This window comes from Bradyrhizobium sp. URHC0002 (genome assembly GCF_054059515.1).
The window spans coordinates 7,935,888-7,993,029 of the sequence record NZ_JBSSCF010000001.1 but is presented as its reverse complement, the minus strand read 5'-3'; the positions used below and the strand labels follow the sequence as shown (position 1 = coordinate 7,993,029).

Below are 57,142 nucleotides of genomic sequence, written 5' to 3'. Positions count from 1 at the left end.
CCCGATCCCCCACCTTGAGCGATTTCCTTGCCGCCGGTCCGACCTCGACGACTTCGCCCATCGTCTCATGGCCCATGACATCGCCGGATTTCATGCCCGGCATGAAATGATCGTAGAGATGCAGGTCCGAGCCGCAGATGGCGCAGCTCGTAACCTTGATGATCGCGTCGCGCTCGTGCTCGATCCGGGGATCAGGTACGCTATCGCAGCGGATGTCCGTGGTGCCGTGCCAAACGAGTGCCTTCATCCTGACCTCCGCTGCTTCAATTATAGTGGCGTTTCGTCCTTTCAACATCGGTCGAATGCGGTCGTTCCAGATATTCTTGTTGCGAAATATCCACCCGCGCTGTGTCACGGAGGTTATGTGACCAAGGCGGGCGGCCCCGCGGATTATCCGGTTTTCGGCGTCAGGCAGCCTCTGCCTGCTCTTGCTCGGCTTCGAGGTTGATCACCGAGGTCGCCAGCTTGGTCAGCGTCTTGTCTGTTGCTTCCTCCTCGTCCAGCGTTTCCTGCAGCAGACTTGCGGCGTCGGACATGCCGAGCTGTTCGGCCCAGGTACGAAGGGTCCCGTACCGAGAAATTTCGTAGTGCTCGACCGCCTGGGCGGCGGCGAGGAGGCCGGCGTCGAGGGCGGGCATCCCGCGAAACTCCTTCATGATTTCCGCACCCTCATCAGTGATGCCGTTGATCGCCTCGCAGGGCTTTCCACGGGGCGGCTTGCCGATGATACGGAAGACGCGGTCGAGGCGTTTGACCTGTCCCTGGGTCTCCCGAAGGTGTTTATTGAAGGCCGCAGCCAACTCTTTGGACTGCGCAGCCTTCGCCATCTTGGGAAGTGTCTTGATTATCTTATTTTCGGCGAAGTAGATGTCCTTGAGCGTCTCATGGAAGAGGTCGCTCAGCTTCTTTTGCGGCCGGCTCGTGCGACGCACCGCCGATTTTCGCTTCTTCGCTCGTTTAGCCATAACTTCTCCTGTAAACCGTTTTGGAAATGCCTGCCCCTGTGATCAATGTTGCGTGAGGTCGAACGTTCCAATTGGGGCTGACGTTGCTCGTCGACTGAAACGGATGCCGGCAGCCAATTTCGGACCACGTCAGTCGGTTGCATCATCAGCACACCGTGGGCATGACCGAGGCGGGTCAAAATCGAGCAACAGTCTCACCGCCACTGCAGCTTTGGTGCAATTACCCCCACCAACACCGCTCAGGAACCAACAACAAAGTTGCCGGTTGGCGGCCCACAGCCGATGCGGACGTACCATCGGCAATTGACCGCCGCCGCCCGGGCCTCTCCCACCTGGGAAGCGGCGTTTCCGACAACATGGCTTGATTGAGCGATGTGTGGATCAGCGCCCGTGGCCGGGTTTATTTTAGCGTGTACAGGAACGCGGTGATGTCCCGCGAATCCTGCGGCGTGACGCCCATCCGCGGCATGGCATTGCCAGGCAAGGCTCGTTGCGGATCCTGGATCCATAGGGCCATGTTTTCCGGCGAATTGCTGAAGAAGCCGGCGATGTAGGTCCGTGTGCCCACATGCACCAGTGGAGGTCCGACGTTTCCGGTTGCGTCGACGACACCCGGGATCAGGTGGCAACCGCCGCAGCCATATTGCTTGACCAAATCCATGCCGCGCTTGGGATCTCCGGAAATGCCGACCTGGCTCTTTTCTGATTTTGCATCACAGCCGGCCAGGAAGAGGCAGGTGAGCGCGACGGCGCATGCCGACCACGCCGCTGCGTTCATGCGAGTCACGCGGGCGTTGGTCAGCCGGAGCCGGCTGCGCGACATCCGCACCCAAAACTCGAATACCTCGCTGCGCATGCCGTCCACATCCCTCTGATCCGTCGTGTCTCCTGCACGTCGCCTAGGGTTTCTGACCGGAGCTGAATTTCCTGGTGCCGGACCATGGGTCCGATGTCGTGACTTGCTGGGACGGAAGCTGCTCCACATCCGGTGACAGCGGCGACTGCGCAAAGGTGCGCCCCCATTGCCGGTTCGGCTCGTTGCTCAGCTTGCCGATATAGGTGACGAGATCCCAGATGACGGCGTCCGGCAGGACGGCGCCCCATGCCGGCATTCCATTCGGACGTCCTTGATGGATCGAAAGATAGATGTTTTCAGGCTCGGAACCATAGACGAAGATGTTGTTGCTGAGCGACGGCCCCATGCCGCCACCGCCATTGTCTGCATGACATCCATTGCAGTTGAAGTTGATGAAGTACTGCATGCCGCGGTTGGTCGCCTGAGGATCGCCTTGGGCCGGATTTTTGATCGCAGGGCGGCTCGGCGATGCGCCTGGGGCGAGATGGCTTACCGGCACCTGCATGAACACGCCGGCCTGGACATTGCCTACGGTCTCGCCGAAATCGGGACGGACCGCGACGCCGGGCTGCTGGGCCTGCTGCGATTGAGGCAGGCTTTGCTGGCCGGGTGCAGGAGCAAAAGGCAGACTGACGGCACAAACCAGAATTGCCAGATTGCCCGCGATGGATCGTGCACTCATCGACGCTCTCCTCCCCTGGCGGACCGCGGGTTCTCCGCAAGGGGAACGCCATAGTCTGCCAGTAAAGCGGCGATCTCGCTGTCACTCTGTGCAATGAAATCATTCAATCGATCCCGCAGCGCGTGATCGCCTTTGCGCACCCCCATCGCTATTTCGAACTGAAACTGCTGGGGTGCAAACCGCTCGCCCGCCGCAATGGGGGTCACTGTCAGCGGGACGGTGGATGTTTTGGCCACATAACCTGCCAACGGTCCCCAAGCCGCCGCGACGTCGATCTCGCCATGCTCGACCGCCTCGATCAGCCGAGCCGGCGGGTCGGGTTCGCGATAATCGCCGTAGATCATGAAGCCGCGAACATTGTCGATGATTCCCTGCTGACCAAGGGCATGTGCCGGCGGAGTGTTGTTGCCGTCATCGCCGATCAGATGCACGCCAATGGCCAGACCGCGCAGCTGCGGGTCATCGATTGCGTTGAGTCGAAGATGGCGCGCGGTCTGACTGACGAAGACGTAAGTCGACCGATAGTAGGGCCGGGTGGTTTCCACGAGGTCATATTGCGCGGGAACGCCCATCACCAAATCGCAATCGCCCGCCTTCAGCGTATGCCGAATGAAGCCGCGGCGCTGCGCCCACCAGGTATAAACGACAAATTTGCCGAGCTTCTGCGCCACCATCTCGGCGAGCCTGTTCTCAAAGCCTTCGCCTGCGCGATTCGAGAATGGCAGATTGTTGGGATCGGCACAGACCCGCAGATCGTCCGGCTCGCCCGCCATCGAGGCGTACGGCTGCAGGGCGGCCATCGCGACTAAAATCGCCGCGCTAACGGGGCTGCGCATTGCTGTCGTCCTTCGCCGCGGGACCGAGCTTGAACACCAGGAGCTCGCTGCCTCCTGCTGTATAGAACGGAAGATCCTGCGTGGCGCCGGTGAAGCCTAACGCCCCCATTGCGCACGCGCTGGTCGACTTCCGCATTCGCGACCACGCCGGGCCATCCGCCGACGCCTGACAGGATGGCGACGTATTGCTGGCCGTCGGAGCCGCGGTATGTAACGGGCTGGCCGATGAAACCGGAGCCGGCGCGGAACTGCCACAACACATTGCCGTTCCTGGCGTCGACGGCTTTGAATAGACGATCCATCGTGCCGTAAAACGTCACATCCCCTGCGGTGACAAGCGTGCCTGTCCACACCGGAAGCTTCTCGTGGATTTCCCACACCTTCTTCTTGGCAACAGGATCCCACGCCATGAACTCGCCGCGATAGCCTCCCGGTCCGGCGTACATGTCGACCGAAGCGCCGATGAACGGCGTTCCCGCGATATATCCGACCTCGCTCGACTTGAAGTCCATGCAGAGGTGTTGGTGCGGCACGTATAGTAGTTTCGTCCGCGGCGACCAGGCAGACGGTTGCCAATCCTTGGCGCCGGGGGAGGCCGGACAGATGTCATTGATGGTCCGGCCAAGGATCGGCGTCTTATCACCGTTCGGAATGATCCGGCCGGTCTTGAGGTCGACGCCCTTATATGAATTCACGTGATCATAGGCGTCGGCCGAGATGACCTCGCCGGTGGCACGGTCCATCACGTACATGTAGCCGTTACGACCGGGGTGGATCAGAACCTTGCGTGTGGCGCCGCTGATTTCGAGATCGACAAGGACATTTTCATTGATCTCGTCGTGATCGAACAGATCATGCGGGTTGATCTGGTAGGCCCATTTGGCCCGGCCCGTATCGGGATCACGCGCAAAAATCGCCGCGGTCCAGAGATTATCGCCGCTGCGCTGGTTGGCATTCCACGGACTTGGATTGGCGGTGCCGTAGTAGATCAGGTTCAACTCGGAATCATAGGAGATCCAGCCCCACACCGTGCCGCCGCCGACCTGCCAGCGGTCAGCCGGCCAGCTTGTGACACCCTGGTCCTTGCCCTTGAGGCTGTCGTAGAACGGCTTGAAATCGTCGCCGATCAAGACATCGCTGTCAGGGCCGGTCGAATACGCTCGCCATTTGATTGCGCCGGTATCCTCGTCGAGCGCGGTGAGCCAGCCGCGAACACCGAGTTCGCCGCCGCTGTTGCCGACCAGCACCTTTCCCTTTACGACCACCGGCGCCATCGTGATGGTCTCACCGCGATTGATCTCGCCAAGCTTGGTGTGCCAAAGCTCCTTGCCGGTTTTCGCCTCGATTGCGACCGTGTGATTATCCAGCGTGTTCAGGAAAACCTTGCCATTGTTGAAGGCCAATCCACGATTGACGACGTCGCAACATGCCACGCCCTTGGCAGCGGGCTCCGGACGCGGCGCATAGGACCACTTTAGTTCGCCTGTCGTGGCATCGAGCGCAAATACCCGGTTCGGATAGGGACCATCATAGGGACCGACGACAAACATGGTGCCATCAACGATGATCGGCGCCGCCTCCTGTCCGCGATCGGCGCCGATGGAAAAGGTCCAGGCGATCTGAAGTCGAGATACGTTCAAGGTGTTGATCTGATCCAACTCGCTGTAGCGGGTATTGGCATAGTCGCGCGCAGCCATCGGCCACTGGCCGGGGTCCTTCATCCGCGCAGCCAATTCGCTCGGCGGCTCCTGGGCGCAAGCTGGACCTACCAGCCATGTTGTTCCAGCCAGTGCTATGAAGCTTGCCGCCAGCGCTGCACCGCGCATATTGGTGAAGATCATCAGCGGCACTCCGCACTGTCTCTAGGTTCGACGGACGCTCTGTCCGGACGGAACCTACAATCCTTTGCGACAATGTTCGTTCCTGACGCCCGCGCTTAAGCCGTGGCTCCCGGCTGTTCCAGCTATCTCACTGCGCTTGAATTAACGCCTGCACCGAGATCGACCGCGATCTGGTCTTCCCTTCCATCGCATTTCGGATGGCCGAATCCGGAGGTGCTCTTTCCGTCCGGTCCGATGTCGTAAACGATAGCGTCCTTCATGTTAGGGCTGACGCCCGCCGGCACGCGGTCCAATCCGAGGTAATGTCGCACCCGCCACGCCACATTGTGATCCGCGCATGCACTGTCGCCACTGACGCCAAGCCCTCCAGCCACGCCGTTGCCGTCATAGAGCGCCAGCCCGCCGCCGAACACGATGACGCCACCGAGTGCCTTGCCGACGAACGGGTCTTGCGCGGTGCCAAATTCGGCCGCTTGGCCGGCATAGAGCGCGGCCGGGTTCGGCGGACTGCTCAGCGCGACGCCGAACAGATATCCGCCGGGCTGTGCCTGGGCGTAGAGATTGGCGGTGGCTATCGCCTTACTCGGAAGGCTGAAGGCGTTTGCGGAAGTGGCTTTTTCCGCGGCGATGGCACGGCTGCCCGGCCACTGATCGTCGGCCTTGTTGCCGCTAAATGCTACGGCACAGACGATGCCGTCGCGGTTGACGACGGCGGCCCATTCATTGTTGTCGAGGCCGCCATTGCTGGGACCGCCGCTCGGCTTCACGCTCTTCTTCAGGATATCAGCCAATCGATCGTGCTCGACCGGGCACGATGAATTGCTCGGCGCCTGGGCCGCAACTGGCGATGCGGCCAATACGGCAAGCAGCGCGCCCGAAATCAAGACCCTGTGCATTGGTTCAAGCTCCAGTGAGGCTTCGCACGGACGTCGTTTGAACAAAGTCAGCGGTGCAAGGTTCCTGTTCTGGAAGCGATGGCGCGCGCGCCGCCGAGCCGGATAGCGACAGCCAGCGGTACGCGAAGAACAGGCCGGCGCAGGTGTAAAGCGTACCCATCGGAATCCACATCAAGAGGCCGGCGAGTTGCTGATCCTCCAGGGGCGTCAAGCCGAACTCAGCGGCGAGGAGCCCCTGTTGCGGGAACCAGAGGCGGGGGGACAGTGTGAGCAAGGCACCCAGCAGACCGGAATGGAGAACGGTGATGAACAGGCAGGCGACACCGATTCCGTCGCGAATCTGGGCGCTGCGACCGAGAGCTCTTCCATAAAACAGCACCCACCAAAACAGCAGGGCTGTGAGGAAGAAGCTGATGTGTTGCAGCCGATGCACAAAGCCATTCTCGAGCACGAGCCGGTAGAGTGGCGGGGCGTGCCACAGCCAGAGCGCGGCACCATGCAGCGCCGTCGCGGTAACGGGATGGCTGATTGCCCGCCAGCAGGCGGCGATCATTCCGGTGGTAATAAGACGGCCTGTAAGAGGTCGCCAACTGCGAGGAAGGCTCCATAGCAGCGCGCCGTTGATCCGCGCGTATGCCATCAACGGCGCGGCAACGACCATCATCAACTCGTGCTCGATCATGTGCGCGCTGAACAATCGCTCCCCGAGCCAATGCAGAGGGGAAGTGATGGCAAGCGCAAGCACGAGCCAGCCGGTCCAGAATGCGGCGACCTGCGCGAGCTGTACGCCGTGACCGAACCCGGCCGCGTGCCAAACACGCTGTGTTCCCACATAGAAGCAGATGCCAATGAGATAGAGCGGCGTCAGCAGCCATGGATCGTAGCTCCAGGCGGACCAGGAATTAAGCGCGCCCGACACGTCATGGCCCGCTGCCGGCGTAATCGTCAACGCGAGCAGAAGTGCAAAGAGCCACCTCATCGCAGACACGGACTGATCATCATGGCCGCCGTCAGCTGATTCAAAATCACAAGCGCGAAGATCGCGCCGCTTCCGACGCCGAGCCAGGCCATGAAGTGTCTTGCATGGCCTCCTTGCGCCTCGGTCCGCTCCGCTGGCCTGTGGTGGCGAATGCCGCGCAATGATATCAGCGTTCCCGACGTTGCGACGAGCGTCATCACAATGGAGAGGACGATCATCGCAGAGGTCGGCCTGGCGCAGGCATGGGGCGCAATCGCGTAAATGGTTTGCAGGTTGATCGCCCACGCGGCCGGCCCCAATGCGACGCCGATCCAATAGAGCGGAATTTTAGATGCGCTGATCGGGTTCATAGCCGTGGTGTCCAGTCCAGGAGCACATAGATCGGCAGCCACGCGATGACGACAAAGTTCCAATAGAACACATTGTCAGTGACGTCGCTAAATCGCCGCGGGGTGGCATGACGCGTAAACATCAGGACCGTCAGCACAAGCGTGTCGCCGACATCCGTCGCCAGATGCGTGGTGTGAAGCGCAAGCACGAACCACACGATGGAGCCATAGGCGTCCAAATCCCATCGTGTGTTGAGATGCGCGAATTCGAACCCGCGGATCACAAGCAAAGCGAGGCCGATCAACGACATGATGACGAGACCGATGCGCACCCCCCGCAGATCGGTATGACGGGCCCAGCGGCTTGTGAACTGGTTTGGGATAGTGCTCAAGATATATATGGCGGTCGCGACCGACCCGGGCCATAAATCAGGAGGCGGGGAATTGATCGGCCACGTTGCATTCACCGCGTAGAGATAGAGATAGGCCGCTATCGCAACGGCAAATCCCATTCCTTCCAACGCGATAAAGGCCATCGCACCCCACCACGGCCCGCTCTGCGAGCCGAAGCCGTAGGTCGGCAATTTACTGACATTGCGAACGACGGTCTGCTTCACCCTTCGTCCTCCTTGCTGCCGGTCGGCCAAAACCAGCCGATCAATGCGATGGCGATTGGCGGCGTGCCCCAAACCACTGCCCAGGGCGTGAAGATCGAGCCGACAAAGAATACCGTCGTCGCAATCGCAGTGAGTAGGGGCCAGATGCTCGGTTCCGGCGACGCCTCGCGCGTATGGGGCTCGGCATCGGCGATCGAACTGAGCAGCACCTCGCGCCGCTCCACGCTCAGGCCGGCAACAACCGGAAGGGTGCCGCTATCGACCCATAGCGGATCGCGATGGGTGACCATCGGGATCCGCGCGAAGTTGTAGGGCGGCGGTGGCGAACTGGTCGCCCATTCGAGCGTCGAAGCGCCCCACGGATTGTCACCGGCGAGTTCGCCGCGGCGCAGGCTGAGGATCACATTGACGATCAGCACCGCAAAACTCGCAGCAAAGACCACCGCGCCGGCGCTCGACAGGAGGTTGAGGTTATCCCAGCCCATCTCCGGCGTGTAGGTATAAACGCGCCGGGGCATACCCATCAGCCCGAGGATATGCATCGGGAAGAATGCAACATTGAAGCTGACAAAGGCCAGCCAGAAATTCCACCGGCCTATCCTTTCGCTCAGCATCCGCCCGGTGATCTTGGGAAACCAGTAGTAGATTGCGCCGACGAGTGGAAAGACGGCTCCGCCAATCAGGACGTAGTGAAAATGCGCCACGACGAAATACGTGTCATGCACCTGCATGTCGATCGGCACCGACGCCACCATGACGCCTGAGAGACCGCCAAGAACAAAAATCGCAAAGAAGCCGAGCACGAACAATAAAGGCGTGCGGTACACAGGGCGGCCGTCCCAAAGCGTTGCAAGCCAGCAGAAGATCTGCAGGCCGCTCGGCACGGCGATTAGCATGCTCGATGCAGTAAACATGCTGGCCCCGAGTTGCGGCAGACCTGTCACGAACATGTGGTGTACCCACAATCCGAATGACAGGAATCCGGTAGCGATCAGCGAGAGCACAATCATCGTGTAGCCAAACACGGGACGCCCGGCGAAGGTGGCAATGATCATCGAAACCATGCCGGTCCCGGGGATGAAAATGATGTAAACCTCCGGATGTCCGAAAAACCAGAACAGGTGCTGCCACAGCAACACGTTGCCTCCGGAAGCGGTGTCGTAAAAATGGGTATTTACGAGGCGGTCCAGAATCAAAGTGGTCGATGCGACCATGATCGACGGCATCGCGAACAGGACGAGGAAGGAGGTCACCAGCATCGCCCAGACGAAGATCGGAATGCGATCCAGCGTCATGCCGACGGCGCGCTGCTTGAACACGGTCACGACGATTTCGACCGCGACCGCAAGTGCGGCGACCTCGGTAAAAGTGATCATCTGGGCCCAGACATCCGCGCGCTTGCTGGGATTGTATTGAAGACTCGAAAGGGGAACGTAGGCGAACCAGCCGACGTCAGGACCGACATTGAACATGAACGCGATCCAGAGGAAGCAGCCGCCGAACAGAAAGATCCAGTAGCTGAACGCGTTGAGTCGGGGAAAGGCGATGTTGCGTGTTCCGACCATCAGCGGAACGAAGTACACGGCGAACGCTTCCATCACCGGGACAGCGAACAGAAACATCATCGTCGACCCGTGCATCGTGAAGACCTGATTGTAGAGGTCCGGCGACAGCATTTTTCGTTCGGCGCCCGCGAGCTGGAGGCGCATCAGCACGGCGAGCAGGCCTCCAAGAACCAGAAAAGCGAAGGCCGTGAGGATGTATCGTTTGCCGATCACTTTGTGATCGACCGACGTCAATGATCCCAGCCAGCCGTCAGGCGTACGCCACAGCCGCAGCAGCAGAGCCGTGAGCTGGGCCTGCTCAAGCCCGGTATCGCGCAAGTCCCGCTCCGGATTTCTGGCGATATCGCTCATTGCAGCTGCTCCAGATAGTGCAGGATGGCGATGAGTTCGTCGGAGCGGAGCGACATCTTTGGCATGAGGTTGCCGGGCTTGATGTGCTGCGGGTCGGCAATCCAGGCGGCTAGGTTGCCGGAGTTCCGCGGCAGGGTGCCCGCGGCAATCGTTTCGCGGCTGCCGATATGTGTCAGATCCGGACCGAGCTGTCCACCGGCGAGCGTACCGCGAATGGTATGGCACAGGCCGCAGCCCCGAGCGCGAAAGAGCTGCTCGCCACGGATGCCGAGCGGATCACTTGGGCTCGGCGCACTCTGGTTCTGGTGGTCCCGCCAGCGGCGATATTCGTCCGGTGGCAGGGCGGTGACGGTGAACGCCATGTGGGCGTGCTGCACCCCGCAAAATTCGGCGCATTGTCCGCGGTAAACGCCTGGATTTTTCGCAGTAAACTGCACCCTGTTCTGCTGTCCGGTGACAAGATCCATCTTTCCGGTCAGGCTCGGCACCCAAAAGCTGTGAATGACGTCGGCGGACTCGAGCTGAACGGTGACAGGCTGACCAACTGGCACACTGAGCTCGTTGGCCGTGGTAAAGCTCAGATGCGGGCTATCACCCTGGTATTGGACTTCCCACCACCATTGATGACCTGTGACCTTCACCGTCACCGCACCGGGATCATTGGCGAACACAGTTCGCTGCGCGCCATAGCTCACAACAGACAGGGCGAGCACCGTAATCGTCGTGGCAATTCCCGCCAGGAGGATGATGCTTCCAGCGCGGTGCTCGAAAGCTTCCGATATATCGAGCGGCTGCTCCCGGCGTGCCCGTCGTCGGATCAGGCCGCATAACAGGACGAGCATCACTGCGACCCACACCACGGTCGAGACCGCAATGAAGATCAGGAGGATACGCTTTATCTCTTCCGACTGGGCTGCCTGCGCATTGAACGATGACTGCCATCCTGTGCAGGAGGTGAGGACGCAAGTCGCGGCAACCGCGAGACCCGATCTCAACCAGAAAACCATCTGTCCCGAGCTTTTGTGCATCGAACCGGCGCAACCGCGCAGAGGTACAAAGGTTCCAATTTACCGGGGGCGTTCATCCCGGGACCCGCGTCGTTGGTCCATCGCTTTGAGCACACTTTGGGCTGAATGGCCCTCATCCCCGGGGACATGCCGCGCTGCAATCAGGATGCCCCGCCGCGGCGGGTAACTGGTTCTCGAGGAGAAGCCAAACTAGAACAGCGGTCCTCGGGCCGTTCACGAGCCAGCTTCTTCATCTTGCGTAAACATCGAACGGACGAAGCTGTTCCTCCAGAGCATGCGCAGACGATGCGTTAATGGCCTTCCTCGCGGATATCTGAGCTAGAATTCGCCGCCCGTGATGGCGAAGCATATCAGGACTGATCAATCCGCTCCGAGGCGGGACAGCGTCGGCGGCGAAATCGTGGGCGGCAGGATGGGTGGGACTATCGCACTAGATGCACGACTTGCGCTCAACCGCCATGATGCGCCATGCCTCGTTCTTAATTTCGTCCAGCTCATAGTCGTCGCCGGACTCAAGCGACAGATGGCCCGGTTCGCAACATACGACGTCTTTTTCTCCCATCCAGAATGTCGCGCCGGTCGGAACGTGCGTGAGCTTGTCGCCGTTCAATTGGAATTGCTCCGTCGTCACTCTGCTATGCATGTTACCGCACCCTCAATACCTAGAAGTGCTGGTATAACGCCGGAGACTCACTCTCGTTGCAGGCATGTCATCACCTTGGGGCGGTCCTGGACGAAACCGACGCCTTGCAGCGCCCGAACTGCGGCGCAGAAGCGTGGTAGCCGGCTAGAAGCTGATCTGGGGGCGGGCAATCATCAGCCAGAATATGATGGCGACTGCCGCGAAAGCCGGAACTCCGAAGGCACACCAGCGCCAAAAGATACGATGATACTCAGCGGGGAGAGGGGTACCGGATGCAGCCGCCGCCGCAGCCAGGTCGCGCAGGCGCATTTGCATCCAGACAACGGGCAGCCAGAACGCGCCGGTAAAGAGGTAGAGTATGATCGACCAAATAATCCAGCCTTCATACAGGGAATATCCCGCCTGGAGGGCGAGCAGTGATCCGGTGATAGGCTGGGCGATAACCGCGGTCGCCGTGAAAATGAAGTCGGCGATCACGACGATCCGCGCCACGCCGGCTATGACAACGGGCTTTCCTTCCAGGTGAGCCGCTAGCATGAAGAAGGCGATGCCGGAGCCGGTGCCGAGCAAAACTGCCGCGCCGATAACATGAAGATACTTCAGGACCAGATACAGCATCACCGGTCTTTCAGGATCGCGAGCGCGACGAAATGCAACACGATGATAGGCCATATTTTAAGCATTGGTCCCAGGGGATCGGCCCAAAGGCGCGGCACAAGTATCGTGCCTATGACCGCATAAGTTAACGAAAGGGCGATCGCGGCGTAGAGCCCGTAACGGCTGGTCGGCCGATAGGCGATCGCAAGGCCGATTGCAAGATCGGACAAGGCGCCGGCGATTACCGTGAGCGCGGCCATCCTGCCTTCAACGCCGCCCTCGCGCATGAGGCCGATGCCGTATTCCCAACCAGGACCCATCGACACCCATGCGGTGGAAACCCAAAACAGACACAACACAACAAATGTAACTGGCTTGAGCAGATACATCGCCGCAAACCATCGCTCTTGTACGGAAGCCGGCTCTGCGGCCAGGAATTCTCCGAGACCTTTCGGACTGATCTGCAGGCGCTCCATACCGGCGACGTCACCCACTGCCCCTCTTGCGATCTCCAGCCGGGCAGTGGTGCGCACCGGAGGGCGCCACCCGAGCAGTGAAATCGCATCGCCAAGTCTGTAGAAAGCGTTCATAAGCGACCGCGGCAAGCGGACTTCGCGCGCAGGTCTCCAACGGCACCAGCGACGGATGATCGAGACAACCTCGGCGAACGAATGGCGTTCGGGACCTACCAATTCGACGATTTGGCGGGAGGGTGCGCCCGGTTGAAGGAAATGTTCCACGGCTCGCACGACATCGTCGAGAAGTACGACCTGGAGCTGCCCGGTGTTCGGCATGATCGGAATGACAGGGAGGGCGGCCAGACCGCGCATGAGGGCGCTTGCTCCGAACGCGGGGCGCCCGATCACCACGGACGGGCGCAGGATGATCCAATCGAGGTCGCGCTCCATCAACGCGTTGTCGCCGGCAAGCTTTGTCCTGGAAAACGCGCTGGGGGTTTCCCGGTCCACGCCGATTGCGGAGAAGTGAATGAACCGGCGGATCCCCAGCTGCTCACAAGCAGCGAACAGGCTCGCAACGCCTAGATGATGAACCATGGCCGCCGAATCGTTCGGGCTGTCTTGAAGCACCCCTGCGCAATTGATGATGGCATCAACCCCGTGAAGACGAGGTAACCAGTAAGAGGAAGAGTTTGCCTCGGATATATCGACAGCGAAAGCGTTGAGGCTTCCACCCGGCACGCTCCTGCTCATCGAGACAACGGAATAACCTCGCGAAGACAGGTGAGCGGCCACCGCCGATCCGATCAGCCCGGTCGCTCCGATAACAGCTACCCTCATGACAGCACTCCGCCAGCGGATGTCATGGCGCACTTCGCGGCCGGCGCGAAATCGCTATCTTCGCCGCGGCGGCTGCTGATCGGGCGGCTTAACACCCATATTGCTCTCGGGTATTCTGTCGCGCCCCTGATCGGCATTGTCATCCTTGCCGCCTGAAGTGGAAGTTCCGCTGCCACTAGGATTGGAGGCGTTAATCCCTGTGGTCCCTCCCGGCTCAGCGCGAGGGTTCGCCGAGCTGGCAGCAGGATCGCCGGTAGTCGAGCCGCGCCCGGTTGGAGCGCCCTGTGCCATTGCGAATGTCAGACCGCTGAGCAACAGGCTCAGCATTATTGCAATTAGTCGCATAGCCGTCCTCGTTGTAAAAATAACCAATCTCGGCAGCGTGCGAAGGTTCCTGGCGCGGCAGTTGCCCGATCAGGTCAGTTCTCGACGACGAATATTTGTCTCTTCCGGAAATAGCCTGAGATAATGCGATTGGATCGTGTCGTCGCATTCGCAGGCGTGTTGCCGCACCATTTCAATGTCGTTGATATGAATATGGCCACGACTGTAGGTGATCATCCCGAGCTTTTGGAGAGAGCCGGCGATCGTAGTCACGCTGGTCCGCTGCACGCCCATCATCTGTGCCAAAAACTCCTGCGTGAGCGGCAGATCATTGCCAGCGAGGCGCTGCATGCGAAGCAGTCACTTGCACATTCGCTTGTGAATGTCATGAACCGCGTTACAGGCAACCGCCTGTTGCACCTGCGCCACGAAAAATTGCTCGTACTCAACAAGAAGCTTTCGCAAAGGCGTGATTTGCAGGGCCAATTCGCATAGGCGGGCCGACTCAACGACCGAGGCGGTGCCAGGCACCTGGATCACGACATGGTTGAGGGACAGCTTGCCGTCTAAAGCCTGGCTTGCTCCAAACACGCCATCGCGGCCGGTCATCGCGGTTTCGATCGCCTCGCCGCCGGTCAGTTCCACCACGCTCGAAATGATGCCGCCATGAGGAAAATAGACCTTCAGTACCGGCTGATGCGTCTCAGCGAGAATTTTGCCTTGCTCAAGCTGCAGCACGTTGATGTGCGGGATCATACACGCCAACGAAGGCGGATCTAATCTGCTGAGAAGAAGGTTATTGCGGTGGACCATCGGAGGTCTCCCATGCCGTGGAGGCGGGAGCGCAACCGGTCTCTCAGGCACCGACACCTACCGTAAAACCTTAGGCCGGTGATGCATTCCAATATGCGCGCGCCTCCCGGGAATAGCGAGTTAATTCGGGCCGCTCCGGAGAACAACCTAGAGCCGTTCCGTCAGCTGTTTCTGAGGCTTATGCTGTTGCCATCCCGGTATAGATTTCAGCTCTTCCACTATCTCCCTGTATTCGGATCCGAGTTTTTCATTCTCGTAGCGGGCCTGCTGATCGGTAGCCAAGCCTGCGATCAGCTCGCATTCGGACGCGCAACGCTCCAGCAGCTCAATTTCCTGGCTGATGTCAATCATGGCCGCTCCAACGCGTTAGCGGCAGCCGTCTCGGCCACCGCGCGTGAGACAAGGGTAAGCGATAAAACTCGAGGCCCAAGATTGTAATAGTTAGCCGGACGCGTCTGTTCGGCGGCCGACATTCGGCAACGGAAAAGCGCATTTTTCCGAATTAGCTAGTTCGACCGGCGAGCACTGAAAGAATCTGCGCCGATTGGCTTCTCGATTGCCGCTCCTTCAGGAAACTGCGTGCTACTCGGCCGCTGCGAGCCTTCGCAGTAGCAAATCATCGCTATCTGTTGCTTTGCGCGCCGTCTCCAGCAATGGTCGCGTGGAATCCGGTTGCCGCGAAGCGGTTTTGAATGCGTGCCGCCTTGAGCCGCCGATGCCGCAATAAATGAAATCGCTCTGTTTGATCGTTTCCTCGCTCAAGAAGTTTCGCAGGTCAATAACAATGGGAGCTCGTACGACGGCCCTCAGCTTCTTAAAATCCATTTCGGCGAACTCTTGCCATTCCGTGGCAATCACGATTGCATCGGCTCCTTCCGCCGCCTCATGGGCCGAACTGCAGTATTGAACCCCCGGCGGCAGCAAGTCTCCTGCTCACCCATTTGCGACCGGATCGTAGGCTTTCAGAATACTGCCGGCATCGGTCAGTGCCTGCGCGAGGGGAATTGACACCGCGTCGCGCATGTCGTCGGTATCGGCTTTAAAGGTGAGGCCAAGTATCGCGATAGTCTTGCCGCGCAGGACGCCGTTGCAGGAGGATGCTACCTTGCGAGCCATGGAGCGCTTGCGTGCCTCATTGGAGGCCAGGACGTTTCGATGATCCGCATCGGCGCTTCATGATCCTCCCCCATCTTGGCGAGCGCGCGGGCATCCTTTGGGAAACAGGATCCACCGAAGCCGGGACCCGGCTGCAGATAGCGGGTGCCGATGCGTTCATCGAGGCCAATTCCCCTGGTCACGTCACCGATGCGGGCATCGACCTTCTCGCAGAGTTCAGCCACCTCGTTGATATAGGCGATCTTGGTGGCGAGAAATCCGTTCGCGGCATACTTGATCAGTTCGGAAGACCTTCGATCGGTCAGCAGAATGCGTTCCTGCTCGATGCCGATGCTGCGATAGAGTTTCGTCAGGCGCGCGGCAGCGAGATCGCTCTCCGCACCGATAACGACGCGGTCGGGTTGGAGAAAATCGTGCACGGCTCGACCGGCCCGCAGGAACTCAGGATTTGACGCGACTCCAAAATCCAGCTCAGGACGAATGTTCCCGATCAGGTACTCGATGGTGTCTCCGGTGCCGACCGGAACGGTTGATTTCGTCACGACGATCGCATCGGCTTTCAAGAACGGCGCGAGGCCTTCAACTGCGGTGTGGACCTGGGAGAGATCGGCACGGCCGTCGCTCGGGCGCGTAGGGGTCCCGACGGCAATAAAAACAATGTCGGCGCCAGTCACCGCTGCGGCGTAGTCGGAGACGAAGTATAATCGCTTTCGGCGGCGGCCGTCCGCAATGAGGTCGTCGAGTTGCGGCTCGTAAATCGGTACCTGGCCGCGGCACAGCATTGCTATCTTGGCTTGATCGATGTCGACGCAGGTGACGCGGTGCCCGCCCTGGGCGAAGCACGCCGCTGAAACCAATCCAACATAACCTGTGCCGAGTACCGCAATCCGCATTTCGAAATCCTTTTACTGTTGACTAGCAAGGGTCAGCCGCCCACGCCCTTGCGGACGTGGCGCCTGACCTCGGATGGGCGCCGTGACGAACTCAGGCGTCGCAGCGCGAAGTGCGAAATAGGCGATCGTGGCTTGCAGTCCGTCCTTGAGATTCACGCGAGGCCGCCAGCCAAGCGTTCGCAGCGCCGTTTCGATCACTGGTTTGCGCCGCTTGGGATCGTCCTTGGGCAGAGGCTCGAAGCACAGTGGAGACGTGGAATTGGTATGGGCCAGGACTGCCTGTGCGATCTCCGCGATGGTGACTTCGTGCGGATTGCCCAGATTGCAAGGGCCGGTGACGGAAGTCGGGCTCTCCATCAGCAGTTCCAGGCCGCGCACCAGGTCGTCCACAAAGCAAAAACTTCGGGTCTGCGTGCCGTTGCCGTAAACAGTAACTGGTTCGCCGCGCAATGCCTGGACAATGAAATTCGAAACGACGCGTCCATCATTTTCCAGCATTCGCGGTCCATAAGTATTGAAAATGCGAGCGACTTTGACCTGCAGTCCATGAAGGCGGTGATAATCGAACATCAGCGTCTCGGCGGCCCGTTTGCCTTCGTCGTAACAAGCCCGTGGACCGATGGGATTGACGTGGCCGACATAGGATTCCGGTTGCGGATGTACTTCCGGGTCGCCGTATATTTCGCTGGTGGACGCCTGCAGAACCCGAGAAGATTTCTGACGAGCGAGTTCGAGCACATTTATCGTGCCGACAACACAGGTTCTCATTGTTCCTACGGGGTCACGCTGGTAGTGCCGCGGCGAAGCGGGACATGCCAGATTGTATATCCGGTCGATTTCCACATCTATCTCGAGCGGATCGCGCACATCGCCTTCGACGAATGTGAAGTTCGGATGATTCATCAATGGCCGGACGTTACGCATCGATCCGGAAAATAGATTATCGAGGCAGATGACCTGGTCTCCGCGTTGCAGGAGTGCATCGCACAGGTGTGAGCCGATAAAACCTGCTCCTCCAGTCACCAGAGTTCGATGGGCGGTGCGCGCGCGTGCCAAGGCTTTGATGGGTGATTGAGGCGTCATACTGTCTCCGCTTACAGTTCGGCGACCTGCATCGCTCGGGCCGCGACAGGCTGGGGCAATTTCCACCGTCGCCTGCCTGCCGCCTCCAGATAATAGGCTTCGAGTTGCCGGGCACGATGATCGGGTGTGTGTTCCGCCAGGATTCGTCGGCGCGCGTTATTAGCGATGGTGAGCCGACGATCTTCCGGAATGTCCCGGAGTATCTGGCTGACTTCGCGGGCATCGGAGACCAGCAAAATCTCGGTCCCGGGCTCCAGGATTGTCTCAATTCCAGGCCAGCGGTCCGAGATCACGGGAGTGCCGCATGCCGCAGCTTCGAACAACCGGACGCTCGGTGAGAATCCGAGGTCCCGCATATCTGCGCGCGTGAGATTGAGCGTAAAGCGCTGCTGCGAATAGAATGGCGGATGCTCTGGTTGAGACAAATGCTCGATCCGAGCGACGTTGTCCGGCCAAACGAGCTGCTTGGGATATCTCGATCCGGCTACAACGAATTGATGATCGGCCAGCATCTTCGCAGAGGCCAGCAGCAGCTGCTCAAGCGATGGCTGCCGATCCTCGCTGAACGTGCCGAGGTATCCAAGCGCCCAGTGCTTGTCCGTCTTATGAGGCCGGTAAAGACCAGGGTCTGCGCTGCAATACAGCACCCGCGCCATCGGACTTCCGTAGCCGTCCTCGATCATGCCCGGCACCGGCCCGCCTGAAAAGGACAGGTACACGTCGAATCTCGGGATCATGGCTGCGGACAGATATTCCAGGCCTTTATCGAGACCAGCCAGGGTGACCGGCGTATCGATGTCGTAAAAAGCAGTGATACCCTGCGCATGCGCCGTCACCCACTCGGCGATGGCGATGCCATCCGGAACGTAAGATCCGAGAATGACAAGGTTTGCGTCGCGAATGAGCGAACTGTGGCGCCTCGGAATGTCCTGCAGCGATTGATATAGTTTGACGGTCCAGCCTGAAGGCTTGATCAGGTCGCGATGGCCGCGGTACCAAGGAACGTCGCGTTCGAGGAAGGTGACATGGTGACCGCGCTTTACCAATGCCTCGATCAACGCGCGATAGGTGGTGGCATGGCCGTTGCCCCATGAAGACGTGACCGAAAGCCCGATGATGACAATATTGAGGTTCATTCTGCCGCCTCGATCTTTGCGCTCATTCCTTCGAGCAGTTGGTTGAATTGTCGTGCGCGTTGCGCGTAAGTGTGATGCGCCAGAATGCGGACCCGGGCGCGCTGCGCGATGGCATGGGCACGCGGGGGGTCGAGGGCTTGCAGATGCTCGGCGACTGCTGCCCCGCTTGAAGCGATCAGAACCTCACGGTCAGGCTCAAGAAAGAGATCGATACCTTTCCAATCGTCGGTGATCAGGCAGGCGCCCGCGCCGATGGCCTCGAAGACGCGGGTGGGCGGCGAAAAGCCATACTTGGCCATGCTGTCGCGGTTGACGTTGAGCGTCGCCAGGCTGGAGCTAAAAAAAGCGTTATGATCGTTGGTGCCGACGTGACCCAGCTTGCGAACATTTGCCGGCGTTGGCTTCGTGTCCCAGCCGGACCCGCCGAGTACAAAGCTCCTGGCCGGCAGGCGTCTGGCGACGTCCAGGAAGAAGCTGTCGACGCGCGCCTCCCGATCGGGCAGGCGGTTAGCAAGCAGACCCAGATCGCTTGAGAATGCGGAGTTTGGCGGCGCCGGAAAGTGCGTGCTGGGATCGAGCGCATTGTAGAGCGGCACGCAATCGCGCGCTCCAATCGCGCGATAGGCATCGATTACGGGATCACCGCCACCATACGTCAGCACCATGTCGTAGCGGGGGATGGCATCCCGCAGATGATGATCTGGATCGCTTGCGATTGCATCGAGGGTTGCCGGCGCGTCCACGTCCCAATAGATGCGAATAGCTTTTTCCGGTCCCTGTGCGATGGCACATTCGAGCTCGCGGTCAAACACGCCGACGCCGCTCGCCTTGATCAGCAGATCTGCTGATCTTGCAGCCTGTGACAGCGCGTGCTGCCACCCCTCGGCCGTGGCTGGATAGACCGATACGCGCGCCCATGGTGGATCCGCGATATCGCGGTGCGCTTGCCGCTCGAAGGCGTCCGGTTCGTAGAAGGTAACGTCATGTCCAAGGGCTGCGATTTCCTTCAGCATGCCGCGATAGTACGTCGCAGCGCCGTTCCAGTAGGAGGATACAAGGCTCGAACCGAAGAAGCAGATCTTCATGACAGTGCCTCCTGCAGATGAGAAGCAGTGTCGGAGCGTCGGGGACCGCGAATGGAGTCCACAATGCTTAAGAGCTCAAGCACCCGGTGGCGGCAGGTATGACGTTCGGCGATCGTTTGGAGGCCAGCTGCAGTCATCGTTGCCGCAAGTTCGCGGTCATGAAGCAGCACCCACAGCGCTTTCTTCATCTCTGTGCCGTTGGCAGCACGCAGATATGATCCGGAAGGAAACAGGTTTTCGACGTCGTCCCACGGCGCGGATACGATCGGGATGCCGCACGCGAGCGCTTCGAACATCCGGATGGTCGGAATACCGGGCAGAGATCGTGCGTAAGGTCCACGCGGAACGTGCACGGTAGCGCGGGCGCTGGCGAATGCCGCAGGCGCCCGATGCGCGGGCAGCCAACCGCAATATTCGATGCCGGCCGCGTCGATGGCACGCAGCGCGTCCAGCGGATACCTTACGCCGTGGATCCGGGCTCGGAGACTGAGTTCGGCGACAGGACGAAGGAGAAATTCTGCGAGTTCAGCACTGCGCTCGCCGTCGCCCCAGTTGCCGATCCAGATCAGATCATGGGTGGGCTCGATCTCCGGCATCGGCCGATATAAAGCCACATCGGCCCCTTCGTGCCACGTGAAAGCCCGGTTGGCCCAACCCAGCTTCAGATAAATCTGCCGAAGCACCTCTCCAAAGACGAGCACGCCATCAAAGCCACTGAGATCGAAACGTGCGAGCTCGTCCGGCGCCGTCACCGCCCGATGATGCGTGTCATGGAATAACAGGGTGAATGGCGCGCCTTCAATGCGGCGAAGGCCGATGTCTCCGATCAGGTCCCGCGAATTCCATTCATGCACGATCACCAGGTCGGCGCCGTCCAGCGCCCGATCGAGATCCGGAGATGCTCCGTATTGCCTGACATCGATGCCAGGCAGGACCGTCAGCGCGTCCTGTAGCGGATGAACGCCGCCATCGCGGATGGCATTGAGGCGGCTCCAGCCCTCGGCAGGCTCATAGACGACGACGTGGTGACCGAACTCACGCAGCTCGCGTGCAACGCCACGGAGAAAATGCGCGTTGCCATTGTTCCAGCAGGAGGTGAGTGCATGATAAAACAAGACGCATTTCATGCATGCACCTCGATTGTGTGAGGGCAGGTGGAACGTGAACGCTGAGCAAGCAGGCATCGGTACAACGATCCGTAGTCATCTGCCGCCTGTGACAGTGAATAGGTCTTCGATCGCTCCCTTGCGGCGATCTGGAGTCGTGCGCGTTCCCGATCGTCGGAGCAAAGGCTGGCAAGAGCCCGATGCAGCGCGCGATCATCGGCAGGATCGACGAACAGGGCAGCTCCGCTCCAAAGCTCCCGGAATGTCGGTATGTCGGAAAGGACCAGGGCACATCCCGCAGAAGCGGCTTCCAGCACGGCAAGGCCGAATGGTTCGTACCGGGCCGGGCTCACGAAGATCGCTGCCCGTTGCATGCGTGAGCGCAGAGCGCCGTGCGAAAGATCACCGATCAACATGAGCTCGCCAGTATCGTTGCCTGGCATATCAGATTGCGGTCCGGCGACGAACACCGGCCAATCCAGCCCTCGCGAAGCGGCAAGCGCCGAAACGTTCTTGGCGGTATCCCATAAACGACCGGCTGCCAGGATAAAGCGCCGCTTCGAATTCGGAGACGGGCGGGCAGGCGGTATGCCGTTCCAGATCACGGTACCTGATGAGCGTGGCCGGTACAGGTTGCAAATGACATCTTGAAAAGCCCGGCTTGGAGCTACCCACGCCTGCGCGCGGTCAAGGCCTGCGGCAACGGCGCGTGTGTAGTGCCGCCATTTCGGCTCCGCCAACCATCCTGTACTGCCGCAGGCGACACTCCAGGAGTTCACGCAGGAATGCGCGACGACGACCACCGGTGCCAGCCAGTCGAAATTCGCTTCGCGAAAGCTGTTGAGATGGATAATGTCCGGCTGGATCGCATCTTCGAGATCTTCGAGAAGGCGCTGCGCAGTGGGCAGGTCTTCCCCGCCGGGGTCCTGCCACTCGAGGGCGAGGTTGGTTTCAATCAGGCGAACGCGGCTATCGCGCAGCATCGCCCGCTTTTCGCCGCGCGGCGGCGGTCCGAGGGTTACGAGATGGACCTCCATTCCCGCGGCGGCCAGCGCGGATGCGAGCCCCGTTGAATAAGTCCACACGCCGCCGACTGCGTCCGTGGTCATCAGAACCTTGATGGGCGCGGACGGGCTCATGGCGCCACCTGAATCTCGAGTGCGGTCAGAGGGGCAGGACGCTGCTCCTGGACGTCACTGAATTGATCGAACATCGCGAGATAGTGCGTGTGTGCCCTCTCCCAGGCGAATTCGTCAGGTTCGCCCCAAAGCTTTCGATAGTCCGGCGACCCGGGGTAAGGATAGAGCGGAACAGGATCGTTGGCCCAGACGCCTGCGTCCTGCATACGGCGGCGCCAGCGCTGCACCACCGGGTCATCGTCCTGAGGCATTTCGATCAGGTTCGCCTGCACGAACGGCACATGCCGGCGCGCTTCGACGAGCCGGTCTGCAAGCTGCTCAGTCGTCATCCGGCAATTCTTCGCCAGCGCCGCACGGCCCTCGGGCGTCAGGCTCTCGATGCCGGCCTCGATGGACACGCAGCCGGCCCGGCCGAGCAATTCCAGCATCTCGGGCTTCCAGAGATCGATGCGGGTCTGCACTCCGAACTTCAAGCCACAAGAAACCATTCCTTCGAGCAGTTCGGCATTGGGCAGGAAGATTTCGTCGATGAAGTAAATGTATTCGACTCCTTGCCCATGCAACCGATTGATCTCGTCGAGAAGAACGGAGGGAGGCCGCTTTCGATACAGATTGCGGAAATTCTCCTTTGCGCAGAAGGTGCAGTGATAAGGACAGCCGCGCGACGCCTCGACTTCGGCGCCCGGCCCCGAAGGCTCAGCCTCGAAACGATGATGATGGTGATGATGCCGTCGAACCATTTCGTCTGGCCAGGCGAGCGCGGGCAGGTCGTTGAAGCTCACAGCCTGAGGGCCGCCATTGACATGAACGGCGCCGCCTTCTGAAAAGCAGAGCCCGGCAAAGTCGCGGTCCCCGTTCGCCAAGCGTAGCAGCGACTGCTCGCATTCGCCCATGACTACGATATCGACCGCCAGTTTCTTTAACGCAGCGGTCGGAGTCGTCGAGCCATGCGGTCCGACGGCAACAAGCGTCGGCCCGAGATCGCGCGCGGCCAGTGCGAGTTCCTGCGGTACACGGAGTTCAGGTGGCGCACAGCGCCAGAACAGGTATGTCGGCGCCGTCGTGATAACGATGATGTCCGGCTGGAATGCGCGCAGCTCCGATCGGATGTCTGCCAGCGACAGGTCGAACATATGCGCGTCAAGCAGCAGCGTCGAATGCCCGGCTTTCCTGAGGTAATGCTGCGAAATGCCGAGTTCGAGCGGCAGGTGAGGGGACCGGCACCCGAAATAAATGCTGCCATCAAAGTTCCAGTTCGGATTGACCAGGGCAATGCGCGTCATGCAGAGGCCTCGCGCTTTGATGCGTCGCCAAAGCGGCCGGCGAGCCATTCGTGAAGCGAAATCAGGCCGTCGCGCAACGAAGTTTTTGGCTCCCAGCGCAGCGCCGTGGAGAGCGCTCGCGTGTCGGTTACGTACCAGGGCTGGTCACCTGGCCGCCAATCGGCAAAGGAGCAGGCGATGTCGTTGCCGGTCAATTCCTTCAGAAGACCAATCAGTTCGCGCAGGCTCACCGAATTCGATGGACCGCCGCCCAGGTTGAACGTCCGCCCGCGGACTAGCGCGATGTGGTCCAGTGCCGCGAGCCAGGCGTCCGCTGCATCCGAGACATGAAGCGCATCGCGGACTTGATAGCCGTCGCCGTAGATCGTCAGGCGATCGCCACGCAGCGCGCTGAGCAGAAAATGGGCGATCCAGCCCTGGTCCTCGGTGCCGAACTGCCGGGGGCCGTAGATGCAGCTCATGCGCATCACAACCGTTTGCAGACCGAATACCCGGGCGTAATCGCGGACGTATTGATCGGCCGTTCCCTTTGAACATCCGTAGGGGCTATAGAAGTCCAGCGGAGCGTTTTCTGATATGCCGTCGGTCAGTGCCGGGCTGGCTGGTTGATAACGCAGTCCCGTACGCACGATCTGCGTGTCGTCGATCAGCCGCCCATAGACCTTGTTGGTGGATGCAAACAGCACCGGCGCTGACGGATTATGAAGCCGCACAGCCTCGAGCACGTTGATGGTGCCGCGTGCGTTGATTTCAAAATCCGTGATGGGGTCGGCGACGCTGTCTGTGACGGCCACCTGCGCCGCCAGGTGAATCACGGCGCTCGCCTCGCGTACCGCGTCGATCACCGGTATCGGCTCTCGGATATCCGCAACGATGATATCGACGCGTTCGCCGTATCGTGTCTTCAGCCATTGGGCATTTTCACGAACCCCGGCGCGGGCCACATTGTCCAGCACGATAACTTCGTTGCCGCGGCCAGCAAGGCGATCGGCCAGGTTACAACCTATGAAGCCGCAGCCGCCTGTGACAAGAACGGGCCCTGTGTGACGCGTGTTCATCATGCCACCAGCCCTCGTTGCAACAACTCCTGGGTTGCATTCTCTGCCCGGTCTTCGGCGATTTGATCGGCGAGATATCGAGCCAGTTCATCAAGACCGTGTTCAAAGGCGACCGACGGTTCGAAGCCGAGCAACGCGCGGCTCTTGTCGATATCAGCAAAGCAGTGACGAATGTCGCCGGCGCGGTACCTCCCGGTAATTTCGGGCGAGATTGTCGGGCGACCCATGACCCGGGCCAGATCGAGAGCCACAGACTGGATCGTTCGGCTCTGTCCTGAACCGACGTTGAACACATCGTTGCTGTGACCGCTCTCCAGCGCGAGCAGGCAGGCACGTGCGACGTCGTGCACATGAACGAAATCGCGCCGTTGCAGACCGTCCTCGAACACCAGGGGAGGCCGATCATTCAGCAACCGCGCGGCAAAGATCGCCAGCACGCCGGTGTACGGATTGGACAGTGCCTGATGGGGCCCGAACACGTTGAAAAAGCGCAAAGCAAGGGTCGGAATGCCGTAGGCATTGCCGATGATCAGGCACATCCGCTCCTGCGCGTACTTGTTTAGTGCGTAGATGGAGCTCAGCGATGGCTGTTTGGTCTCGGGCGTGGGCAGAGGCTCGAGGATGGCTCCATCGTTGTCCTTCAGCTCCCATTCGGCCTTCCTCAGTTGAACGACCGGACGCTCGGCTGGCGCAACCGGGTCTCCTTCGATTGAACGGCAAAGTCCTTCTCCGTAGATGCTCATCGAGGAAGCGACCACAAGGCGTTCGACGGGGCGCTTGGAAAGTGCTTCCAGCAAGATCGCCGTGCCTAGTTCGTTGGTCCTGACGTAGGAGGCGATGTCGTACATGCTCTGGCCGACGCCAACGCTGGAAGCCAGGTGCAGCACCATGTCGGCGCCGCGCAATGCGCGCTCGACTGATAGGGGATCGGTGACATCTCCGACGATGAGCTCCGCTTCCTTGTTGAGATAGGTTGGGCGGTGACGTTGCGCGCCGTGAACCTGAGGGGAGAGGTTGTCGAGCACCCTGACGTCGTAGCCTGCCGCCAACAAGGCATTCGCTGCGTGGGAACCGATGAAACCGGCGCCTCCCGTAATCAAGACCCTTGCCATCGGTGGCTCTCCTTGCTCGGCATCAGAACGGCCTTGCGACCCTTCAACGGTGAGAGTGGAAAGCACGCACTGAGAGTTTGGAGGTCGCTTGACCGCGCGCTGTTCACAACTATGAGCTAGAAGCGGTGCAACGAATGTTGGTTCCTGCAAAATGTACAAACAAAAATTCCGCTAACCTAGATCAATAACATGAGTGAATCGCGAGTGATCGAGGCGAATTAAAATGGCAGGCCGTGTGCGAGCGGAGGGAGCTGGAGATGGCGCGCAACCGTCGCGCCGATATCGGCGAAGCCACTGCGTTTGCCGATGGGCGAGGAGCGCTGCCGACCCGCAACCAGGATCGGAACCTGTTCGCGCGTGTGATCGCTGCCGGGCCACGTCGGATCGCAGCCGTGGTCTGCGGTGATGACCAGGAGGTCCCCGGTCTTCAGCCGCTCCACCAGCTCTGGCAGCCTCAGATCGAACGCTTCGAGCGCGGCTGCGTAACCAGCTACGTCGCGCCGGTGGCCGTAGATCGTGTCGAAGTCAACGAAGTTCGCGAACAGCAGTCCGCCGTCGGCCAAGTGATCCCATCCATCCAGCATGCAGTCGAACAGCGCGTCGTTGCCGTCGCCACGCTTGTTAAGCCCGGTTCCACGATGGGCGAAAATGTCATCGATCTTGCCGATCGTCACTACTTCGCGGTGCTCCGCATCGGCAATATCGAGAATGGTTGGCTCTGGCGGAGGTACCGCGAAATCGCGCCGGTGCGAGGTTCTTTTGAAGTCGCGACTGCATGTTCCTGTAAAGGGACGTGCGATCACCCGACCGATGTTGAAGGGATCAACCAGCCGCCGCGCCACGGTACAGATCTCATATAGTCTCTCGAGCCCGAAGTTTTGCTCATGGGCGGCGATCTGGAACACGCTATCGGCAGACGTATAACAGATCGGCTTGCCGGACTGGAGATGCTGTTCGCCGAACTCCGCGATAATGTCGGTGCCGGAGGCGTGACGATTACCGAAGATGCCCGGCAGGGCGGCTTGTTCCACAAATGCGTCAATGAGTTCTTCCGGAAAGCACGGTTCGGTCTTCGGGAAGTAGCCCCAATCGAAGCGAGCTGGCACGCCGGCGATTTCCCAATGACCGGAGGGTGTGTCCTTTCCCCTGGACTGTTCACTGGCGCAGCCACATTGCGGGCTCACCTCGCCGCGATACGCCAGTCCCGGTGATTGCCGGCCCGTGGCGAGGCGATGAGCCTCGCCCAGTCCGAGTTCAACGAGATGAGGCAGGTGCAGCGGTCCCTGGCGTGTCTCACTGTCTGCATCACCGACAGCGCAGGCTTCCGCAATATGCCCGATCGTATCAGCCCCGTCATCGCCATACGTCGCGGCATCCGGCGCGGCGCCTATTCCGACGGAGTCCATGACGAGGATCAGGGCGCGCATATCCCATCCTTTGCGGGTTCGAACTGCGGAGATGCGGAGCCGATCGCCGCTGGAAGGTCGGAATAGCGTTCGATCATGCGTGCGCAGAAATCAGCAAACTCTCGGGGATCAAGTGGCGGACTGGTATGATGTGAAGCGAGCCCACGATGTTCGGGCGTAAAGCAGAACGTCAACGTTACCTTGAACTCCGCCAGCGCCTCCATCTGGCGGTCGAACCAGTCCATGGCATTGGGACGAAAGCTGTCAGCCCACGACAGACCGGTTCTGAGATGCGTCACGCCAAGGCGACGCATCCAGCGCACCGCCTCATCGAGCCGATGATCCTCGAAATGAAACCATTGGCATAGTCCCATCACGTCCGAATATTTTTCGAAGGTTTTGCACGACATTTTCGGCGTGCCGTCCTCGCGCAACAGCCCCATGTGGAAGTGCCGGTAATAGGACGACCCCTCGGCTTCACGATGCCGCGTCGTCGCCTCCCAAGTCGAAGGAAGATCATACAGGCTGTACCAATGGATCCTCGGGGCCCGCCCCGAAAGCAGTTCTGCCGTGCGGCGCACCCCCCAGTCCTGAACTTCTTCCGCGCCAAAAGACGATACGCCGACCTCCGTTACCCAGACCGGCAAGGAAACGATTGATTGAATTTCGGCCAGCTTATCCGGCCACTCGTCGATCTGCCACAGATTCCAGTCGAGCGGGAAGCCGTGGACGGCCACGACGTCGACATGGTCCAGGACGCCCTTTGCCTTCATGTTCTCGATAAAGGAGGGGTCGATCGGCGAGATGCCGCCAAGCACTCGGGGCAGGGTGGGATGAACCGCGCGAATAGCCCGCCCCGCCGCGACCGCGGTTTCGGCGAACTTGTCCCATCCGGGATCCAGCTGAAGGTCCCAGTGCGACTTGTTATTGGGCTCGTTCCAGATCTTCGCTGCCTCGATCATTTGGCGGCACCTCGCGGTACTGCCGGGATCGCGGCCGCCCCGGATCTGTCGACCCTTCTGCAGAGATAGACTTCCTCCTCGGGGTGGGCTGCGATCGCAAATCCGGCGCTTCGAAGCATGGCCTCCACGCAGGCCCGGTTCGGCGCCCACCAGTTAGTGGGATCATCGGCGTATTTGTGCTCGATGAAATGCATCTTTGGGTAGCCCGCGTTGTCGAAGTGCGACGTTGTCCAGAAGTCATAGTCGCGTTCGACCGCATCCACCTGATTGGATCCGCGGAGCATGGACTGGAATAGCAACAGGTCGCGCGCGACATGTTCGTGGATAAGGTCGAGCGCCAGCAGGGGGTGTCGCAGATGGTAAAGCACGCCCATGAAGATCACGAGATCGAATCGCTCGCCGAGCTGCCCGACGTCGTAAGCCGACATCTTGCGGAATTCGATTTTGAGACCGGTGACCTCGGCTGCGAATCTGGCCTGCGCCAGGTATTCGTCGTCTGTATCGAGGCCGAGCACGCGCTCCGCACCCCGGCGTTTCATTTCCATGGCGTAGAAGCCGGCATTGCAGCCGATGTCGAGAACGGTTTTGCCCTGCAGATTATCCGGGATGACGCCAGCGAAACGGCGCCACTTGACCTGCGGATAGTCCCCCAAAAAGTGCGAAGGCGCGGTACTGACGCCCCTCAGATCGAGATTGTGAAACCAGGGGCCGAGCGCATCGACGCGGCGACGGATTTCTTCCCTGGAGAGAACATCGGTCATGAGGTTCCTCCTGTCGTCGCTGGCGAGGACTTGTCGATGTTGACGCGGACGAACCGAGTGGCTGCAGGGCGGTCCTCTGCGCGGCCAATTTGCGCATCTGAAAGCAATGCCATGGCGGTTCGATAGCCATTGAGCGTGCCGACGTCGACATAGGATTCGCCAGCCTTGACCCCGATGCCACACCCGCCGGCCTTGATATATCCATTGACCAGCGTTCCGAAATATTCGTCGCGGCAGGCGCGTTGCTTCCAGAGCAGATGCAAGTCGCGGAAGCCGGCCGCGGACATCCTGAATGCGCCCCAGATCCAGTTCGATTCCGCGTCCGCCTGCTTGACCTGGATTTCGCGGATACGCTCGCCATCGAGCACGACTGCGTCAAAGAATTCCGGATGGTCCACCGGGAAAAGAAGGAACGAAAGATCGGCATCGGGCAACGAGCTCAGCGCGGCCTTTGGAAACCACACCGTATCGGGCAATCCCACGAGGACGTCTTCGTGATTGCCCACGACCGTGCTGGCCCGGAACACTGCGTCGCACAAGCCGCTGGCCTGCGGTTGCACGACATAGGCGAGCTCGGCGCTTCCATAGCGGTCACCATAATATTCGAGGATGTCGGATTTGCCGGGCGAGATGACAAAGCAGATCTTGTCGGCACCTCCCAGGATCAGCCGCTCGATCAGGTATTCCGAGACGGCGCATGGGCGATCGAACCCTTTGTCGCTGCGGCTACCGACCGGGAGCAACTCCTTGGAAAACGCCAATGGCTGAATGCGGCTGCCGCGCCCGGCGGCTGGAACGATACCCCACATCTCTAGACTCCCTGCGCCTCTGCTTGACAAGCGCTGCGGCTCGCCGCCTGCTCCAGCAGCTCGATAAGATCGGTCGCCCGCTGCCTTGAGCTATGCTGATCCAGGGTCCGCTCGCGAGCGCGCATGGCTATGCCTGACAACTGGCTGTCGTCCATCTGAAACGCTGCAAGCGTATCGTTTGGGTCGTCTGCCAACAGGATCTCTTCGCCGGGCTGAAAGAATGTCTCAAGACCGGTCCAGCGATCACTGAGCAGCGGCGTGCCGCACGCGGCCGCTTCGAACAATCGCCCGGAAGGGCACCAACCCATTCGCGCCATCGCACGCCGGGTGACGTTGAGGGTCAAGCGAGAGGAAGCGAAAAATGGCGCGTGTTCGGATGGCGGCAGGTGCCGCACAAAATAGATGTTTGACGACCAGGGGAAATCGGGCGGATACTGCGCGCCGCCGATCAGGAAGCGAAGATCTTGCCGCAAGCGCGCCGGTGCCACGAACAGGGCTTCCAGACCGGACTGCCGGTCCTCCGAATAGGTCCCGAGATAGGAGAGATCTGCGCGGTAATGTGCTTCGGCGGGAACAGGACGATGCAAATCGGCGTCAACGTGGCCATAGAGAGGCCTGATATCGTGCGCCCTGAGCCTTCGTCGAAACTCATCAAATAGTTGTTGTCCGCCCGTGAAGCTCAGGACGAGTGCGAACCCGTCAAGGCCCGTGGGACCGATGTAGGGCACCTGCTCGCCGGCCTGCAGCTTCGAAAGGGTAATCGGCGTATCGAGATCGTAAAAAACGGGAGTGGCGCGATCCTGGGAAAGGATCAGATCGGTGGCGGCGAGGGCGTCAGGACAATAGGAGGTTACGATTGCTGCATCGGCCTCCATCACGCTCGACTTTGCGATCGACCGGACGTCTTCCCATGACGAATAGAGCACGAGGCGTCCGCCTGGAATTTCGAACAGGTCTCTGGCGCCCGCGTAGTAGGGCACATCGCGCTCGAAGAACACGACCGAATGGCCCGCCTGAACGAGATATTTGCAAAGCCCGCGCCATAGCGTCGCGTGACCGTTTCCCCAGGAGGAAGAGATGGTCAAACCGAAGATGACAATGTTCACGCCGACACCTGTTGGTTGATCCGCGAGATGCGAATACCCGCTCTGTCGACGGCCAGCGTGCTAACGCTCGCCGGGTCGACTTCGATCGAAAGGAAATTATCCAGCGGTGTGCGGGAATAATGCAGCAGGGCCGCCCTGATCGGCTCCGCATGGCTGACGATGACAATTGCCCCATCTGTCTGAGCGCGCCGGAATTGCTCGAGATGCCGGACTATTCGTTGCTGAAGGGCCCGCATGCTTTCGCCCCCGGGAGGGCGACCGGAACCGCGTCGCGTATTCCACCTGTTCCATCTCGTATCCCCTTCGAGCTCTGCAAAGGTCCGCGATGTCCACGCTCCGTAGTCGATCTCATCGACTCCAGGCACGATTTCTACCGGCAGACCAAAGTGCCAGGCGAGAATGGAAGCGGATTGCTGAGCCCGCCGTTGCGGGCTCGACTGAATTGCAGCTGGTCGTTCAGGTATTATCTCGGCGCACCGCGACATCTGCCGGCAGCCGAGATCGTCGAGCTGCACGCCGGGCATCCTGCCGCAAAGCCAATGGCCGAGCATGGCATGATGACCGTGGCGGACGAGGTGAATCGTCTCTACCATGACCGCCTCACGCTTCGTCCTTGATGAAGGCCCGCGTCCTGCGACGCGCTTCCTCGTCGGTAAATTGTTTCGGCGGAGATTTCATGAAATAGCTCGAAGGGCCCGTCAGGGCGCCCCCAAGGCCGCGATCCATCGCCAGCTTTGCGCAGCGGACGGCGTCGATGACCACGCCGGCGGAATTCGGCGAATCCCAGACCTCCAGCCGCACCTCGGCGCTCAATGGTACGCCGCCGAACGTGGTGCCCTCGAGACGAATGTAGGCCAGTTTGCGATCCGTAAGCCACGGAACATGGTCACTGGGGCCTACGTGAACATTATCCGCTTCCAGGGGAATGTCGAACTGGCTGGTAACGGCCTGCGTCTTGGATATCTTTTTTGAAGTCAGCCGCTCCCGTTCCAGCATATTCTTGAAGTCAGTGTTGCCGCCGACATTGAGCTGGTAGGTTCTATCGAGCCGCACACCGCGCTCGCGGAACAGATTGGCGAGCACGCGATGCAGGATCGTGGCGCCGACCTGGCTCTTGATATCGTCGCCGATGACGGGAAGACCGGCTTCTTCGAACCGCCGCCGCCAGGCAGGATCTGAAGCGATGAACACGGGAATACAATTGATGAAACCGCAGCCGGCGTCGATCGCGCACCGCGCATACCATTCGCTAGCTCTTTGGGATCCGACGGGAAGGTACGAAACCACGACATCGGTGCGCGATTTCCTTAGCACCTCCGCCACGTTGACCTCGGGCTCGCTGGAGATCGGCACGTCATCTTCGAGATAGTGTCCAATTCCATCGAGCACCGGACCGCGATTGACGGTAATGCCAGTTTCAGCAACGGCTGTAAAACGATGCGTATTGTTGGGTCCGGCAAAGATGGCGTCCGCAACGTCGCGTCCAACCTTGTTGGCATTAACGTCGAACGCGGACGAAATCTCCACATCGCTGATGTGGTAGCCGCCGACGTCCGCGTTCATCAGCCCGGGGACCGGTTCATTGGCGTTGGCGTCGCGGTAATAGGTAAGACCCTGAACAAACGAACTCGCGCAGTTGCCGACGCCGACAACCCCGACGCGGACGCGCCGTCTTTCTTGAAGACGTGAATGCATTTGATTGTGCCTCCCGGGGTGCGAGCGCGAACGTAAGTACGTTGCCGGAACGTGCTTTCAAAATGTTCGTTCCTGCGCTGCTGACCGGCTCGCGAAGAGACCGTCGATTTCAGGGAGAAAAGATCAAAAATCTTAACCTGGTTTAACTTTGCGACTCTCTCGATGGGAACGATGACGGAAGTAGAAGAAGATGAAGAAGAAGCTGAAACAGGTGAGCCGGGCAGAAGCTCAAGCACCGACATCGCGTATCCGCAGATCGCACAGCTCGCAAAGAACGAATGGCTGCTTGCCGCGTTTCATGACCGGCAGCTGATCTTGGGGATCAGCTCCAGAGTAAGGAAGTGATTATGAGTGACAGCGCAACGACGACGGATCACAAGGTCATCAGGAAATGGGCGGAGGAACGCGACGGGCGGCCGGCAACAGTCCGTGCGACCGAAGAGGACGGGCACGCAGGTATTCTTCGAATTGATTTTGGGCCTGCGGAAGATCGACTTGAAGAGATCGAATGGGACGAATTCTTCGCCAAGTTCGACGAGTCCGAACTCGCGTTTCTGTATCAGGACCGCACCAAGGACGGTAAGCTGAGCCGTTTTCACAAGTTCGTGCGACGTTCTGCCGAATGACTGCGCTCTCGAAGGCGGCGATCGGTCGGGCCGCGGAGGGGACTGACGACGACTGGATTGCCGCGATGCGGGCCGGAGAGCTTGAGCGGGCCTGGGCGATCACCGATCGCGACCTGCTGACATACCGTCAAGTCCGTGAAGACAAGCATAGCGGGCCGCGACATTTGCAGCGAATCTGGCGGGGCGAGGAGCTGCGGAATCGCAGGGTTCTGGTGCGATGTTATCACGGACTCGGCGATAGCATTCAATTTGCCCGGTTTTTGCCGCCTCTTGCCGGACTCACGCGAGAGCTCTCGGTGTGGTGCCAGCCGGAGCTTCTGTCGCTCATTGAACGCGTCGAAGGCGTGGACCAGGCTATTCCGCTCCACGACGGTACGCCGGATGTCGAGTACGAGCTGGATATCGAGATCATGGAAATCCCGCACGCGATCAGGGCGTGCCGTCGCCTGATCGAGCTGTCCGGGCCTTACCTCAAGCTGCCGCCTTGCCCGGCCCCGGCATCGATCGTCAGGCGGGAAGCGCTCGCGGTGGGACTGGTCTGGGAAGTCGGAAACTGGGACAAGCGTCGCGCCATCCCGGCGGTCCTGCTCGAGAAGCTCAATAGACCAGGAATTGAACTTTACTCCTTGCAGAGGGGAGCCGCACCGGGCGAGGCGAACCGGATCGGGGCCAGGGACATCAGCACGCCAGACGTCATCGAGCTCGGTCGGCGCATGGGAGAACTGGATGTGATCGTGAGCGTCGACACTATGGTGGTGCATCTGGCAGGAGCGCTTGGCTACGCACCGTGGGTGATGTTACATGCGGATTGCGACTGGCGGTGGCCGATGCGCGGCGGTGCTTCCCTTTGGTATCCGCGCGCCAGACTGTTTCATCAGCGCCTCGCAGGAGATTGGGCAGATGTGATCGAAGACGTCAGCTCCGCTCTGGCGTCCCAAATTCCGCGCGGGAGGCAGACTATGACGCCGCCTGCCTGACTGCGTCCGATACCCGACATAGCTTCGCTCGCCAAACACGCCAGTGCCGCGGCTTCCTTTTAACATAAGTTATGTCGTTGCGGGGCCAACTTCGCTACGATTGCTCTTATTTCAACCGTTAGGACAGGTATTTAGGTGGCACATGAAAAAGCTGGACGAAAGGACGGCAGCGAATATGGACGTCGCGCTCGAGCAGGTATGTCGGGTCTTGCCTCATGGAGGTGATCACGAAATTCGAAAACGCGTTGCCAAGAAGCTGCTGCATAGTGCGCGACATGGAGTTACTACGTTGGGCGATTTTATGACGATTGCGCGAACCGCGCTTAGCGAAATTTCCTTGAAAAAATCGGCATAGCTCGCGCCCGCGCTGCTTCAGCTTCTACCCGTCTGCCTTGGCCTGGCTGCCCCTTCCACTCGGCGCACGGTCGTCCAAAATGCGCGCCGAAGTTGGGAACGTCAGTTGCCGACCGGCATTCTCCGGAAGATGGAGAGAGCTGATGTCCAAGCCGTTCTCGAATTGGGAAATCGACCTGCTGTGCGCGACGGTCGCCTATGTCTTGTCAGCATCGATAACCGCAGTGCTTAGAGCTCTGTTCGCGGGCTAACTTGTGATTCAAGTGCGTATGCCGCGAAGCGCCGTCAGGACCGGGACGAACTTTGCGCCGCGTGCTCGATTATCTTGCGCGCCTGCGCTTCTTTCGTCAGCCGCATCGCTCGCACCTTTCGGAAGTCCACGAATGGCTTGCCTAGTTCTCTGGCCTTGTTCTGGACTGCCAACCTTGGACGCTTCAGCACTACTGAAGCACGGGCCGGCGAGACGCCCCGATCGACGAGCGCACAAAGAAGGGTGATTTGATCGGCAGTCCAACTGCGGCGAGTGACACGAGGCATTCGCAGATCCATTGAATTTTCGGTGTTGGTCGGGTGTGTAGTCGATACTTCTACGGCAAACGCTAGCGCTGCCATCGCCGCCTGTCTGTCCGGTATACGACAGAGGTATGTGGGCTGCCCGCAGGCGCTGCGCTTAGGTTCAACGTCTGCGATCCTGCTGCTCGATTTCCTTCAGGACAACTTCGGGGGCCACGTCCTTCGTGATCTCGGCGACTTCCTGCTCTGCGCCGGTGCGGACTTCAAGCTTCTGAGCGATCGCGGAGACTATCTCAATTAGTCGCGTTAGTTCGTGCTCGGCAAGAAGGTTGATGTGCAGATCGAGGTCATCGCGCTTGTCGGTTGCGGCCTGTGCACGGTTTTGGCTGATGAGCACGAAGGTGGAGAGGAAGATCGCTTCGACCGACGCTGCCATGGCCAAAACCACAAAAGTTGGGTCGAAATGCGGAACGCCGGGCATCAAGTTCCAGGCGATCCAGACGCCGTATATCACCAGATGCAGACAGACAAACCGCATGCTGCCGGTGAAACTGGTGATCGCGTCGGCCAGCTTTTCTTCGTTGCTGGCCTCAAGTTTCTCCGTTTTTCGCCGTTCACGTAGAGTCTCGATGTTTCTGCGGAGCGCAGAACTTAACTCGCCCTCGTGCGGGTGTTCATCAATGGTCTGCCTTGAGGACACCAGAAGCTCCGCGGGTAGCAGATGGCATGGGCATCCTCGTCGAATTCACCTCGGAAGCGTCTCGTTCCGCGGGCGTGGCATCGTTTTCCGGGATCGCGTAGCATTGCAGATAGTCATCATTGAAGTCTGCAAGTCGTGTCAGGGCATTCCAGTCCCGGATCTTCAGCCGTCGAGAGTTCCATTCCACCAGTTCAAGATGCCGTAGCTCCTGAATGACGCGGTTGGCATGGACGTTTGAAATGCCACAGGCGTCGGCAACGTCCATCTGCGTCCAAGGCATGGAGAACGACAAATCACGCGCCAAACCAACGGATTGAAGCCGCACGGTTAGCTCGCAGATGATATGCGCGACCCTCGCAAAGGCGTCGCGCCGTCCTAAATTGACGACCCATTCCTGGAATATGGCCGCCTGCATCAGCGTTTCGCGCCAAAAAGCCTGAGCCAACGTGGATGATCCATCCAGCACCTCCTTGAGTGCCGCATGCGGCACGAAGGCGAGCACCGCTGGCCCAAGGGTTGCGATGGTGTGATCGACCCTCGGCAAGTATAATGTTGGGAGGTCAACAACGTCGCCGGGAACGAAGAACGAGGTGATCTGGCGACGAGATCCCGCGACGGGCTTGTGGCTGTACAAAAAGCCATCCAGCACAAGGGTACATCGCGAGGTGGAATAGCCGTAGGAAACGATTTCACGATCGGCGGAATAGTTGACGACCTTCAGCGGGAGCTCGGCGATACGTCGGCAGTCAGCGGGCGAAAGCGTGTTAAGCCGTTCGACGCGAGACAGCAGCCGTGAATATGGTCGTCCAGTGTCCATGCCTTACCTCGCTAGCAAGAAGACGAGGTGCAGTAGCTCTGGAAAAGTCTTTTGCTGCCCCGTTGGAAATCCATGTCGCACGCCCGATCTTACGCCGCTGTTGCCGCTCAATTTAACTCACATAGATATTGTACGCGGGAACGCGGAAATTGCATGAACGTTCCTTTGATCTCGTAACGTCGGGAGCCTGACATAAGCGGTGAGATCTTGTCCTGCGTTCGCCTCCGCGGCTGTTTCGCTTGAGCACCATCACCTATTTGCCGTTTAGCAGGCGGCCGGAATGTTTTGCTCCGAATGGAGGCAGTCAAAAATCAACGCGAGATTGGCCGGTCCGCTCTGACGTTCGCCGCTGACAAAAAGCATCGTTTCGGGGTCGGCCGGCGGAACGAAAACCAGCGGCGAAAGGTTGCAAGCGATCTTCTCACGGAGGCGGCGGCCGGGGCGCTGCGCCGCCCGAGCCCGATAACAGATGCGAGATTTTTCAAAGACGGTTGCGATGGCGTTTGGCGGAGGCCTTGGGTTGGCCGCTTACCATGCCGGCGCTTACGAGGCCTTTTGGAAACGATCGGTCCGAGTGCATTGGCTGGCGGGCTCGTCGGCCGGCGCAGTAACGGCGGCCCTGATCGCCGGAAATTCCAGCGACAGAGGGGTCGAGCCGCTTCGCGCTTTTTGGAATTTTCCGCCGTTGGAGAACAATCGGCCTGAGCCTTGGCGGCATCTTTATGGCTGGATCGGCGCGATTGGTACCCGCCTCGTGGGCAGTCGCGGTCATTTTCACCCGCGCTTGCCCTCGACTGACCCGTTCGTATTCCGTAGCTTGTATGATCTGAGCCCGATGCGGGAGCGGTTACGAAACTTGATTGATTTTGGCCGTCTAAATAGCGGACAGACCCGAGTATCGATTGTTGCGACTGATATTGAAAGCGGAGAGCCGGTCGTCTTCGATTCGTCTAAATTGCGGATCGACATCGATCACCTGATGGCGAGCTGCGGCTTCCTGCCAGAGTTCGCGCCGCTCGAACTTGATGGCCGACTTCTAGGCGATGGTGGGCTATCGTATAACGCGCCGTTCGATCCGATTCTAGACAGCGACGTGAAGGGTGAATCTGTCGCTGTATATCATCGACCTCTATGCTCGCGACGGCGACCGGCCAATCTCTCTGGAAGGCGCCATCGAACGAAAAAGCGATCTTCTGTTCGGAAATCAGACCTATCTCCGGCTTAAATACTGCGTTGAATTGCGAAAAGCTCGAAGGGAGAGCTCGAAGGTGGTCCCCAGTCACGTCCACGCGATCGGATTGTCTTGCTGAGTTACCGGCCGGGCACGGAAGAGCCGGGCCCCGAGAAGTCCTTTGAGTTATCTCCTGCCGCTCTGGCGCAGCGCTGGAAGGCCGGCTTGCTGGATATGGATCATGCGTTGGACTTGAAGTGTGAAGATGATCTCATCGCTGTGCGCCGAAAATGAGCGGCGGGCTCTACCAGGCCGCTGCTACGGCGATCATCATAAAAGTTCCCCGCCGGCGGACGAGGCTGAGCAAGCTGACTTCAATCGATGACCGTGACGTCTTCGCGGCCGAGCCATAACACGCATCCGTCGGCCCGGTAGGCGCGAACCGTCCGTGTAATATTCTGTTGGACGGCCCGAATTGACCAAGGGATCCATGGCGTGCGCGCCTTCTGCGGCGCACGAGGCCTTTAGGAACATTTCAACACCGTGCGAATTCGCTATTAAATATCAAAACGAACCACAGGGCGTGAAAGTCATGACACGATCCGTAGAAGAGTTACGGCGGGAATCCGAGCAAAGCCGAGCGGAGCTTGCGGCGACCGTCGACCGGTTGAGGGAACAGATCGCCGACACGGCCGAAGACATCCGCCACAAGGTCTCGCCGGAGAACATCAAGACCGAGGTAACCGGCTTCATTAGACACAAAACCCATGGCTGGTTGGATACCCTAAAGCAGCAGGCCATGGACAACCCGATGCAGGCAATCGCGGCCGGAGCTGCAGTTGCCGTGCCGGCACTACGCCTGGCGCGCGGGGTTCCGCTGCCGCTGTTGATGGTCGGAGCAGGCTTTGCACTTAATTCGAAAACGGTCCGTGATCGCGCTGCTGCCGTGGTGGCTCCAACCCTGGACAAGGCAAGCGAGTTTATCGACGAGGCTGGGGAACGTGCGCAGAGTCTCGGCGACGGCATGCGGAAAGCCATGTCCCATGCCGAACATCAGGCTACTGATATGGCCGGTGAAACTCGGGAATACGCAGGCGAGCTGGCAGATGCGGCGAACGGGATAGCCGGTGATCTAAAGGACCGCGCGACGCAGGCCGCCGAAACCGTTGCCAGCAATGTCAGGTCCGGAATGGATGCCGCTTCGGAGATTGCAAAGGAGCGGATGGAGCGAATACGCTCGACGGCAACGAGCGCTCCGGCGAACGCAGGCAAGGTAATCCAGGACAATGCGGCATTGATCGGCGGCCTCGGCGTCGCCATTGGAGCGATCCTTGCCGCAGGCAGTGGATGATTAAAACGCGCGCCGTCGCCCGAGGGTGTCCGTGCGCGCCATCCAGTCTGGCAGAGGCGCGCCATCCCGGTGTCGTCCGCCAGCACAGGCGGCGGCCCATGCGGCCACAGCGCCAAGCAACACGGCGGTGGCGACCGAGAACGCGAGGATAATGGCGCTGCGTCGCGACCGTGCAATGGCAGTTTTGGCGCTCGCAATCGCGTTATCCGTCCGCCGCTCAGCGTCCGCTTGCGATAGGCCGGTCAGGGCACCAACCAGCTGAATCAAATAGGTGCGGTCATCCGAGCTCAGGCCGTCGTGACTTGAGGCCGTGAGGAGGATGCGCCCAGCTTCGGCGCGTTCGGCGCTGAGGTCGACGGTGGGATTGCGGCGGCCGGCACGAAACAGCCGGTCAAGCTCATAGCTAAGCAGCGGCTCAGCCGCTGTTGCCTGCGCTCCGCTGCGCGTTGGGGACGTCCGATTGACGGCGGCTGCACCGATCAGAGCTGCTAGGATCGCGCCCATGACTACGGCCAGGGCCCAGGCAGCGAGGCCATGGACGCCATCGGCACGCTCAGTCTCCTCCACAGCTGCAGCTCTGGCGCCGGTCGTCGCTCGAACCCGTCCAGCAAGATAACCGCCAAGGCCGAAGCTGAGGACCGCTTGCAGGATCAAGTAAAGGCCGGACAGGATCGCGAGCGCGGCCGACGCATCACGCCAGGTCGGCGCTGTCGAAGAGACGCCTAGGCCAATCGTGATGCCGAAACCAAGTAACACCGAGGACAGGGCAGCCGCTGCGAATGCGCCGAGCACGATGGGCGACCATTCCAGGTAGCCAGTCGCAACATCGGTTCGCGTCATGGGTGTGATTTTCTGATCCATGGCATCACCGAAGGCCGAAGAACGACAAGATGGCCAAAATGACTACGACGAGGCCGACGAGATAGATAAGTCCGTTCATGAAACTTCTCCTTGTGCCCGCCCCACGCCAATCCACAATTTGCCGCAACCGGCAAAGTTCCAAAAATCGGGAACAACATGCAATTTCGGTCGAGTTCAAGTCATCCGGATTTGAGGCGTAGCTTGTGCAGCCTCAACAGCAGGAAGCTTTCGGTCGGCGACAGCGCCTACGCCGCAGAGGAAATCACAGCCCAGATGTGTTGGGCTTTCTATGTGCTGGAATCGACTACCGGCACGTGCATGGAAGTGCGGCCTATATCGACCATTGGCTGAAGGTCATGAAGACAGACAACGCGCCATTGTCACCGCGCCCTCGCCGCCTTCAGGCAGCCAACTAGATCAGGTCAAAAAGTCTTCCCGCAGCCCGAAAAGGAAGACGCCCCCCCCTAGTACCCGCTTTTGCTCAAAGGTGATTCAGAATTTGGCAGCACGTCCCGCGTTTGTCCGTATCACTCAGCTATGATTCCCGGTACTAGCGGTTGGCGCCTGCGTTGGGGACCTCTTGTGCTAGCGCCTTCAGGACCGCCCCGTTCGCTGTTACAATTCCGCTGACCGCCATCACGGCTTCCTTGGGTGAGTCAGCGAGCCTACGAACTAAAACTCCGAAACGAACAGCAGCCCTTGCGCTATCGTCACCAACAGTAAAGGTGCCGTGGTGATAAAAAGAGAACACTTGGACAACGGTAGCCGTGTAGACTTTTCGGCCTCACTCGTCGATCTCACTCTCTCTGCAGATCGCCAATCAGCTCCTTGATACGCTGCGCGGTGGCCGGATCCGTCGCCATCTGCAGGGCCAGCTTGTGATATCTCAGTCTTCATTTCGAAGTTCGACCCGCTCGTTCTTTGACCGCAAGGTGAAATATTCGACTATCTATAAATTTGCTATGACGCGGGAACCGCGAATATGTTCAAAGTTCCTACTCGCGCCTGTTTAGAAGGGCATCAATTTCCTCAGTGCGGAGGCCCTGCATGCCCCAGCAATATCCCGCCCCGCCAGGACTGTGCCCAGTATGGTTCAGGCGGAGGCGGAGCACCGGAAAAGGGAAACGGGCTAAGCCAAGGCCAAGATCAGCCTTGAACAGCCGGGAGATGCATGCCGGTTGATAGAACGGCAAGGGCGATCCTGTTCGGACACTACAAGCTGCACTTTTGCAAATGGGTGTTGTTCTTTACAGCGGATCATAACAATGCTTTGCCGCGCTTCGGATAATTTTTCACGAGTTGCTCTTCCAGTCCGTCAACGCGGACGGATTTCCCACAGGACCGGCACTTCAGTTCTAGCTTCCGGATCGGCACATCCCGCGGCCGGCGAATGGCGTCGAGCGGAAGGCTCGTCCGGGTCTTGCAGCGATTGTATTCAACCTCGAGCTAGCCGAGTCCGCCATTGAGGCACTGCCCGATTGTCGAAGATGGATGCGCGGGCCCGCCGTAGCCTTCCATGTCCACTGGACCAGGCTTCGGCCTCTGCCCTATCAGCATCGGTTGGCTTTCTGAGCGGCTTGCCGCGCGCCTTGGGCCCGTATCTCGGCGCCCATTATCCTGGCCGCCCTAGATTACCACTCGACTTTTCGTGCTCATGAGGTCCGATTACGGCGCCTGAGGCCCCCTCTCCGCAATCCACGAGGTTTAGCGAAGCCCGGCAGGTTCGCTACAAGTCCTCCGTCAATCTGTCCCTTCGTTGGCCCTCGACAAAGCAAGTTGGTAGCCAGGACTGCTCAGCGCTTGGAATAGGAACGGTTGCGCGCGCAAAGCATTCTTTCGAGAGCTTCCGGGACTACCCTCCCAACCCCCTGAAGTGAGCGGCGCCAACGGGAAGCCGGGGCCGCTTCATAAGAATGCGATTTTACTGCCGTCATCTGTCGGCTACCGCGCAGACGGTAAAGTTCAATCCGACTTAAATGTAGTTGAGCTAGGGCTCAAACCGGCCGTCCAAATGGTTCAGCAGCGCAAGCGTGTTAGACACAGGGACACCTTTGAAGAGCGGCTTTCGAAAGAGGCGGCCAAGTTCAAAGAAGCTGCCGACAAGCTGCCTCCCGGGAGTTTCGCTCGGGAAATGCTTCTGCGGCGAGTTGCGCAGGCTGAGACTGCGTCCAACATCGATAAGTGGCTGAGCTCCAAAATTTGTGGGAAAGCCTGCTGACCCCCCGTGGAACGCGTCTGATGGAGTGCCTCTCGGAATACGAATGGATCGCGCCGTCGAATCTTGCGTCAGCTTCCGGGACCGTGCTCCCAAGGCATCTCGGAAGCGAGCGGCCCCGGTCCCCTTGGCTTCCTCCATTGGCGGCCGGGGCCGCTTCCCATCGGCCACATGAATCCACTATGACTGTACTGCTCTATTCGATCAGCGCTCGCCAGCACGTAGGAACGAACGCGATTGGTCCCGGTTTGCCAAGGGTCGATAAGACGAACACTACGGAGGTAACAAATGAAGAAGATCATTTTGGCATCCGCCTGTATCCTTGCGTTTGCGTCGCCTACCGCCTTCGCGCAGACCGCCGCTCAGCCCAATGACAACGGCCCGTCTAGTTCGGGCAACGTCGGACCAGGCACATCGCAAGGCGTGATGAAGGACGGCGCAATGAGGCAAGGCACCACGGGTGCCAGCAGAACGCCTTCGTCCCGCGGCGATGCCAGCACGTCCGGCGCAGGTACCGCGGCTGGCGTAAACAACACGGGCACAGCCAAGGAACCAGGCGCTGTACAAAAGGGTTCCAACAAACACTAGAAGCCGCTGCGAGAGAAGAGGCCGCCCCACGGGCGGTCTCTCCGTCATCACAACAGATCTCCCACTTCTAGACTCCCGTCTGCGGCCCACGTGAATTGACCGCGCGGATCAACCTACCCTGAGGTTTTCGGCGGATTCTTTCCCGCGGTTAGCCGTTAATTCATAGCTTACCTTAGTGCCCTCATTCAGGCTGCTCAGGCCCGCTCTCTCAACAGCCGAAATATGGACGAACACGTCCTTGCCGCCAGTGTCGGGCTGGATGAATCCATAGCCCTTTGTCGCGTTGAACCATTTAACCGTACCTGTCGCCACGTCGTTTCTCCCCAAAAATTCTAGAGCGCGATAGGATGGTGACAGAAATCCGGCAAATAAAGGGCTAAGGCAAAAGCCGCCTGCCGCCGGATTTGGGAACAGCGACGGCTCTCTCCGCACTCCTAATTTGTCTTGTCGATTGTCCTGACGTTCGCTCTGAGGCTAGCTTGTGAAGTCTCAATAGCTGCAAACCTAATTGGCGAAGGTCATTCCGGTATGGTCAGGGACGGCGAAGGGTATCGGCTGCCTGCTCCCGTATGCGGGAGGGCGCCATGCTTAATGGCGTTTTCATTGGGTTTGCCCCGTCAGCGGATGATGAGGCAAAATTAATTGTAAGTTAACGCGGCCGTCTGTTCGCTTCCCGACAGAAAAGCAAATTTTCGACTCTTACTTTTTATGCAGGAAAGTCTCGATCTTCCGCCGGCCATTCCATAGCTTTACGTCGTGTCCGTCGACGAGCTTCTCCGCGCGCTCCTTGGCGGCCTCATCATCTCGGCAAACGAAATCCACGCGATGAAGGATAGTGCCGGCCAAACTAACTAGTATCCGGAATCGACGCGACCGGACGGTAGCGCGTTGCGAATCCTACTGAAGGAATTGGCTTCGCAATGACGCCGCTTCGGCTACCGCCGCCTGGGGCTGCTACTGGCTTGGCAAGGGGTCCGGATCAATCGGAAGAAGCTGCACCGGCTCTACAAGGAGGAGCAGCTAATCGTACGCAAGGGCGGTGGCCGCAAACGAGCACTGGGTACCCGCGCCCGCAAGATCAGAACTTGCGCTGGTCGCTCGACTTTCGGAGGGCGTCAGAAAGAATGTGTAAGCAGGTTTCTGTGAGTTTACCTTACCGAGGAGACTCACATGACGAGCGACACGACGATTACAGCTGAACTACTGGATCCACTGCTTGCTAACTATGAGAAGCCTGAAGACCTCACAGGTGCGGACGGGCTTTTCAAGCTGAACCGTCCCGGGATTGCCGGAGGCCGTTTGGTTTAGATTTTGCCGTCATGGCCGGTTGTTCCAGCATGGCGTGGTAGCGTTGCTCGGCTTCGGCGGCGGATGTTGCCGATGGGGCTTCCAGGAGCCGTCGATTGTTGAACCAATCCACCCATTCGAGGGTCGCGAACTCGACGGCCTCGAAGCTGCGCCATGGCCCGCGCCGATGGATCACCTCAGCCTTGTAGAGACCGTTGATGGTTTCGGCGAGAGTATTGTCATAGGAATCTCCGACGCTGCCGCAAAATAAGCGCTCGCCTTGCGCAAGATCTCGTTGGCCTGCCGAAGCTCGCGTTTCTCCCTTTCCAGGGCCTTCAGCTTCTCGGCCATTTCGGTCGGAACGCCGGTCCGCTGCCCACTGTCGATCTCGGCCTTCTTGACCCAGTCATGCAGTGTCAGCGGCGTGCAGCCGATCTTGGCCGCAATGGAGGTCACCGCCGCCCAGCGCGATGGGTGCTGGTTGGCGTGATCCAGAACCATCCGAGCTGCACGAGCCCGGACTTCGGGTGAGAACTCGTTCGTCGTCTTGCTTGTCATGGCTCCATCCTCTCAGGAGTTGGAGCCTCCGGCAAACCCGGGGGCCGTTCACCCAGCCCCTTGAAGTCTGAGTCGGTTACGTCCCCTGGCTTGCGCATCATATCTTCCCCAAGCTTGTCGATGGAGCGGTGATAGTTGAGCAGCCTCCGGAATGCTGTAAGACAGCCTGAGACGGCGTCGTCCCGCCCGAGACTTTTGGAGGGAGAGCGCGCTTATACGTCGTTCCGATGTACGCTCTGCCGTGTCAATGATCTGATCGCGATGGCGATCTATCATCTTTACGTCAAGGTCATTGGCCGCAAGACTGGGTCCAGCGCGGTAGCGCCAGCCGCCTACTGCTCGGGCTCGCGGTCGCGCGACGAGCGGCTTGACTTTCCGTCGCCCGGCCGCCTGGCATAAAACCGCTCTGCCGCCGTGGCAGATCTGTGCCGGGACGCGAGGCCAATTTAGAAAGCCAACAATCCCTCAGCGACCGCTAGCGCAAGGACACCCAGGTGTGTTTGCTCGGAGAATTCGCCAGAACGAATCAATTCGCGAAGCTCGCGCGGCGTTGCCGAGCTTACCGAAACACCGGTTTCCTCGACAAAACCAAAGGTACGCGGTCCGGCCACAATGAAAAACGAATACATGTGGTTGTTGATGCGGCTTGAACATGTGGCCGTTTTGCCGATCAGGGTTATGGTCTCGGCCGTATATCCTGTCTCCTCCAGGAGCTCGCGAGCTATTCCGGTTGCTGGATCCTCATTTTGATCAAGGAGACCGCTGGGAAGTTCAAGCGAATATCGCTCAATTGCAGGACGATACTGACGAACAAGCAGTATTCGCCCCTCCCGCGTCATTGCCACGGTAGCGAGATAGCTTGGCTGTTCGATGGCGTAATAGGTTTCAATTCTTGCGTGTGGAGAAAGCTGAACGTCCTTCGAGACGACTGTCATCCATTCGGAGATAGGGACATGCCTACGTGCAATCAGTTTTGGCCAATCAGTCATACGGCGCCCTCGTCCAAAGATGCAGTCACTTGCAGAGCGCCGTCGCGTGTACCCAGCACGACATACAGTGTATTCCGATGTTCCGCTGCCATAAGATTGACAATTACATCATGTCGCCGGCCGCGGATTCATTCGCCAAACTTCGCACCGCACACCGGCCTGATCACTGGAAAACACCCTCCTGCTGGCCCAGCGGAATGGATTATGTAACCTGCAGGGTCCAATGTTTCGGTGGCAAGTGAGATCGGCGCAGGTTGATGTTCGGGGCGCACGTTCTCGCCTGAGATCTACAGAACTCCCGTTCCTAAAGACTTTCCACTGACGTCGCAGTCGAGTTCGCAGGCGTTGGGCTCCTCATTTCTCTATCCTTGTTCAGTGACCGTGCGCGTAGGAGAATGGCCGGGATAGCCGCCCGCGCTTGGTTGTTCGATCATCTAACGGCGAGGCATTTACCTAGCCTCTTCGACAATTCGTCCATCCTGGCCCGATGTAACCCAGCTTGTCGCCGCGCCAAAGACTACTGTTGCAGCGTCTCCCGGCTCACATCCAGCGCATCTCGGCCGGCCTGTTGGACTCGGTCAGCATATTCGGCACCGGCGTCCGCGAATTCGGCCTTCACCGTGTCAGAGGCCTCTCGGACACTTTGCGATACGGCACCGGCACGTTCCTTCAAGTCTGCTTTCAGGCCGTCACTCAATTCCCCGACCCACTCGTCCTCGAGACTGGACTTGGCAAGAGCGCCGGCCACGGTCGCGCCGATCGCAAGGCCTACGGCGCCGAGGACCAGCGGTTGCCGTTCCATTAGATCGGACAACGAAAATTGGGCCTGCCTCAACGTTTCCTTTTTCGGCAGCGCTTGGCCCAGCCGGTCGAACATTTCCCGGGCGCCGGCCACGCCTTCATCCAACCGCTCATTCATCGTTTCTGCCGCGCCTGACATCGCATCGGACGCAGCCATGCGGGCGTTACGGACCGTATCATTGATGCTGCGCGAGGCTAGGTCGATGCTGCGCGCCGCTTGGTCCTGCATTTGGGAGGCGCGCACTGAGCCGGAGGTCTCGCCCCAACTGGAAGCCGCAGACCTTTGCGCACGCGTGCCGATCTCGACAAGCGGCGCGACCGCGTTCCTGAGCTTGTCGCCACCCATAAGCAGCCACAGCGCCCCGCCACCGATCAGCGCCGCCGCCAGTGGGTTTTCACGAGCGGCAGCGGTCAGGCTATCCATAAAACTCCCTTGCGAATCCCTCATCGGACCATTCCCTTCACCGTATCCTTGTCCTTTTCGAGTTGGCGCAACGTTTCACGCGGCGCCAGACGGCGTGCGTCGAGCCGGTTCATGCCGATCGCGAAAAAGATACCTGCGAGCACTGCGGCAACAGCCGCGGAGATCAGATAGGAGGTCGGCTGGGTCCAGCCGCCAGCGATCAAGGCTGCAGAAAGCGCAAATAAGGCCATCACGATCGCCGGAATAACCAGGACGGCACCGGCGGCAAGGAGGCCGACGGCCCCACCGATCTGCTGAACCTTCTCGCCGAGTTCGGCCTTGGCGAGGTCAACCTCGTTCTGGAACAGTTTTGACAATTGCGACAGCGCATCGCCGAAGAGATGCGAGAGTGTCCGAAAATCAGTCTTTGTATTCATGATGCATCACCCTTGTGGGATCCCGAGCTGTAGGACGAGGATGGGTTGAAGTTTGATGGATTATAGGACGACGGGTAAGGTGAGGAAGCGTCCTGGCTCGAAGAGCTCTGGCTTCCCGACGCCCTCAGGAAGCGAACGGCGGCGAAACCGGCCAACACCGACAGACCGAGAAATGCCGCGGGCTGGCGCTTTGCAAAATCCGTCGCACCATCGAGCACGTCACGGAAGCTGCCGTTGCGAATTTTGTCCGCGGCTTCGTCAACATATTCAGCCGCCGAATTGATGCTGCGGGCTGCGAACGGCACGTCGTTTTCAAACGCGCGTGCCGCATCCCTGATATTCCCGGCGAAACGGCCGACGAAATCGGCGCCCGACCGCTGTTGTTCACGGGCCTGGTCCTGGAGACGATCCGCAGCTCCGGCCGCGGCTTCCTTGGCTGCATCGGCCGCTTCCTTGAATTTGTCGCGAGCTGTTTCGGTGGATGCTCTCAGGGCATCGCCGGCTCGCTGCTTAATCTCGGCACCAGCGTCCGCCATTTGGTCCCTCAGGTTCTGCGACGAGCCGGCATTCTGGTTCCGGGAGGAATTCGCATTGGGGGTGTTAAGATCCATATCGCTCATGGCGGCCTCTATCAGCTGTGTGGGTTTCGGGAAGGATCGAAGGCCGTTGTCACAATGTCGTCGGCCACCTCTATGATACGTTCGGTCACGCCCTCAGTGATACGGCTGGCGTGTCCGCCAAGGTCGGCCGCAGAGACGCTTTTGGCAGCAGCATCCGCCGCCGACAAAACGGTGTCCCTCGCGGCCTCGAATCCTGACTGAGCTGCGGCACTCGCCGAGCGTTTGATCCGGCCACTGGCTTTGCCGACCACGCGGGCTTCGGCCGTGGTGCTCGGAAGGGATGTCGATGGCGGCGGCCCCGAAGTTGACCGGCTTGAACTCGGGGCGGTTATCGGTCGTCGTCTTGGGCATAGCATCCTCCGTTCAAATCGTGAGCAGGAGGGTCTGGGTTATGCCAATTGTCATCTTCCTAATCGGGATCGTCGCCGGAGCGGCGTCACCACCCTCAAGTCCGCATGCACCCATGGACCACGTTTTTTAACGGGGATTGTGCCTCCAATAAGCTGACGGCCGCTACCCTCCCGGCTGCAGACGATAGCACAAGGCTGTTTCTACACCGCACAGGCGTGCCACGGCCCTGGACAGTTTTTTAAAATGTCGCGCTCCATACGCAGCCGCTCATCTCTCGCTGCAGGCGCGCGATCTCCGCCGCGGGGTCCGCCCAGCCCCACGCAATTCCACCCAGCGCCGCAACACGGAATCGCGCAGGCCAAGTTCCTTGGCCACCGACCCGATCGAACGACCGCTCGAAACCACCAGATCGACCGCTTGCCGCTTATAATCGTCCGTAATCGAACGCCGTTGACGTCCTTTCATCCAACACCTCTCCAGGCTCTTCGAGCCTACTACAGGTGTCCATCAATTCGGAGTAGGTTCAGAGTATCGGGGGCGCTGTAGCGTCGCGGCGCGGTGTCCAATATCACGATTGACATAATTCTTGTCTGCCCCTTCTGCTGCGGTGATCTGCCTCTTATGGTATGGAAGTGCTTCTCGTAGCTTCATTGCCCTCATGTTGAAAGAGCTGAGGCGATGTCATTCCGGATTTCTGTTCGGCGGATCAAAGATGCACATGGCTGCGGTGAACCCCGCATGCACCGACGTGGCTGTGCGCTCGTTCGGCACATTCACACAAGACCTGCATGATCTGGCGGATTGGTTCAAAGCCTGTGGCGTGACCAGTGTTGCGATGGAATCCACCGGGTCTATTGGATCCCGGTCTATGAGATCCTGGAGCAGCGCGGGTTTGATGTAATTCTCGTCAATGCTCGGTTCGCCAAGAATGTGCCTGGCCGCAAAACCGATGTCAGCGATGCCGCGTGGTTACGCCAGCTTCATTCCTATGGCCTGTTGCGCGGCAGCTTCCGGCCCGATGCCGAGATTGCAACCCTGCGCGCCTATCTGCGCCAGCGAGAGCGGCTTGTGGAATATGCCGCCGCCCACATCCAGCATATGCAGAAGGCCCTGATGGAAATGAACCTGCAACTCCATCATGTTGTCTCGGATATCACCGGCGCGACGGGCATGCGGATTATCCGAGCTATTGTTGCAGGCGAACGTAATCCTGACGTGTTGGCAACCTACCGGGATGTACGGTGCCATTCTTCGGCCGAGACAATCCGCGCAGCACTGGTCGGCAACGACCGGGATGAACATGTCTTCGCCCTCAGCCAATCACTAGAACTCTACGACGTCTATCAGGCAAAGATGCTGGATTGCGACCGCAAGCTCGAAGTCCTGATAGCTGCATTGAGCAGCAAAGGGGTAAAGCCGGTCGGAAAGCTATCCAAACCACGCATCAAGACCAAGCAGGTCAATACACCTACCTTCGATGTCAGGACCGCGCTGTACGGCGTGCTCGGCGTAGATCTGACTGAGATCCATGGATTGGGTCCCTCACTGGCACTGAAGCTCGTCGGCGAGTGCGGCACAGATTTGAGGGCATGGCCGAGCGCTAAACACTTCACCTCTTGGCTTTGCCTGGCACCGGGTAACAAAATCTCCGGTGGCAAGGTGCTATCTTCGCGCACCCGGCGATCCTCCAGTCGGGCAGCCGCACTGTTGCGTCTGGCAGCCACAACCGTCGGGCGGAGCGAGACAGCGCTCGGCGCATTCTATCGCCGGCTGGCCACACGTGCCGGCAAGTCGAAGGCCGTAACAGCGACCGCCCGCAAGATCGCAGTTTTGTTCTACAACACACTTCGGCACGGCATGAGTTACAAGGACCCAGGTGCCGACCAATATGAGCAACAATATCGCAGTCGCGTCCTCTCTAACCTTCAGCGACGGGCCAAATCACTAGGCTTCGTCTTACAGGCCATTCCGGGAGAGGATGCCAATCCGGCTGTTTCTTAGGAAGTCGATCGCGATCTTTCTGGGGGACCGAAATGAGAGTCAGCTTCATCGGAGATTGCCGCGCCGACTATCCTGTGCGACGTGCTCGCCGTCTCGCCGGCCGGCCGTTATGCCTGGCGCTCCCGCCCGGAGAGCCGGCGATCGGCCGCCAATCGTGAGTTGGTCGACGACATCAAGCAGGTCGCGACACCCGCGGACGCTATGGCAGCCCGCGCATCCTTGCCGAGCTGATGGCTCAGGGCCGCGGGGTGAGCCGCGGTCGGATCGAGCGGTTGATGCGCATCATGAATGGTTTCGTTTCATAACGTCAGCAACTTTTGCGGATCGCCCAGCCTAAACGCCGGGTTTTTCGCATTCAAAATAAACGGCCCCAGTTCGCTTCACAACTGGGGGATGTTTGCTTCCCGGGTCGGACTGGGGGCTGGAATCGGAAGCCCATATCTACTCACTCGGCCGGCGTTTGTTCCTTTTGAGCGCGCGCAGTTTTAAGATGCTTCTGTTCGATACCCGACTACCATCGGCAGAAAACGGGTTGCAATTTCCAAGTGCGAGCTTGGGAGATCACCAGGGTCAAATAGCGTAGACAAGTCAAACGCACTGGGACTTTCGAGGAGCAGTTAGCAGCAGAGGCGATAAGGTTTAGAGAAGCGGCGCAGGAGCAGCCGGCAGGCAGTCTAGCACGAGAGTTGCTGTTGCGGCGCGTGCGCCAGTCCGAAACGGCGTCGCAGATCAACAGCTGGTTAAGGTCCCCGGAACACAGCTACCACGAGCCGTGGAAGATTTGTCAGCCGAGAAGTAAGGTCGCGCCTCAGCTGCTTTATTTCCAGAACCTCATATTCAAAGGCGACGCCTTCGGAATATTTTCCGCGAACCAGGTTGCCGCGGCGTCGGCGTTGGCGAAGACCTTGAGGTGATCGGGGTCGCCGACCTGCTTGCTCGTATTCACGTAGATCAGCACTGTCATCGGCGGATTCATCCTGTCGGACATAGAAGCGGCCCCGACCGACACACCGGAGAACAGCAGGGGGCCGGGGCCTTACTTCCAGGGGCCATGGGATCCGTGGTCCAGGAAGCTCACTTAAGATGCTTTTGCGGCGTCACGTTCCTATCCGTTCCTCGACAAGCTTCCTTCGAAGATGGAGGACATGAAGGACATTGCGAAACTCGGGCTTCACTCAATAGAGGCAATCGCCGAGAAGTTTCATATGAGCGAGCAGCTTCTAACGCGCCTCAATCCTGGAAAGAAGTTCGACCACGCCGGCGAAAACATCGTCGTAGTGGATACCGGCGTTGGCGAGGGCGACGATTCTGTTAAGGCGGACAAGATTGAGGTGGACAAGACGCGGCAGACCGTCAAGCTGTTCGACAAGTCCAACGCCCTGATAGGATTCTATCCGGCCACCGTCGGAAGCGAAGAGAAGCCCTCGCCGTCAGGCACGCTGAAGGTGACCGGAGCCGCAATCCGACCTATCGCTACAAGCCGGAGTACCACTTCAAGGGCGTGCGTTCCGACAAGCCGTTCACGATCAAACCGGGCCCCCACAACCCAGTGGGCACGGTATGGATCAGCTTATCGGCGGAAGGATACGGGATCCATGGCACGCCCGAACCGGGAAAGGTCTCGAAGGCGGAATCGCACGGCTGCGTGCGTCTTACGAACTGGGATGCCGAGCGCGTAGCCGCCCGAGTGTCGAAAGGCACGCCCGTGGAATTCGCCGCCGCCGGCCGTCGCTGAGGTCTGGCGGGCTTATCGAGAGAGATCACGAAAGCCCCGCCGCGAACGCCCTCGCGGCGGCGAACGGCGGGCCTTGGCCGAACCGCAGGTCAATTCGATCTGTTGATGACGATATGGTTCATCGGCCTTGTCAGAATTGAACCGACGATCGTCAGTAACCGGAACGATTGCATACCCGCCCAGTTGCTCAGGACGGACACTCGCGTCCTGAAGCGGCGTCGACCTGTCCAGGTTCAATCCAAATGGAAAGCGAGCGAGCAACCAAGGAGGAGAATTTCGATGATGAACAGAGTGAAGAGTAGGTCTCTGGTCACGACGGTAGTATTGCTCGCTGGCGTGGGCTTTGCGTCAGCGCAAGGTGTCGGTAGCGCGGGCGGCGGTGCCGGCGGCGCGGCGAGCGAAAAGGGAATGGCGTCGGGTGGCCATTCCGGAGGCCCAATGGGCAGCGGCGCTTCTGGTGGGGAAGGCGCTTCCCACAACGAAAGAATGACGCAGGGCGCTGGGTCCGAATCTCGCGAGAGCGGCCGGACCGAAGGTCCCTCTGCACGCGGCAGCGAGTCGAGCCGCGGGCAGCGCGAGGAGTCCGGCACACAAGAGCGTGGCCGCGCTGAAGGCCCGCGCGACAGCAGCAAGCGCCGCGACCGCATCAGAGTGTCATGATTCGCAAGACCGCTCCGTTGCCGGTAGTTTCCGTTCCCTCAGCTACGTAGCTGCGGATGTCGTTCGACCTCTGGTATTAGTGCTCCTCTTTTACATTGAAATGGAATCTCGTGATTGAGTCTGCCAGCGATCAGGCTTTTTTGTTGATACTGATCATGTTTGTCTTGGCCCGTGCTTTATCTGGGCGTTCTGGGAGCTTGAAGAAGCTCGCGCGCGCCGTAACCAGCAACGCCAATTCGTGAGTGCAGCGCGACCCTCACGAAGACCCAGTGATTAGCCATTCGGGTGATCCTTTCATGCCCTGCGGAATCCGATCACGAGTCAGGCTCGTATTAGGGTGCCCGAACCGCTTACCGCGGCACGCAAGAAATTAGAAAATACCAATTGGATTTGGATCTATCTGCGCAAATTGCATCTTATGTTACCGACCTTGGCGGGCTGCAAGCGGCGAGAAGACCGAAATCTTCGTCCGCGATGGCGTCCCTGATGCGTTCCGCAATGCGCGGACGCTCTACCTGAGCGCGGTGGGCCAGGTCTTTTTGCAGTGCTATGTAGCCCTCCCTTGTCATAGGCAGTTTCCGAATTGGTAAGTGGAAATCATCAGTCATCGATTGATATCTCAACTTGGGTCCCAAGAACTCTGCGTCAGGCGCATCGCCGTCGCCGCGGTTGACGCGCAGCGCCGGTTTTCCCCGCGGGACTTCGCCCACTCGTCCGCCAAATCTCTTTGTGGCCGCAACGATCTCGTTCACCCGACCGTATCCGCCATGCGTGCGCCACGTTTACCCAGTGGGGCCGGGTGGCCTGTCGTCGTGTCGACCGAGGTTTGGTGTTCGAGCTCAGCATTGATCTTGGCTCCGATCAGGATCACCATCGTAGAGATCCAGATCCAGGTCATGAAACCAACTGCGGCACCAAGTGATCCGTAGGTCTTATTATAATTGCCGAAATGCGAGGTGTACCAGGAGAATAGTACCGAAGCCGCAATCCAGACGATGACCGCGAAGAAACTGCCCGGAGATATCCAGCGCCACTGAGGCCGGTCCCGGCTCGGGCCGAACCGGTAAGTGATTGAGATAGCGAGGCCGGCGGCCACCAGAAGAGCCGGCCATCGCGCGCAGTCCACGATCAGTCCGAGCCCCGGAGCTCCCAGGAAGGATAGTAGTTGCGGAAGTACCGTCACGGTCAGCAGCGATGCGATGACAAAGATGAGCGCGCCCAGGGTAAAAGCCAGCGAGATGGCATTGAGCTTGATGAAGCCGCGCTTCTCCTTCTCTTCGTAGACCGAGTTGAGACCTTCGAACACCGCCTTGATACCACCATTGGCGCTCCACAACGAGATCGCAAGGCTCGCAACCGTGGCCAAGCCGAGTCTTTGCGGAGGTTGCGAGGTCAGCTGCTGGAGCTGCTCGCGGAGGATCTGCATGCCGCCTTCAGGAAGGATGCCGGCCAGGCTGTCCAGGTGCTGGCCGACGGCTCCGGCGTCAGCGAACAGCCCGTAGAGCGAGATCAGTCCTGTCAGACCTGGGAATATGGCTAGCAGAACGAAGAACGTCACGCCTGCCGACATCGTGGTAATCCTGTCCTCAGAGATACCATGAAAGACTCGTAGCAGGACGTCTCGCCAGCCCTTAGCCGGAATCTGCGAAGGCGCTTCTGCAACCCGACCACGGTCCTCGGCTCCGACGTCCGGCTTGCGACGGTCATACAAATGATTGGATTGCGCTGGCATCATCACGGTCCTGTTAGAGCTTCCTGGAAACGGAGCTAAAACAGAATTTCAGAGATCGTTCCTAAGCTGCCGGAAAGCGCAAATCGACGTTGGCTCGAGCGTCCTAATTTGTTGTCTCGGTCGGGAAGCGGACAGACGGCGGCGCCAACTTTCGATTAAGTTGGCTTGATCATCCGCTGACGGGGCAAACCCAATGAAAACGCCACTAAGTATGGTGCCCTCCCGCATACGGGAGCAGGCCGCCGACACGCTTCGCCGTGCTCGAAAGCTTCCGCCAGGGCCATATCGAAACGATCTGCACCAATTGGGCTTTCAGCTAATGAGGCTGCACCGGCTAGACCTTAAAGCGAGTCGTCAAACATTAGACAGAGCAGCGGAACATTAAGCAGGTTTGCGGCCCCGGATCCGCAGAGACTCGTTCGCGCGCTGGCGCCGAGTGACGAGGCACATGACAGCTGCAGCTGGCAGGCTCACCAGCGGCGTTCCCAAGTTCAGGCCGCGAGACCGCGGTTGCGCGGCATCTTCGGCCAGCTTGATCTAGTCCGCAGCGAGGCGCAGCCAAGCCTCCTTATCGAGCGGATTGGTCGCATCATTCCGTTCACTGAATTTCCCGCCCCCGTTGCTCACGTACATTTTGTGCCAGCCGAGGGACAAACCGGAAACCGCTGAGCAGTGGCGCGGACACGCCCATAACGGCCCCACTGAGGCGGCCTCGCGATTTGCCGACGCAGAGCCCGCCCTGCCCGGGAGTAGGTTTGGGAACTCCCGACCTCCCGTCACTCAGTCCTATCGCTCTGTCGGCTAGTAGACAGACAGTCTATCAAAGGGGCGGTAGCCTGGAATGATGATGATCCAATCCATTGTTGTCAACTTGAAGAGGAAAGCAGCGGCGCTGTAAGCGCGCATTCTCGAACAATACTTTCATCAGTGGCCTCTGCGCCAGTGAAGTGAAGATTGACAAGCCGGGCCAGCTTGTTTTTTCTGAACCATTTCTTTCTTTCACCCCGCGTAACTTGGGGATGCTCGCATGACACTCAAGTCGCCGTCCACCACAGCTGAGACGGACCCCCCACCGTTTGCTTGGCATGGAAGCATTATCGTACTTGAATCGTCAGATCGCGACCTCTCGCTCAAGGTAGCGCGCAAAATCGCTCGAGAGACTGGTCGGGGCGTCAACGTGAGAGATGCTAATCTCGCGCTCGTTGAAACTATCCCGGCCTATGATGATGATAATTACATCTTGGATGCTGAAGGCAACCGCATCCTCATCGGACTAACTGCACAAGAGACTCGAGAGTTCGAGCGTCTTGACGATTTGATGTCATATGCAAATTTTGTGCCGACAGACGATAGCCAATCACTGAACGAACGGCGCTGGCTTGTGCTTTATGACAAGCATCAGGCTGCAGCACGTGATTACATATCAACTGAGAATGCAAAGGCGCTCAGGGCCTTACGTGAGCAGAGCGATTCCGATTATAGCGAGGTTTAATCCAGGCACGAAGAAATTGTCGAGGGGGATCATGGTCGAGAACCTTGCGCGCCCGTCCAGCTTCCGAGCCTAGGTCTGCATCACCTGCCCAACTAAACGCGAATGCGAAAACCTCGCTTTCTATGCGTTTCTGCAAAGATAATCGCTTGTTCAGTCGACCAGCAGACACAGGGAGTTTGCATGGTGGTAGGGTCTATCCATCACCGCGCGGCATCGACGATAAAGCCCCCTCGTGTTCTTCCAATGCAATGGAGCAGCGCATGCAAAAGCGCCGCCGATTCAAGCAAAACTAAACCCCTGGAGGCATAGCGTCCAACGCCTACGCTTATGGTCCGGGTTATGGCGGTCCGGGATATGGTGGATATGCCCCTGCCTATTACGGCGGCTACGCTCCGGGTTACGGCTATGGCTACGCTCCCGCATACTACGGCGGATACACGACGAGCTATGCTCCCGCTTATTATGGCCCTAGGTAACGCCGGGTTTCGTCACGCCTACGCGTACGGTGGCAGCCCTCGCTTTTATCGCGAGCATCGCTATCGCTGGTGATTGTCAGTTCGCCTTGCTGAATTCTGGATAAAAGAAGTCACCGGGCGTTCGACGACCTTTTTCAGCTTGATGGACAGTTTAATCGTTCTTCGCAATGGGCGAACGCGCTGAAAGGATTCACCGAACACGACCACGGACGATTTGCCCTTCTCAAAACTTTCCGGCGATCTCACTGCTTCGGCGGCCTCCTTCGTTCGCGTGCCATCCCGAAACTTTTCTTTACACTCGCCTCTGAGTGCCCACTCTGGCTCGCGCATGCAACAAAAGCGATAGCTGCGTACCCCATGCGCAAGACAGGGCTTACCTGTTCGGCTTTTCGTGCCGCTCTGACAAAAGATGCGGTGTTGCCCACCACTTCGCGACCTGGCGTACCTGAGAAGTCGTGGTGCGGAGAGCCGCTCAACGGCGTTCCCAATGGATCACCTTTGAAATGGAGACAATGAAGCGGGTGCGACGCAGCGATGAATTTACTGCCGGCGACAGGAACCCCGCTAATTCAGTAGCATTTTTAGAGGCGACGCTAAAAGCGTCGGAATTCATCGCTCGGAGAACGGTTCACTCTAACAGGTCCTGCGCCTCTGCGGGGGCGCGGCCGAACTGAGGAGCAATCCCATGTGTGACTATAGTTTACACGCTGTAGCAAGCCGCCCCGCCCAAGTTGGAGAGACGCTGATTACGACTGCGTTTCCCCGAACCACCACTCGTGGGTTTGCCTCGGAAAGCGCTCCTGAAGTAGCGGTGTGCATGCTTCCGGGTACCGAACTGGACTTCGCCGATAACGTGAAATACCAAAGCCATTGGCTGTGGCCAAAAGTTATCGAGTCGCGCGTGGGAAAATTCAGCGTGCTGGATCCGCAGGTGCCCCAGCGCCATCACGACGCGATTGAATTTCCAGATGGCAGCCGGGTGCTCGTGACCCAACTAATACTAGGGCAGCGAGTGACTGTGCTGCAATTGCCCGTGACATCGTACAATTCAAAACCT

Annotated in this window: 52 protein-coding genes and 8 pseudogenes (2 of these 60 only partly in view); 13 read left to right on the top strand and 47 right to left on the bottom strand. The window is 59.4% G+C overall.

Annotated features, from left to right (window positions below; genetic code table 11):
* The 34 genes and pseudogenes from ACVWVY_RS38495 to ACVWVY_RS38330 all read right to left on the bottom strand — a co-directional run.
* A protein-coding gene (locus ACVWVY_RS38495) for a zinc-dependent alcohol dehydrogenase (RefSeq protein ID WP_456631286.1) crosses the window boundary here: on the bottom strand, positions 1-247 show its beginning. Its footprint begins 950 nt before the window's first position; the window shows 247 of its 1,197 coding nt (coding positions 1-247); its start codon is at positions 245-247; the stop codon falls past the left edge of the window.
* Positions 248-407: 160 nt separating this feature from the next.
* Entirely contained in the window at positions 408-965 is a 558-nt protein-coding gene (locus tag ACVWVY_RS38490; RefSeq protein WP_456631285.1) for a YciE/YciF ferroxidase family protein, read from the bottom strand.
* 400 nt (positions 966-1,365) lie between these two features.
* Positions 1,366-1,821 carry a c-type cytochrome gene (locus ACVWVY_RS38485; RefSeq protein ID WP_456632416.1) on the bottom strand — a complete coding sequence of 152 codons (456 nt, stop codon included), beginning with the start codon at positions 1,819-1,821 and terminating at the stop codon, positions 1,366-1,368.
* A 43-nt stretch (positions 1,822-1,864) separates the two neighbouring features.
* The gene (locus tag ACVWVY_RS38480; RefSeq protein ID WP_456631284.1) at positions 1,865-2,503 is read right to left on the bottom strand and encodes a c-type cytochrome; all 639 of its coding nucleotides are present in this window, start codon (positions 2,501-2,503) and stop codon (positions 1,865-1,867) included.
* Complete coding sequence (locus ACVWVY_RS38475) at positions 2,500-3,303, bottom strand: substrate-binding domain-containing protein (RefSeq protein WP_456631283.1); 804 nt, start codon at positions 3,301-3,303, stop codon at positions 2,500-2,502. Before ACVWVY_RS38475 ends, ACVWVY_RS38480 begins: the two co-directional genes overlap by 4 nt.
* Positions 3,304-3,322: 19 nt before the next feature.
* Positions 3,323-5,165 (bottom strand): annotated as a pseudogene (locus ACVWVY_RS38470) (PQQ-dependent dehydrogenase, methanol/ethanol family).
* Positions 5,166-5,302: 137 nt separating this feature from the next.
* Positions 5,303-6,076 carry a GlcG/HbpS family heme-binding protein gene (locus ACVWVY_RS38465; RefSeq protein WP_456631282.1) on the bottom strand — a complete coding sequence of 258 codons (774 nt, stop codon included), beginning with the start codon at positions 6,074-6,076 and terminating at the stop codon, positions 5,303-5,305.
* Between the two features lie 4 nt (positions 6,077-6,080).
* On the bottom strand, positions 6,081-7,055 hold the full coding sequence (locus ACVWVY_RS38460; protein ID WP_456631281.1) for a cytochrome c oxidase assembly protein: 975 nt from the start codon (positions 7,053-7,055) through the stop codon (positions 6,081-6,083).
* Positions 7,052-7,405 carry a hypothetical protein gene (locus ACVWVY_RS38455; RefSeq protein WP_456631280.1) on the bottom strand — a complete coding sequence of 118 codons (354 nt, stop codon included), beginning with the start codon at positions 7,403-7,405 and terminating at the stop codon, positions 7,052-7,054. Before ACVWVY_RS38455 ends, ACVWVY_RS38460 begins: the two co-directional genes overlap by 4 nt.
* A complete protein-coding gene (locus ACVWVY_RS38450) occupies positions 7,402-8,001 on the bottom strand; it encodes a cytochrome c oxidase subunit 3 (protein ID WP_456631279.1) in 600 nt (199 codons plus the stop codon). Before ACVWVY_RS38450 ends, ACVWVY_RS38455 begins: the two co-directional genes overlap by 4 nt.
* Entirely contained in the window at positions 7,998-9,917 is a 1,920-nt protein-coding gene (gene ctaD, locus ACVWVY_RS38445) for a cytochrome c oxidase subunit I (RefSeq protein WP_456631278.1), read from the bottom strand. The genes ACVWVY_RS38450 and ctaD overlap by 4 nt, the downstream gene beginning before the upstream one ends.
* Positions 9,914-10,924: a cytochrome c oxidase subunit II gene (gene coxB / locus ACVWVY_RS38440; protein WP_456631277.1), complete on the bottom strand. Its 1,011-nt coding sequence runs from the start codon at positions 10,922-10,924 to the stop codon at positions 9,914-9,916. Before coxB ends, ctaD begins: the two co-directional genes overlap by 4 nt.
* A gap of 451 nt (positions 10,925-11,375) precedes the next feature.
* Complete coding sequence (locus ACVWVY_RS38435; protein ID WP_456631276.1) at positions 11,376-11,555, bottom strand: hypothetical protein; 180 nt, start codon at positions 11,553-11,555, stop codon at positions 11,376-11,378.
* Between the two features lie 177 nt (positions 11,556-11,732).
* Positions 11,733-12,206, bottom strand: a complete 474-nt coding sequence (locus tag ACVWVY_RS38430) for a DUF2269 family protein (protein ID WP_456631275.1) — start codon at positions 12,204-12,206, stop codon at positions 11,733-11,735.
* Positions 12,206-13,483, bottom strand: coding sequence for an SDR family oxidoreductase (locus tag ACVWVY_RS38425; protein ID WP_456631274.1), 1,278 nt, complete (start codon positions 13,481-13,483; stop codon positions 12,206-12,208). The genes ACVWVY_RS38430 and ACVWVY_RS38425 overlap by 1 nt, the downstream gene beginning before the upstream one ends.
* Positions 13,484-13,897: 414 nt before the next feature.
* Complete coding sequence (locus tag ACVWVY_RS38420) at positions 13,898-14,158, bottom strand: helix-turn-helix domain-containing protein (protein ID WP_456631273.1); 261 nt, start codon at positions 14,156-14,158, stop codon at positions 13,898-13,900.
* Between the two features lie 9 nt (positions 14,159-14,167).
* Positions 14,168-14,620: a Crp/Fnr family transcriptional regulator gene (locus ACVWVY_RS38415; protein ID WP_456631272.1), complete on the bottom strand. Its 453-nt coding sequence runs from the start codon at positions 14,618-14,620 to the stop codon at positions 14,168-14,170.
* A 147-nt stretch (positions 14,621-14,767) separates the two neighbouring features.
* A complete protein-coding gene (locus ACVWVY_RS38410; protein ID WP_456631271.1) occupies positions 14,768-14,971 on the bottom strand; it encodes a hypothetical protein in 204 nt (67 codons plus the stop codon).
* A 360-nt stretch (positions 14,972-15,331) separates the two neighbouring features.
* Positions 15,332-16,629: pseudogene (locus ACVWVY_RS38405) on the bottom strand (UDP-glucose dehydrogenase family protein); the annotation flags it as partial.
* A gap of 12 nt (positions 16,630-16,641) precedes the next feature.
* A complete protein-coding gene (locus ACVWVY_RS38400) occupies positions 16,642-17,712 on the bottom strand; it encodes a UDP-glucuronic acid decarboxylase family protein (protein WP_456631270.1) in 1,071 nt (356 codons plus the stop codon).
* Between the two features lie 11 nt (positions 17,713-17,723).
* Entirely contained in the window at positions 17,724-18,848 is a 1,125-nt protein-coding gene (locus ACVWVY_RS38395) for a CgeB family protein (protein WP_456631269.1), read from the bottom strand.
* On the bottom strand, positions 18,845-19,933 hold the full coding sequence (locus ACVWVY_RS38390; RefSeq protein WP_456631268.1) for a CgeB family protein: 1,089 nt from the start codon (positions 19,931-19,933) through the stop codon (positions 18,845-18,847). Before ACVWVY_RS38390 ends, ACVWVY_RS38395 begins: the two co-directional genes overlap by 4 nt.
* The gene (locus ACVWVY_RS38385; RefSeq protein WP_456631267.1) at positions 19,930-21,060 is read right to left on the bottom strand and encodes a CgeB family protein; all 1,131 of its coding nucleotides are present in this window, start codon (positions 21,058-21,060) and stop codon (positions 19,930-19,932) included. The genes ACVWVY_RS38390 and ACVWVY_RS38385 overlap by 4 nt, the downstream gene beginning before the upstream one ends.
* Positions 21,057-22,178 (bottom strand): glycosyltransferase family 4 protein, encoded by a 1,122-nt coding sequence (locus tag ACVWVY_RS38380; RefSeq protein WP_456631266.1) that lies wholly within the window; start codon positions 22,176-22,178, stop codon positions 21,057-21,059. Before ACVWVY_RS38380 ends, ACVWVY_RS38385 begins: the two co-directional genes overlap by 4 nt.
* Positions 22,175-23,461 carry a TIGR04295 family B12-binding domain-containing radical SAM protein gene (locus ACVWVY_RS38375; protein WP_456631265.1) on the bottom strand — a complete coding sequence of 429 codons (1,287 nt, stop codon included), beginning with the start codon at positions 23,459-23,461 and terminating at the stop codon, positions 22,175-22,177. Before ACVWVY_RS38375 ends, ACVWVY_RS38380 begins: the two co-directional genes overlap by 4 nt.
* Positions 23,458-24,519: an NAD-dependent epimerase/dehydratase family protein gene (locus tag ACVWVY_RS38370; RefSeq protein WP_456631264.1), complete on the bottom strand. Its 1,062-nt coding sequence runs from the start codon at positions 24,517-24,519 to the stop codon at positions 23,458-23,460. Before ACVWVY_RS38370 ends, ACVWVY_RS38375 begins: the two co-directional genes overlap by 4 nt.
* Positions 24,519-25,631: an NAD-dependent epimerase/dehydratase family protein gene (locus tag ACVWVY_RS38365; RefSeq protein WP_456631263.1), complete on the bottom strand. Its 1,113-nt coding sequence runs from the start codon at positions 25,629-25,631 to the stop codon at positions 24,519-24,521. The genes ACVWVY_RS38370 and ACVWVY_RS38365 overlap by 1 nt, the downstream gene beginning before the upstream one ends.
* A 218-nt stretch (positions 25,632-25,849) precedes the next feature.
* Positions 25,850-27,058, bottom strand: a complete 1,209-nt coding sequence (locus ACVWVY_RS38360) for a phosphopentomutase (protein WP_456631262.1) — start codon at positions 27,056-27,058, stop codon at positions 25,850-25,852.
* Positions 27,046-27,999 (bottom strand): beta-xylosidase, encoded by a 954-nt coding sequence (locus tag ACVWVY_RS38355; protein WP_456631261.1) that lies wholly within the window; start codon positions 27,997-27,999, stop codon positions 27,046-27,048. Before ACVWVY_RS38355 ends, ACVWVY_RS38360 begins: the two co-directional genes overlap by 13 nt.
* Complete coding sequence (locus tag ACVWVY_RS38350) at positions 27,996-28,760, bottom strand: TIGR04290 family methyltransferase (RefSeq protein ID WP_456631260.1); 765 nt, start codon at positions 28,758-28,760, stop codon at positions 27,996-27,998. The genes ACVWVY_RS38355 and ACVWVY_RS38350 overlap by 4 nt, the downstream gene beginning before the upstream one ends.
* Positions 28,757-29,569, bottom strand: coding sequence for a nucleotidyltransferase family protein (locus ACVWVY_RS38345; protein WP_456631259.1), 813 nt, complete (start codon positions 29,567-29,569; stop codon positions 28,757-28,759). Before ACVWVY_RS38345 ends, ACVWVY_RS38350 begins: the two co-directional genes overlap by 4 nt.
* Positions 29,570-29,571: 2 nt before the next feature.
* Complete coding sequence (locus tag ACVWVY_RS38340; protein ID WP_456631258.1) at positions 29,572-30,675, bottom strand: CgeB family protein; 1,104 nt, start codon at positions 30,673-30,675, stop codon at positions 29,572-29,574.
* The gene (locus ACVWVY_RS38335) at positions 30,672-31,268 is read right to left on the bottom strand and encodes a histidine phosphatase family protein (protein WP_456631257.1); all 597 of its coding nucleotides are present in this window, start codon (positions 31,266-31,268) and stop codon (positions 30,672-30,674) included. Before ACVWVY_RS38335 ends, ACVWVY_RS38340 begins: the two co-directional genes overlap by 4 nt.
* A gap of 7 nt (positions 31,269-31,275) precedes the next feature.
* Complete coding sequence (locus ACVWVY_RS38330) at positions 31,276-32,370, bottom strand: inositol-3-phosphate synthase (RefSeq protein WP_456631256.1); 1,095 nt, start codon at positions 32,368-32,370, stop codon at positions 31,276-31,278.
* Between the two features lie 171 nt (positions 32,371-32,541).
* Between ACVWVY_RS38330 and ACVWVY_RS38325 the strand changes: the two genes are divergently transcribed.
* From ACVWVY_RS38325 to ACVWVY_RS38315, 3 genes are read left to right on the top strand one after another with little or no spacing between them, the layout of a single operon-like run.
* Positions 32,542-32,715 (top strand): hypothetical protein, encoded by a 174-nt coding sequence (locus ACVWVY_RS38325; protein WP_456631255.1) that lies wholly within the window; start codon positions 32,542-32,544, stop codon positions 32,713-32,715.
* A 2-nt stretch (positions 32,716-32,717) separates the two neighbouring features.
* Entirely contained in the window at positions 32,718-32,996 is a 279-nt protein-coding gene (locus tag ACVWVY_RS38320) for a hypothetical protein (RefSeq protein ID WP_456631254.1), read from the top strand.
* On the top strand, positions 32,993-33,973 hold the full coding sequence (locus ACVWVY_RS38315; RefSeq protein WP_456631253.1) for a hypothetical protein: 981 nt from the start codon (positions 32,993-32,995) through the stop codon (positions 33,971-33,973). The genes ACVWVY_RS38320 and ACVWVY_RS38315 overlap by 4 nt, the downstream gene beginning before the upstream one ends.
* Positions 33,974-35,003: 1,030 nt before the next feature.
* Here ACVWVY_RS38315 and ACVWVY_RS38310 read toward each other — a convergent pair.
* On the bottom strand, positions 35,004-35,540 hold the full coding sequence (locus ACVWVY_RS38310; protein WP_456631252.1) for a DUF1003 domain-containing protein: 537 nt from the start codon (positions 35,538-35,540) through the stop codon (positions 35,004-35,006).
* Positions 35,518-36,357, bottom strand: coding sequence for a Crp/Fnr family transcriptional regulator (locus tag ACVWVY_RS38305; protein WP_456631251.1), 840 nt, complete (start codon positions 36,355-36,357; stop codon positions 35,518-35,520). The genes ACVWVY_RS38310 and ACVWVY_RS38305 overlap by 23 nt, the downstream gene beginning before the upstream one ends.
* 469 nt (positions 36,358-36,826) lie before the next feature.
* Between ACVWVY_RS38305 and ACVWVY_RS38300 the strand changes: the two genes are divergently transcribed.
* Positions 36,827-37,582, top strand: coding sequence for a patatin-like phospholipase family protein (locus tag ACVWVY_RS38300; RefSeq protein WP_456631250.1), 756 nt, complete (start codon positions 36,827-36,829; stop codon positions 37,580-37,582).
* Positions 37,583-38,003: 421 nt separating this feature from the next.
* Positions 38,004-38,879 (top strand): DUF3618 domain-containing protein, encoded by an 876-nt coding sequence (locus ACVWVY_RS38295; protein WP_456631249.1) that lies wholly within the window; start codon positions 38,004-38,006, stop codon positions 38,877-38,879.
* Here ACVWVY_RS38295 and ACVWVY_RS38290 read toward each other — a convergent pair whose 3' ends face one another.
* A complete protein-coding gene (locus ACVWVY_RS38290) occupies positions 38,880-39,740 on the bottom strand; it encodes a hypothetical protein (RefSeq protein ID WP_456631248.1) in 861 nt (286 codons plus the stop codon).
* Positions 39,741-42,243: 2,503 nt separating this feature from the next.
* Here ACVWVY_RS38290 and ACVWVY_RS38285 point away from each other — a divergent pair.
* Positions 42,244-42,543, top strand: a complete 300-nt coding sequence (locus tag ACVWVY_RS38285) for a hypothetical protein (RefSeq protein ID WP_456631247.1) — start codon at positions 42,244-42,246, stop codon at positions 42,541-42,543.
* 108 nt (positions 42,544-42,651) lie between these two features.
* Here the strand turns inward: ACVWVY_RS38285 and ACVWVY_RS38280 are convergent, their stop codons facing one another.
* Positions 42,652-42,855: a cold-shock protein gene (locus tag ACVWVY_RS38280; RefSeq protein WP_456631246.1), complete on the bottom strand. Its 204-nt coding sequence runs from the start codon at positions 42,853-42,855 to the stop codon at positions 42,652-42,654.
* 552 nt (positions 42,856-43,407) lie between these two features.
* On the opposite strand from ACVWVY_RS38280, the pseudogene ACVWVY_RS38275 reads away from it, so the two are divergent.
* Positions 43,408-43,649: pseudogene (locus ACVWVY_RS38275) on the top strand (IS3 family transposase); the annotation flags it as partial.
* Between the two features lie 64 nt (positions 43,650-43,713).
* Positions 43,714-43,851, top strand: coding sequence for a hypothetical protein (locus ACVWVY_RS38270; protein WP_456632507.1), 138 nt, complete (start codon positions 43,714-43,716; stop codon positions 43,849-43,851).
* On the opposite strand, the pseudogene ACVWVY_RS38265 reads toward ACVWVY_RS38270, so the two are convergent.
* The 6 genes and pseudogenes from ACVWVY_RS38265 to ACVWVY_RS38240 all read right to left on the bottom strand — a co-directional run.
* Positions 43,808-44,388: pseudogene (locus ACVWVY_RS38265) on the bottom strand (transposase). The gene ACVWVY_RS38270 and the pseudogene ACVWVY_RS38265 sit on opposite strands and share 44 nt — an antisense overlap.
* Positions 44,389-44,834: 446 nt before the next feature.
* Positions 44,835-45,377, bottom strand: coding sequence for an NUDIX hydrolase (locus ACVWVY_RS38260; RefSeq protein WP_456631245.1), 543 nt, complete (start codon positions 45,375-45,377; stop codon positions 44,835-44,837).
* 517 nt (positions 45,378-45,894) lie between these two features.
* The gene (locus ACVWVY_RS38255) at positions 45,895-46,626 is read right to left on the bottom strand and encodes a hypothetical protein (protein WP_456631244.1); all 732 of its coding nucleotides are present in this window, start codon (positions 46,624-46,626) and stop codon (positions 45,895-45,897) included.
* Positions 46,623-47,018 (bottom strand): phage holin family protein, encoded by a 396-nt coding sequence (locus tag ACVWVY_RS38250; RefSeq protein ID WP_456631243.1) that lies wholly within the window; start codon positions 47,016-47,018, stop codon positions 46,623-46,625. The genes ACVWVY_RS38255 and ACVWVY_RS38250 overlap by 4 nt, the downstream gene beginning before the upstream one ends.
* Positions 47,015-47,638 (bottom strand): hypothetical protein, encoded by a 624-nt coding sequence (locus tag ACVWVY_RS38245; RefSeq protein ID WP_456631242.1) that lies wholly within the window; start codon positions 47,636-47,638, stop codon positions 47,015-47,017. The genes ACVWVY_RS38250 and ACVWVY_RS38245 overlap by 4 nt, the downstream gene beginning before the upstream one ends.
* 587 nt (positions 47,639-48,225) lie before the next feature.
* Positions 48,226-48,454, bottom strand: a pseudogene (locus ACVWVY_RS38240) (transposase); the annotation flags it as partial.
* Between the two features lie 193 nt (positions 48,455-48,647).
* Between ACVWVY_RS38240 and ACVWVY_RS38235 the strand changes: the two are divergent.
* Positions 48,648-49,990, top strand: a pseudogene (locus ACVWVY_RS38235) (IS110 family RNA-guided transposase).
* A gap of 69 nt (positions 49,991-50,059) precedes the next feature.
* A pseudogene (locus ACVWVY_RS38230) lies at positions 50,060-50,271 on the top strand (IS3 family transposase); the annotation flags it as partial.
* Between the two features lie 536 nt (positions 50,272-50,807).
* Here ACVWVY_RS38230 and ACVWVY_RS38225 read toward each other — a convergent pair.
* A complete protein-coding gene (locus tag ACVWVY_RS38225; protein ID WP_456631241.1) occupies positions 50,808-50,954 on the bottom strand; it encodes a hypothetical protein in 147 nt (48 codons plus the stop codon).
* Between the two features lie 172 nt (positions 50,955-51,126).
* Here ACVWVY_RS38225 and ACVWVY_RS38220 point away from each other — a divergent pair.
* Positions 51,127-51,725 (top strand): annotated as a pseudogene (locus ACVWVY_RS38220) (L,D-transpeptidase).
* A 1,076-nt stretch (positions 51,726-52,801) separates the two neighbouring features.
* Here ACVWVY_RS38220 and ACVWVY_RS38215 read toward each other — a convergent pair.
* Together ACVWVY_RS38215 and ACVWVY_RS38210 are read right to left on the bottom strand one after the other, a co-directional pair.
* The gene (locus tag ACVWVY_RS38215; protein ID WP_456631240.1) at positions 52,802-53,137 is read right to left on the bottom strand and encodes a hypothetical protein; all 336 of its coding nucleotides are present in this window, start codon (positions 53,135-53,137) and stop codon (positions 52,802-52,804) included.
* Positions 53,134-54,117 carry a YihY/virulence factor BrkB family protein gene (locus ACVWVY_RS38210; protein WP_456631239.1) on the bottom strand — a complete coding sequence of 328 codons (984 nt, stop codon included), beginning with the start codon at positions 54,115-54,117 and terminating at the stop codon, positions 53,134-53,136. The genes ACVWVY_RS38215 and ACVWVY_RS38210 overlap by 4 nt, the downstream gene beginning before the upstream one ends.
* A gap of 1,027 nt (positions 54,118-55,144) precedes the next feature.
* Here ACVWVY_RS38210 and ACVWVY_RS38205 point away from each other — a divergent pair.
* Complete coding sequence (locus ACVWVY_RS38205; RefSeq protein WP_456631238.1) at positions 55,145-55,609, top strand: hypothetical protein; 465 nt, start codon at positions 55,145-55,147, stop codon at positions 55,607-55,609.
* A gap of 1,161 nt (positions 55,610-56,770) precedes the next feature.
* Positions 56,771-57,142, top strand: the 5' portion of a protein-coding gene (locus ACVWVY_RS38200) for a hypothetical protein (RefSeq protein ID WP_456631237.1). Its footprint extends 54 nt past the window's final position; the window shows 372 of its 426 coding nt (coding positions 1-372); the start codon lies at positions 56,771-56,773; the stop codon falls past the right edge of the window.

Coding starts and splice junctions, on each gene's coding strand:
- ACVWVY_RS38490 (WP_456631285.1), bottom strand. CDS start 965: ATGGCTAAACGAGCGAAGAAGCGAAAATCGGCGGTGCGTCGCACGAGC.
- ACVWVY_RS38485 (WP_456632416.1), bottom strand. CDS start 1,821: ATGCGCAGCGAGGTATTCGAGTTTTGGGTGCGGATGTCGCGCAGCCGG.
- ACVWVY_RS38480 (WP_456631284.1), bottom strand. CDS start 2,503: ATGAGTGCACGATCCATCGCGGGCAATCTGGCAATTCTGGTTTGTGCC.
- ACVWVY_RS38475 (WP_456631283.1), bottom strand. CDS start 3,303: ATGGCCGCCCTGCAGCCGTACGCCTCGATGGCGGGCGAGCCGGACGAT.
- ACVWVY_RS38465 (WP_456631282.1), bottom strand. CDS start 6,076: ATGCACAGGGTCTTGATTTCGGGCGCGCTGCTTGCCGTATTGGCCGCA.
- ACVWVY_RS38460 (WP_456631281.1), bottom strand. CDS start 7,055: ATGAGGTGGCTCTTTGCACTTCTGCTCGCGTTGACGATTACGCCGGCA.
- ACVWVY_RS38455 (WP_456631280.1), bottom strand. CDS start 7,405: ATGAACCCGATCAGCGCATCTAAAATTCCGCTCTATTGGATCGGCGTC.
- ctaD (WP_456631278.1), bottom strand. CDS start 9,917: ATGAGCGATATCGCCAGAAATCCGGAGCGGGACTTGCGCGATACCGGG.
- coxB (WP_456631277.1), bottom strand. CDS start 10,924: ATGGTTTTCTGGTTGAGATCGGGTCTCGCGGTTGCCGCGACTTGCGTC.
- ACVWVY_RS38430 (WP_456631275.1), bottom strand. CDS start 12,206: ATGCTGTATCTGGTCCTGAAGTATCTTCATGTTATCGGCGCGGCAGTT.
- ACVWVY_RS38425 (WP_456631274.1), bottom strand. CDS start 13,483: ATGAGGGTAGCTGTTATCGGAGCGACCGGGCTGATCGGATCGGCGGTG.
- ACVWVY_RS38420 (WP_456631273.1), bottom strand. CDS start 14,158: ATGCAGCGCCTCGCTGGCAATGATCTGCCGCTCACGCAGGAGTTTTTG.
- ACVWVY_RS38415 (WP_456631272.1), bottom strand. CDS start 14,620: ATGGTCCACCGCAATAACCTTCTTCTCAGCAGATTAGATCCGCCTTCG.
- ACVWVY_RS38410 (WP_456631271.1), bottom strand. CDS start 14,971: ATGATTGACATCAGCCAGGAAATTGAGCTGCTGGAGCGTTGCGCGTCC.
- ACVWVY_RS38400 (WP_456631270.1), bottom strand. CDS start 17,712: ATGACGCCTCAATCACCCATCAAAGCCTTGGCACGCGCGCGCACCGCC.
- ACVWVY_RS38395 (WP_456631269.1), bottom strand. CDS start 18,848: ATGAACCTCAATATTGTCATCATCGGGCTTTCGGTCACGTCTTCATGG.
- ACVWVY_RS38390 (WP_456631268.1), bottom strand. CDS start 19,933: ATGAAGATCTGCTTCTTCGGTTCGAGCCTTGTATCCTCCTACTGGAAC.
- ACVWVY_RS38385 (WP_456631267.1), bottom strand. CDS start 21,060: ATGAAATGCGTCTTGTTTTATCATGCACTCACCTCCTGCTGGAACAAT.
- ACVWVY_RS38380 (WP_456631266.1), bottom strand. CDS start 22,178: ATGAGCCCGTCCGCGCCCATCAAGGTTCTGATGACCACGGACGCAGTC.
- ACVWVY_RS38375 (WP_456631265.1), bottom strand. CDS start 23,461: ATGACGCGCATTGCCCTGGTCAATCCGAACTGGAACTTTGATGGCAGC.
- ACVWVY_RS38370 (WP_456631264.1), bottom strand. CDS start 24,519: ATGAACACGCGTCACACAGGGCCCGTTCTTGTCACAGGCGGCTGCGGC.
- ACVWVY_RS38365 (WP_456631263.1), bottom strand. CDS start 25,631: ATGGCAAGGGTCTTGATTACGGGAGGCGCCGGTTTCATCGGTTCCCAC.
- ACVWVY_RS38360 (WP_456631262.1), bottom strand. CDS start 27,058: ATGCGCGCCCTGATCCTCGTCATGGACTCCGTCGGAATAGGCGCCGCG.
- ACVWVY_RS38355 (WP_456631261.1), bottom strand. CDS start 27,999: ATGATCGAGGCAGCGAAGATCTGGAACGAGCCCAATAACAAGTCGCAC.
- ACVWVY_RS38350 (WP_456631260.1), bottom strand. CDS start 28,760: ATGACCGATGTTCTCTCCAGGGAAGAAATCCGTCGCCGCGTCGATGCG.
- ACVWVY_RS38345 (WP_456631259.1), bottom strand. CDS start 29,569: ATGTGGGGTATCGTTCCAGCCGCCGGGCGCGGCAGCCGCATTCAGCCA.
- ACVWVY_RS38335 (WP_456631257.1), bottom strand. CDS start 31,268: ATGGTAGAGACGATTCACCTCGTCCGCCACGGTCATCATGCCATGCTC.
- ACVWVY_RS38330 (WP_456631256.1), bottom strand. CDS start 32,370: ATGCATTCACGTCTTCAAGAAAGACGGCGCGTCCGCGTCGGGGTTGTC.
- ACVWVY_RS38325 (WP_456631255.1), top strand. CDS start 32,542: ATGACGGAAGTAGAAGAAGATGAAGAAGAAGCTGAAACAGGTGAGCCG.
- ACVWVY_RS38320 (WP_456631254.1), top strand. CDS start 32,718: ATGAGTGACAGCGCAACGACGACGGATCACAAGGTCATCAGGAAATGG.
- ACVWVY_RS38315 (WP_456631253.1), top strand. CDS start 32,993: ATGACTGCGCTCTCGAAGGCGGCGATCGGTCGGGCCGCGGAGGGGACT.
- ACVWVY_RS38305 (WP_456631251.1), bottom strand. CDS start 36,357: ATGGACACTGGACGACCATATTCACGGCTGCTGTCTCGCGTCGAACGG.
- ACVWVY_RS38300 (WP_456631250.1), top strand. CDS start 36,827: ATGCGAGATTTTTCAAAGACGGTTGCGATGGCGTTTGGCGGAGGCCTT.
- ACVWVY_RS38290 (WP_456631248.1), bottom strand. CDS start 39,740: ATGGATCAGAAAATCACACCCATGACGCGAACCGATGTTGCGACTGGC.
- ACVWVY_RS38285 (WP_456631247.1), top strand. CDS start 42,244: ATGAAGAAGATCATTTTGGCATCCGCCTGTATCCTTGCGTTTGCGTCG.
- ACVWVY_RS38270 (WP_456632507.1), top strand. CDS start 43,714: ATGACGAGCGACACGACGATTACAGCTGAACTACTGGATCCACTGCTT.
- ACVWVY_RS38260 (WP_456631245.1), bottom strand. CDS start 45,377: ATGACTGATTGGCCAAAACTGATTGCACGTAGGCATGTCCCTATCTCC.
- ACVWVY_RS38255 (WP_456631244.1), bottom strand. CDS start 46,626: ATGAGGGATTCGCAAGGGAGTTTTATGGATAGCCTGACCGCTGCCGCT.
- ACVWVY_RS38250 (WP_456631243.1), bottom strand. CDS start 47,018: ATGAATACAAAGACTGATTTTCGGACACTCTCGCATCTCTTCGGCGAT.
- ACVWVY_RS38245 (WP_456631242.1), bottom strand. CDS start 47,638: ATGAGCGATATGGATCTTAACACCCCCAATGCGAATTCCTCCCGGAAC.
- ACVWVY_RS38225 (WP_456631241.1), bottom strand. CDS start 50,954: ATGACAGTGCTGATCTACGTGAATACGAGCAAGCAGGTCGGCGACCCC.
- ACVWVY_RS38210 (WP_456631239.1), bottom strand. CDS start 54,117: ATGCCAGCGCAATCCAATCATTTGTATGACCGTCGCAAGCCGGACGTC.
- ACVWVY_RS38205 (WP_456631238.1), top strand. CDS start 55,145: ATGACACTCAAGTCGCCGTCCACCACAGCTGAGACGGACCCCCCACCG.